This window comes from Rhodopirellula sp. SH410 (assembly GCF_055811895.1).
The window spans coordinates 4032751-4090421 of the sequence record NZ_CM147949.1; the positions used below are offsets into that span (position 1 = coordinate 4032751).

Consider the following 57671-nt stretch of genomic DNA (forward strand, 5'->3'; position numbering starts at 1 on the left):
CCCCGAGTGGACTGAACTCGGGATCACCGCTGGGACACCGGTAAAGGTAGATGGTGCTCACCAGAATTCGACGGTGGATTCAGTCGATGGTCGTTCGATCGAACTATTCCTGAGAGAAGGTGGTGAAGACGCAACATTCGACTTCACCATTTCGATTGAGGTATCACTGGCCGAGTACCAAACGATTTCTGACACGTTGTCGGCTATCCCAGATGCCAACGTATGGGCCAAGGTTGATTTCCAATCGATTGAGGTCGCCACATCGAATGAAGCGTCCGTCGACTTCATTGGTGAAAACGAGATTAGACCGAAGAGCAAAGCGGGTTCTGATGTCGCGACAACCGTCGTGGTCAACGGCGACTATGTGTTTATTGGCCACCCCACCCAAGAAGTTAACTCCGACGCAAGTCATTTCAGTGCAGGCAGTGTGTGGGTCTATCGAGAGGGTGGAGCGGTGGAGGCCCAACGACTCGATCCGGTAAACCCCGTGCCGTACGAAAGCAACGCGCCCATGACGCAAGGCTTTGGTAGCGTCATGGCTTCCTCAGCTAAATCCCTGGTGATTGCGCAGAACTCTGCGTACCTCGCAGGTTCAACGAAGCCTCAGCTAGTTGCTTACCGTCTATCCACAGACGGGAAGTGGCGCCCCGAGCAGAAAATCGCGATCACATCGCCAGCCAAATCGATCGATATTGACGGGGATCGAATGGCCGTTGCAACCGAAGACAACTCGGTTCTCCTTTTCACACTCGATCTCAACAATGCACAGCCCGAATGGGTTCTTATCAACCAGCAGCAAAACATTCCCGCGGTGTCCGTCGAAATCTATCGAGACACTGTATTTGCCATTACTCCGACAGATGTCCACGTTATACGTGAAAATACAACCACTGCAGAATGGACGGTCGTACAGAAACTCGCTTTGACGGACGGTCCAGACGGGCCCTATAGCGTGGTCGTCCTGGATGAGAATCCCTATACCGACCCCAGACGGTTCGTTGACATTACCAGCTTCAGTATTACTGGCGATCGCAATGAACAGAGTGTTAATTTTGGCGACTTAAGCCTTGAATTAGGGGTTCTGTGGACCGGTGCATCCTCAAGTGGCCAAACCGGAAGCGACAGTGGGCTGACAAATAATATCGATGTGACGCTCGGAGCTACGTTCATTTACTTGGAGAGAGATGAATCTGCCGGCGAGGGTGGTTTTCTTAATAACGGTGGTGATGATATTTATGGAACCTTCAACGTGGGAGCTGCTGCTGGCACAAACGGTGTCCAACATCTCACCGCAAGTGCATCACGCGTCAATACAGATCAATTCACCATAGGTAGTTCCACTGCCACTGTTGGCTACACGATTAGGGATACGGTCAATTCTATCTCGATCGCAGTTCCCGCATCCAAGGCCGATGCGGTGGGTGGGTATGTCGCCTTTGTGGATGCTAGGCACGTCGGCGTCGTCCAAGAACGAACTCGCCAGGTGGAATGGTTCGTTGATTCGACGCTGGGCATGGATTCCAATCGCCAGATCACAGACCTACTTTCGGTGGGTGACGATGTTGTCTATGCAACGAGCTCAGGTAGGGTCTATGGGTTCAACGGTGAAAATGAGTCTCCACTTGATTTCGGTCCCCAAACAGATGTCGCCACGTCACAGGGCTTCCAGGTATTGGAGAATGGACCGCTAACGAATGCGAGCTCGATTACGCTTAGCAACGATGCGAACTTTGTTTTCGTTACTGCCGACGGAGGAACCCTTGGTGAGGGTTCTGTTTCCGTTTTCGCACGCGGAGCAAATAACAGACTGTCGGACGTCGCCGTTGACGATGACAGCGGTTTCTACCTAGCTGGAGCCGTCATCGGACTCCAAGAAGCGAACATATTCAACCAAGACTTTTTGCTGCTGGCGGCGGCACAGGAAAATGCACTCGCGTCGTACTTGATCGATTCACAAGGCGATCTGGGTGTCGATCCGGTTCAGCGTTCCAATCCCTACGGCAAGAATGGGCTGGGCGACGGCGATCCCAACGGCGAGGTGACTCGTGTTCAATCTCTGGTCGCCAATCCGATCGTCGACCAAAGCGACACCTCGAAGGTCACCACATTCTACATGGTCTCCCCCGAGAACGATGTCTTGCACGTGCTGCAACGCAGTTCCGAGACCGAATCGCAGGATGCGATCCTGCAAAGCCGCGCCGTAGCGCTGCACCGCGACGGCGTGGTGGGGCCATCAGGGAAACTCGACCGTGGCCTGGATGGCGCGTCCTCGGTGACGGTTAGCAACGATGGAAAACAGGTGTTCGTGGCCGCCGTGGATGCCCAGCATTTTGGTGTTGGTGCAAGTGGCACAGGTGTTGTCTCGGTCTACAAGCAACCAGTCAGCGCTGACGGTACGAGGCTCCTTCCGATGCTCGAATTTGTCGGTGTATGGAACACGGATGTTTTCCTGGCAGCAGAGGGGCAGTCGCCATACGCATCCTTGACGGTTTCACCCGCTGGAGACGAATTGTTCGTCAGTGGCGTGAACGGGTTGGAGGTGTTCCCCATTGACGACCTGTCACCGGGAACGGTTGACCCGGAAGGGATTCTGACATCCTCTTCCACATTACTGCTCTCCGGTGGGCACGGTTTCTTCAGCGACCTGGTCTTCACGAGCGAGTCAGCAGCGTACGCTACTGGCGTGAACACGAATGAGCTATTCATTCTGACCAAGGACTCAGCAGAAGCTTGGAGCGTGTTGCCTGCGACCTTCCTTTCCACATCAGATAATCGTCTGGATCAACCGAGTTCCGTGCAAGTCAGCCCGGAAGTACCGAGCGCTGACGGCAGCGTCCAAGTCGAAGCAGGACGGTTCGCTTATGTCGCCTCCGCCGGGAACAATTCGATCTCAGTGCTGGAGAAGCGAGACGCGAGCAGCCAGACACTTCAATTGCAGCAATTTGTGCGTGAAGGCGTGGACGGTGTACGTGGTCTGCAGGGTGTGAGCGAAATCCGATTCAGCGCGTATGTCGAGGATAGCGTTCTGGATTTGTCGACAGCGACGATCGACAGCGGCAATGACACGATCGCCACTATCAATCCGCATCGATTGCTCGACGGCCAAAAGGTGATCTTCCACGACGGCGAATTCCCGGCTGGTATGGTCGACGCCGGTGCGCCCTACTTTGTTCGCAAAGTGGACGCAGTCCGCTTCCAGTTGGAAGACCGGACGGCGTTAGACTCGCAAGGCCAGCCCACGCTCATCAACTTCGACGACGGAGTGGACCTGAGTCACTTCCAACTGCATACCAGTATCGAAGCGGGCGCATATCTGTACGCTCTCGGCTACGAGGCCAATGCAGTCACGGTCTTTGAACGAGATCTCGATCCGACCAGCCTGAACTATGGACAGATCACCTTCCTGCAGGTGATTCGCAACCGTATCGGTAACACATTCAGTGGCGCCAATGACGGACTGTTCCAGCCGAATTCTCTGGTCGTGCCGACCGGCGACACCTCGAGCGTGTTTGTTGGTGCAGGATTCGATCCGTTGACGAGCCAGGCGTACGGCGGTTTCGTCACCCTGCATAACAACGCCGATGACAGTCCATCACTCGCACCATCCGAGTTGACGTTCGGCTTCAGCAACATCAGCGAACTAAGAATGACGACAGGTTCCGGCGATGATAATGTCACGCTGGCGAACACACCCAATAGCGAGTCCTCTGCGGTTCGGACGACATCAGCAAACGCCATCCCCATGATCATCCGCACGGGGGACGGATTCGATTCGCTGACGATCGATGATCTTCAGGGCGCGTTGACCGCTGATCTCGGTAAAGGAGCCGACACGCTGACGATTCGCAATGCGAACTCGTTGAATACGGACGCCAGCGGTGTCGGCGGCGGCAGCATTGATGTCCGGATCGACACAGGACCAGGATCCGATCAGGTGATTGTCGATGGACTTGGCGCTAACACTGTGGTGACCATTGAAACAAGTACCAGCCCAGGCGACGTGGTGGATGTCGAACTCGATGCATTGGACCCTTCGAGCATGTTGTCCATTGGTATCTCGGCTGGAGATCAGGTGTTCGTGAAGACAGACTTGACAGCCACAGGTGAGAAACGACATTTCGCTGCACCGGGGTCGTCCCAATCGAATTTGGAGTTCGTCGATAGTCCTGACCAAGCTCCAATCTCGCCAAGCGATGTCGTCGTGGGCAGAGCGATAACCGGTACGGCGGCGTTCGAACGGTTACCAGACCCGATTTCGACGTATCCCACCCCAGCGGACGCTTCGACAATCGCTGAAGGTGATGGAATTAGGCTGATCGGGGCTGCGTCTGCTCCAACCGGCTTGTCCGCCTATCAGAGCGAGCAGATTGAGTACGCTTGGGACTTGAATGAAGATGGTTTGTTCACGGAATTGGTCTCGCATCAGCCCCAGATCGATTTGACTTGGGATGATCTGGTCGACTTTGGCTTTTCCGATGGAAAAGACATCGTTGATAATGTTCTGAAAAACCTTCACCTGCGTGTGTTCAGAATAGTGACAGACGAATCGGTGACAGCAGAGTCGGTTACATCGGGAAGTGGGTACAGCGTTCAAAGCGGCCTGTTGGTCACGGGCGGAACCGGCACCGGCATGGTGGTTCAGGTTACCGAAGTCAACGATTCAGGCGGGATCCTCAGTTATATCGTGACCTCGTACGGCAGCGGCTACCGGCCCGGTGACGTGGTCACGGTTCCATCGGGTAATGCCGAGGCGAGCCTGCGAATGGTGAAGTCGTCCACCTGGGGCGACGAACTCGCTCGCGATTTTGGCGACACATCAGTCGCCGTTTTGCTGACCGATACGGCTCCGACGTTGAGCGTGACCGGCGAATCGAATCCTGTGATGGGATTGAACAGCCTTCCCTACTCACTCGATCTCTCAGCCACCGATCCTGGTGATGACCAGATTGTGCGTTGGACCGTTGCCTGGGGTGATGGCGACGTCGATATCTTTGGAAGCGACCCCTTCCCGACTCACATCTACCAGCAACCGGGCACCTACACCATTCAGGTGACCGCCGTTGATGACGATGGGGTTGTGGCAACAACCACCCTGACCACCAACGTCCTCTTCAACGAAGAGTCGATCAGTGCGGGCGGGCCATATGTCATCAGTGAAGGCCAGGGCGTGACCCTCGCCGCCGAAACTGTCGAGACGGCGGACTCCTATCACTGGACCGTTAATGGAGTGAGTGCGGGAACGACGAAAACCCTGAAACTTAACTGGCAGGACTTGGGACGGCTTGGCATTCAAGACGACGGAGTCTTTTTGATCTCGCTCACAGTGGGATATACCGATCGGCTAGGGCAATCGGTTGAGATCGATGCCACTCCAAGCAGCCTTTCGGTCAATAACGTGGCACCGACGGCAAGACTTGCGATCAGTGGTCCGGTCGGCCAGGGAACCGCCGCGACCGTTTCGTTCGTCGATGCCGCGGACCCCTCGACGACGGATACGTTTACCTATATGTACAACTTTGGCGACGGCCGCGGCTTCGTCAGCGGTTCGTCGGTGCAGCGGATTCCCGACGCGGTAACCAACACTCCCGGCGAGCACACCATTGTCGGTCGGATCAGTGACGGAGATGACTTCACCGAGTACGAAACCACGTTAGTGATTTATGATTTGCCGCTGATTCTGCAGTCAACAGAACCGCGACAAACGGTAGTGGCTCGCGAAGGCAGCACCGCCATGGTACGGGGTACGTTCAGCGACCCGGGTGGTGCCCCCGTCTCATTCACCGCTCAAGTCACGCAGGCTGGCGGAGCGGTCACTGACATTGGGACAATCGTCGTTGATCACTTGGCAGGGACATGGATGTGGTCCTATACCCCCAACGACAGCTCGGATCAAATTCAGGAAGTGATCATTGCGGGAACCGATTCGGACGGTTTGAAGACGGAACTTTCCATCCAACTGCAGGTGAACAACGTGGCTCCCACGGCCACCTTCACCGGCGCGAACGTCAATGAAGGCGACGCCGTCGCAGTCGTCAGATTCACCGCTGCAAGCGACGTCTCCTCTGTCGACGCGAATGCCGGGTTCACCTACCTGTATGACTTCGGTGATGGCAATGGTTTTGTGGTCGGTGTTCCAGCGAACTCTGCCAATCCCGACCCAGCAGAGGTGCTCGTGCCATCCGGGCTGCTAACCAGCAGCAGGGAATTCAATGTCCGTGGACGGATCATCGACAAAGACGGTGGTTTCCGCGACGACAACGCCAAGGTCGTGGTGAACAACGTTGCGCCAGCACTCGTCGGGGTTTCGACAGAGACAGACATTCAGGAGAACGGGCTCGCTACCGTCGTGGGTAGTTTCACCGACCCCGGTGCAACCGATACCCATCGTGTCTTGATCGATTGGGGTGATGAGTCATTCTCCTACGCCACGGTCAATCCCCTGGCCCGCACCTTTGAAGCGACACATCGCTATGCCGACGATGCGATCCGTCCGATCGGCACCGCCTCGGACGCGTTGAGCATTCTCGTGAAGGTCCAGGACAACGACGGCGCGGCCGATGCAACCACGCTTTCGACGATCGTCGAAAATGTGGCGCCGATCGCGGAACTCCTCAGCGTCACCAGCGTGATCGACGAAGGCGGTATCGCGACACTGCAAGGGTCGTTTACCGATGTAGGGACAGAGGACAGCCATACCGTCGCGATCAACTGGGGAGACGGTTCGCCCGAGCAAACGGTCAACATCGGTGGTCGTCGCGTCGTTGATTTCGACAACGAGGCCTTGAGCACCGGTCATGAAGTCACCGATCAGCTCTCCGATGGACGCAGCGGATTTACCTTGTCGACCCAGGGTGGCACGACTGCGACCATTGGTGATTTACCTAGCGAGTCTTCTCCGCTGTCGGAATTATCCAATGCGGACCAGGTCCTGTGGGTCACGTCCGGAGATCAGGCTGGTGGTTCTCTGAGCGTTCATTTTGATCAGGCGGTGCGAGTCAACTCCATCGACTTATTAGACGTCAATCAGGGCCGGGCAGTGCTCAACGCCACGATTCAATCGAGGGGCTCCGCCTATCAGGCGGGTGCAATCCTTCCCGCTACCGGCGGCAATGGCGATATGACAATCGAGATCCTCCGGGTAAATCCAGCCGGCGAGATTATCTCGTATCGCATCGCAAATGAAGGAACCGGCTACCATTCCGCTCAATCGGTGAGCATCGCTGGCGGAGCCACGTTCGCGTTGGAAGAGTTCATCATCGGTGGTAGGATCACTCTGTTTGACGTCAATAACCTCCCGATTGCGGAGCAGTGGATCCCGCGGAGGGGAACCAACAGTTTCCAACGCGTCTTCCTCCACTCGATCTCAGCGGACGGGCAGAGCAATGAGGACTTGCCGCATGTCAGCCACATGGAGATCGAGTTCGTCGGTGCTGCGGCAATCGCCCGCCTGGACTACGTCCATGCCGACGTGGAACGCGAGTTCACGGTCACGCATCAATACCTGGATAACCTCGTAGCAACCGACAATCGCGTCGAGATCACCGCCTATGTGGAGGATGACGACGGCGGGCGCAGTAACGGGATGAGTGCCACGCTGACGGTCAACAACGTGAATCCCGTGCTCGATTCACTGCACAACAGCGCAACGATTCCGGGCCAAGTGGTACCACCAAACAATACGGTGACGCTCACTGGTGATTTCACCGATCCGGGCATCCTGGACTCGCACACCGTCATCATCAATTGGGGCGACGGAACGCCTGTTGAGACACGCGTACTCAATACCAATATCGAACCCGTTCATGACCTCGCCGTTGATCAGTACACGGTCGATCGCAGCTTTGCGTTCGATCACGACTACGAGACGCCGGGCGTCTTCGAAATCCAGGTTACTTTGCACGATGACCAATCCGCGGTCGTGTCCCGCGGAACCACGACGGCGTTTCTGTCCGGTGTGTCGCTGCACGATGGTGTGCTGTACATCATCGGAACGGCAGATGACAACTATGTAAAGATTGTGGAATCAGATAACGATTCGTCCGTCCCCAGTGGGCATTCCTTCTCGCTGCACACGGACTTCCCGAACGGGTTTGAGGCAGGTTTGGATTCTGAAAACGCTCCGTTCGTGTATGACGCTGACGAGGTAAAGAGTCTTTTTATCCGAATGATCGGCGAAGATGACAATGATCGCGTTGTCTGGGTCGGGCCAGAAAGTAACGGCAACTATATCTTCACCGCCGATACGCTATTCACGGACGAACGAGCCGCTCTCCTGTTTCCCCATGAGCTTGAGAACTTTGAGTTTGATGGTGGACTCGGTGACGATCAGTTCTTTGTCCATTCGACGGATGAGCATGTCGCCACGTCGTTGTTCGGTGGCGCCGGCAGTGATCTCTTTCACATTGGCGGCGACGCCCCCATCCTTAGCGTCGATACGCACCTAACTCCTCCGACGGTGGGTCCACACACGCTCGACGGTTTGATGGGCATGCTGAACGTGAGCGGCGGAGCGGGTGAAAGCTCGCCTGCCGACCTGCCCCGTAGCATCGACCTGTTGCACGTGTTGGACGACGGGGCGTCGGTCGATCAGTCCGGCACGCTCACCGCGACCATGCTTGACGGACTCGGGATGCTGTCACCATTGACCTACGCGGGATTCGAATCACTGGAGGTTTCGCTCGGTAGCGGCATCGATACGTTCACCGTGGACAGCACGATGACACGGGCGGACGGGTTCCAAACAGTCACAGCACTGAACACCGGCGGCGGCGATGATCACATCACTGTTGATCTCGATCCAGGAGACGGTTTGTTCGCACTCAATGCCGAGGATGGCAATGACACCGTGGACGCTGGGACGTCGACTCGATCTTTGATCATCTTCGGAGGTGACGGCGACGATTCGATTACCAGTGGTTCGGACGGCGACATCGTCTTTGGCGATCGTGGGAACGTGGATTACCGCGACGCCAACGGACAACTCATCACGCGGTTCGGCGTCGGGATTTCGGAACGTGAAACGATTGTTGTTCCGCTTCAGCAAACCGATGGGACCGCCTATGCGGTGACGTCCATGACGACGCGAGACGATACCGTTGGCGGCAATGACTGGGTCGTCTCGGGCAACGGCCCCGATGTAGTATTGGGCGGTGCCGGTGACGACATTCTACTGACTGGCGGAGACGATGCCGCGAAGGATACTGTGATCGGTGACAGTGGCCGGATGACCTTCGGCGGCACGGCAGCGTTTGATGACGGCGAAGAGGCGGCCACGTTGAGTCTCAATTTTGGCGCGAACTCAGAGGACACGATCATTATCGGAGCCGCCGGCGTTGACGACGCTCGAGCTGATCACTGGAACAACCTTTCGGGACTCGGGCCTGATTCGGATGCCTCCGCTCTACTTTTATTCATGGATAACGGATCCTTCGCATCAGGTATCCAGCTGACCTGGGGCCGCAATCTGGATTCAGATCCCAACGACCTGTCGTCGACGGGTCACCACGGGATCGATCCGAACGGTGATCAGGATGCGACTCTGTTCGAGGGCTCGCTCTACCATCGTGGCGAAGACACCGTCGGCGTTGATATTTCAGGCTTGAGCTCGTACTTTGCCAGCTACGACATCTATGTCTATTTGGAACTGGATGACCGCAGTGACCAGCGAGATGCGTCAGTTCGCAGAGTCTCTGACGGAACGACCTCGTTCTACGTCAACGACCCTCTCGGATACTCGTTTACCGGTTCCTACGAACGCGTGACGTCGACCGATCCAAATGCGCCACAAACCGGCAACTACGTCGTCTTCAGTGGTTCAGCTCGCGACACATTCTCGCTCCGCATTGACGATGAAGGCGGCACGGATTCCAACAGGCCAGGCATCTCCGGCATTCAAATCGTGGGGCGATCGCTTCCAATTGACCGCATCGAGACCACTTCGCCAGAGGTCGGCGGGAATGACTATGTCGTCACCGGCGACGGTAGCGATTTGGTACTCGGGGGCTACGGAAGTGATACGATTCAAGCGGGTGCCTTGTATCTCGACTCGCAGGTCGATGACGACGTTGTTGTTGGTGACAACGGCCGGGCAACGCGAGTGGCAGGCGAGATTCGCACGGTTGAAACAACGAATCCGAGCAGTGACTGGACGCACGACGTTGATTTCGATGATTTGATCGTTACCGGTGCGGGCAACGATCTCGTGCTCGGTGGTGATGGCAGCGACATCATTCACGCCGGTCAAGAAGGCTATTTTGACAGCGTCGATCTTAGCCAATTGCCTGCTGATTTCGACGCCACGATACCGCCCAATCTTGCAACAGGCTCATCGAACCTGGATGTTAACCGGGATCGACGTGTCACTGCTCTCGATGCGTTATACGTCATCAACTTCATGAACAATTCAGAACGCACCGAAAGCCAACACGAGGAGGCTGAGGGAAATCATGAAAGCCCGGAAAACGGCAAGCATCATGCCGACTCCAATGGCGACGGGTATGTCACCGCCTTGGACGCGCTCATGATCATCAACTACCTGAACCGCCAAGATGCGATCATTGCAAGGGATCAGGATTGGGTCCTTGGTGACAATGGTTCAGCAACTCGATTTGATGGGAAGGTTTTACAACTGATAAGCAGCCACGCAGCCCAAGTGCCAAACCTTGTTCAGTCCGACCACATCCTGACCGGAATGGATGACGACATCATCATCGGAGGCAACGGCGCCGACTGGTTAAGTGGTGGGTCTGGCGATGACTTGATTTTCGCAGACAACGCAATGGTCCGAATTTTTCCAGGCCTGGCAAATCCGTTCGAAACGATCAGTCCATCGATCGGTGGCGGTAACACGCTCCGGGGCGGCACAGGAAGCGATACCATCGTGGGTCACCCCGGCGATGCCGCCTCCCTTTTTGTCGGTGCCCAACTACGAAGTGATGGACTGTTTGAGTCTGATGAGCCTATCAACGAATTGCACGATCGACTCGACGTCCGTCTGATTGCGGGCGATATCTCGGCTGAACTTTCTGAGGAGCGCTAAACAAATTTGGATTATCCGACGGAAGCGTGCGGCGGAGGTTTGGGAGGCATGTCTCAAGTATCCAATGATTTATTTGTGGGATTGGATTGACAGCGTTTAGCAGGTTCGGGTTATCTATTCCGCATAACCCGATTCGCGGTCCAGGCAAAGGTCGCGACGCTCACCACCTCGGATCTTTGTTCTGCGATGAACTCGAGTGGCACGCCGCTGGTACTGGTGATGTTCGCAGCGACGCGGAACGAGCGGTATCCCGAATCCCGGATGCGATGACACAGCAGGACTACGAGGCTAATTTCGAGTCGCGAGCGTGCCGGAAAGTTTCCGTCTACTGCACCGTGGGCGGACGCAGCTATCTGTACGCTCGAAAGTTAGCTGGCGCCGGTATTGATGCAGCAAATTATCGCGATGGAATCATCGCGTGGTGCCGCGATGGGCGACCGCTCGAATCTACCGACAATCAACCCACCTAAGCTGTGCATCCGTATTGGCGAATCTTTCGCGTACAATCGCGTTGAGTCTACCTCTCTCCCCGATTTCCCAAGAAGTCTCCGACATAAATCAAATATGCGAAGGGCAGTTCGTCGGGATCGATTTGATCAAGTGCGGTGCCGATCGTACTGTGTATGATCTTTTCGCCATCGGCCTGGCCAGCTTGTTGGACAATCGCGATCGGTGTTTCGGGTGCGTAATGAATGGCAAGTTGATCGATGAAGTGTTTGAACTCTGCTCGCATCGTAAACAAGACCATCGTGTTGCGATGGACCGAGAGTTTCTCGATCGTGTCTTCGGTTTGAATCCAATCGCCCGCCGTCAAAGTCACACTTTTCGTATGTCCTCCCGACGTGATTCCGAGCCCGAGTGCCGCGTTGGCGGCATTGAATGAACTGAGGCCAGGAATGACTTGTGGATTCAAGTCCTTGAACTCTTCGAGCATCCACACGCGAGGGCCATATATCATCGGGTCGCCATAATCGAGCACCGCGACCGTTCGCCCCGCTTGCACCGCCTCGCGAACGAGACGTACGAGCTTCGAACGCTTCTCTTGATAGTCTTCCGCTCGCTTGCGATCTTCACCTTTGTACTGGGACGGGTCCCGGCTGAAGAACGGAATCATTCCAGAGAACTCGTGATGAACCTCTTTGCCTTCAAGATACTCGTGGAGGATTTTCGCGTGTTCTTTGCGGCACAGGATTACGTCAGCGTCTTGGATGGTCTTGGCGGCTCGCAATGTCATCAGGTCGGCATCTCCAGGGCCAACGCCCACAAGATAGAAATGCGTTGAGACTGAATCTTCACCGGTGCAGCTGGATGGCGGTATCAGACAGACTGCGGCAAGAGTGAAAAACAAGAGCAGGGAACGCGGGAAGTCGATAGTCGAATTCATGGATTGTTTCCTTGGAATGGGACAGAATGGGATCGATTGAAGTACAGGGAAAGTGTGTTGTTTATCGACAGCGAGACAATAGAAACGCGTCGAATCAAAAGTAGCTACCGTCGCCAGACGGTGGTATCCACGCTCTGGCGAACGTAGCGACTAGGGTGATCCATCCGCAGTCGCTTAGGGTTGCACGACGACTTCATGACCGCCGCGCGTCGACATGGCTCGCCATGTTGTCATGTCGATACTGTCCGTTACGAAGTGGACACTGCCGTCGCCATAAACGACGTTGACGCCCCCCGTATGCAGACTACGGGTAGCCAAAAACCCCCAGTTGTTCTTCACGACATCGGATGTCTTGGCGTTGGGCCCGGGATAGGCATTGAAACTGGTGTCACTATCTTTGCCATGAATCCACGCATTGCATCGACTCCCAGACCAGAATGCAGCGCCCGCAACCGCGGTCGCCAGCACGGGGTTATCGCCGGGCGCTCCATTGAAACCGCGCCCCGGCCCTTGCATGCTCCCGGGCCCACCGGGATAGGACGCCATGTAGCGATCGTGCGGCAATGCCTGGGCGGGAGGCGGCGACGGATACGTTCCTCCGCCGCCGATAAGAGACTCGGCGAAGACGAGAGTATTCGAGGATCCATCTAGCATGTCTCGAAAACCTGTTTTCGATCCACGCCAAAACATGCCGTCTGTTTTGAGCCGCGAATCGTAATTCTTGTCCGTGCCGGAGCCCGTGCAGACGACGTAGTTTGTTCCTGCAAACGTCATCGTGTCACTGAGAACGATGGGATCTTGAGGGTCCGATGGACAGCGAAAACTGGCCAGTGGAGTCTGGGCAACATCCTCGTGGATCGGGTTGAAAACTTGATTGTTCTGCGCCCCAGTATAGAGCGGTTGGGAGTAGTCGATCATCGCTTCGACGCCGGCCTGTTCGATATACGGCAGCAAGAATGCTTGCGTCGAGAAACCGTAGACTTGACTTGCGTTGGCAGTTGAGAACGCGGGGCCTGGGAAAATTCGATACGCAGACTCGTAGTTATGCAGCGCCAAACCAAGCTGTTTCATGTTGTTGCTGCATTGCATCCGCCGCGCAGCTTCACGAGCCGCTTGGACAGCGGGCAAGAGCAGTCCGACAAGGATGCCAATGATGGCGATCACGACGAGTAACTCGACCAAAGTAAAACCTTGTCGAACGGAATGATATTGGAGACGGTTGTCGTTCATGATGTGGGAAGAACCTGAGAAAATATGGTGGGGATGAAACACACTGCAGCAGCGGTGGCACAGCAGACGCTGGCGTGAGGAGCGAACCTTCGATATACGATCGCAGCGGCAGCAGCGTGGAGCGACGAACCACGCAATCCGCAAGCAACATTGGCGCAGCGTGGATCTCGTTTGAGCACTCGATCAATGAAAATGAAGCCAACAAAACGTTGACTGTTAGAAGGCCGTTCGCCAGGGAACAGGCGGTTCCGGTGCATCGAACCTGGAGTCAGCCCGAGCACTCGATACTGTCAGGCAATACAATATCGGCGGATCGGTTGAGCCGACCGCACAGTCTGGTTGATCGACGACTGCGGTTGTCAACGTCGACCACCTCAGCTGTATGCCACGGCATCGTGCGGCGTCTTCGAGACGCACGACTCGCAGACGATTGGTCCCCACTTCCGTCTGCGCTGATTCCACGGCAGCAGACTCAACGGATCCGCAGCAGCAGGAGGCCTTTCCAGCTGTGGAACACTGCCCTGCAGCCACTCGGCGAGGCGATGTTTTCGTGACGCGGGAAACCAAACTGGCGGGCGGGGTGACGTCATGGTCACGCGCCCAACGAAGCTTTTCGAGGTCGCTGTGGCAGCAACATTTGTCCCAGCAATACTCGGCCGAGGGGCAACCACAGGCACAGTCTTCACAGGGAAAACGCCCCTGTTTGCCAGGCGTGGGGCGAGCGATGGGCAATCCTGCCAGACCAGCAGAAAACGCTGCGAGCAAAATCATGCTCACGCAACGACGCAGGGCGACGGACATACAAAGACGGAAAATCACGATTGGCAAGAGCCAAAAAACGAACCAAGAACGGCACGCTCCTCACATCGAAAATGCTAACATAAGTCGAGATCGTTCTTCTAGGACCTGGTGAAAGAGGGAGTTGCGGCCTTTTGTCGCGACCGAATCTCTTTCACGATACCGGCCCATTTTGATGGCATGCGTCGGTGGATCCTGTGATAATGCTCTCCTTCCATCCACTCCCCCCTGAAAGGTGCCCACCTGATGAAACGAATGATTCTGTCTTTAGCCCTGTTGTTTTTAGTGCAGCAAGCGCACGCCGAAGAGACCAAGCGGTTGCAGAACGTGCCGTATGGCGAACACCCGCGCCAGGTTCTCGACTTCTATCAAGCGAAGTCAGAGACGCCGACTCCTGTCGTGTTTTACATACACGGTGGTGGCTGGCAAGGCGGTGACAAGAAGACCAACCCGCAAGCATTTCTCGACAAGGGAATTTCGGTTGTTGCCATCAACTACCGCTACGTGAAGAACGCTGTGGAAGAAAAGGTGGAACCACCCGTGAAAGCGCCACTCGAAGATGCCGCGCGAGCACTCCAGTTTGTTCGCTCAAAAGCGGGCGAGTGGAACCTTGATAAGAAGCGGATCGGCGCTACCGGTGGATCGGCAGGCGCATGTTCTTCGCTTTGGCTGGCATTTCACGATGACATGGCCAAACCTGACAGCGAGGATCCCATTGCACGCGAATCAACACGCCTCTACTGCGCCGCAGTCAACGGAGCCCAGGTCTCGCTCGATCCAAAAGAACTACGTGAGTGGATGCCCAACTATCGATATGGGGCGCACGCGTTTGGTCTGGGCGGATTCCAGGCTTTGATCGACAACCGGGAATCGGTTCTGCCCTGGATCAAGGAGTATTCGCCGATTGAAAACGTTTCCCAGGATGACCCGCCTATCGGGCTGTTTTATGGCGGCGAAGTGCCAGTGGTGGGGGCTTCTCCCAAAGACCCAACGCACTCAGGCATCATGGGTCTGAAACTCGCGGAGCGACTGAGCGACGTTGATGTTGACGTTGTTCTGGTCACGCCAGGCGTGAAAGATCCGGAGTATCGCAACTCAACCGAATACTTGATCGATCGATTGACCAAGTAACGAACGAGCAGAAAATTTCTGTCTGATATTGTGGCCGAACGCTCCGCGGTCGGAATGGTCGACCGCGGAGCGTTGGACGGCGAATTCAAGCAGTCATGTCTCGCTCGTTCGGAAACGCTGCAAATGAGACGCGAGAACCGTGAAAGTCCCGTCGCTGTGACGGGGCTTTTGCTGGGGGGCCAGCAGCACAAAATCTCGCGGCGTCAACGAAACTTACGCGGTCAATGCAACGGATTCCGCAGGCGGTCGCAACATGAATGATAGGCCGATGGCAATCAAGCCGAAACAGACCGCCACCACTCCTACGAGCCAATACTGAGTTAGCGGACCGCCAGGATAGACCTCTCCGATGATCGAACCGGAGATGAGCGGACCGATCCCTGTTGCAAAATGCGACATCGCAGTATTGAGACTTGTGAACGCCCCCCGCGATTTTGGATCCGCCGAACGCAACATCATCGCTTGGGCCGGCACCATACGGCTCGATGCAACGCACATGAAAAGTGTCGTGACGAGCACGGCAATGACCAAACTGACCGGCGGCAAGTTCGTGATCACCAAGGTCATCACGACCGCCGCACCGGCTGCCCCGGCGAAAACGCGTCGCGGGCCAAAATGATCGGTCAGCCATCCGCTGAAGTTCATCACAAACAATGAGAATAGACCCGCAACCGCGTAAACCAGCGGCAGACTGCTTCGAGAGACACCGCAGTTGGCCTGCAAATAGGGGGCGATATACGGAACGATCATGAACGTCCCAAAAATCATCGTGATCATGAACGCGAACGACCATAAGTGATTCGACTGGCTGGCGACGTCCAACAGAGTCTTCAGCGGATGCACGTGCAGATCCCGATGAGTTCCTGGCAGGGACGGCAAGAGCATCATTGCCGCCGCGAGCACCAGCGTGCCAAACGCCGCGATCGCGATGAACGGCGTTCCGAAATGGTGAAACGCATTGGCAAGCGATAAACCAATCGGCAGCCCAATGGTCGACGCAAAGGCGAACGAGGACGTCACCACGCCAATGGCGCGACCACGGCGCTGTTCGGGAATCAACTCGACGATGAATGCCATCACGGTCGAGGCCACGACGCCACCGCATAAACCCGACAGCCCTCGAGCGACCAGCAAGTGCGTGTAGTTGGGCGCGAAACCACAATATACTGTCGCGACCAGAAAACCAACGAACGACCAGAGCATTGTTTTCCGACGATCAAAGCGGTCGATGACCGTCGATGCGATGATGCCAGTGATCGTTGCACAAATCCCGTACGCCGACACGACGAAACCAAATTGACGCGGCGTGATGGAGAGTTCATGGCGCAGCTGATCCCCCAGCGGCATCACGATCACAAAATCCAAAATGTGCGTGAAGTTGATCGACGCCAACAACAGCACCAGCTTCCACTCTCCAGCGGTCAACGGGCTCGGACTCGACTTCGGCACCACAGCGGACTCCCTCACACAACAAAAAAACAGGTGAAGCACAACCCGCCCATCGGCAGTTGCTGCTTCGGAACGAGCGGAAAAGAAGTGGCCGAACGCTCCGCGGTCGGAATGGTCGACCGCGGAGCGTTCGACCACCATCTCAGACAGCAATTTTCCGCTTGTTCCTTAACCAGAGGCATGACCCCAAAATAGGATATTGTGCCCAAGTCCAGGAGCCTGGAGAACCACCCAAGGTTCGCTGCGGGTCATCTCCCGTATCGACGTGTGCTTGCGGAGGAAATACCAACCCCTAGCTGAGAACCCTGCCTGTGATAAATCGACGGGACGCCCGCCGCGATTTCGAATCTGCCGAACGGCGGCAAATCTCACTTGGGCAATCGGGCATTCATTCCGAGTCTGCACCGGGCGTTTGAGATTGGGTGGGGATGCCGAAATTCGCTAGCTCGTCTTCGCTCACGGCTCGATCAAAGACCGCCAAACCTCCGATCCGGCCGCTGTAGAAGTTTCCCCATTCACCCCCGCGATGGACCGCACCGACCGTGAACGATGCCCCCTCCGCTCCACCGTCAAAGAGTCCATCGGCATACGGAAACGGGTTGCGAAACTCCCAGGCGTCGAGTTCGCCATTAACGTAAACCCGTGAATCCCGCCCGTTATAACGCATTGCGACAACGGACCATTGCCGCAAAGGAATCTCGGTATCGCCACTCGAATACGTGACGCAGTACGGGAACCCAGGCGTGGGACCACCGACGGCAGAGACATGCCCATGAATTCGGTTGGACACCGGATAGCGTTTCATTTCGTCGGATCGAGTGGCTGTCGTCGCACCTAGAAACAAGCAGTACTGACGCTTTCGACGAGTCTCCCCCCAGACACCCGCGATCGCTTGCCAGGGTTTCGAGCTCTCCGGGTAAATCCATGCGATCACCGTGACCGCGGAATTCTTCCCATGCACATCGAGACGTTTCAGTTTGGATCGCTCGATCGCAAACCACTGCCCTTTTCGGATCTGAGCAGAGCGGCGTCCAAAGATGCCGCCCTGAACCGTCGCTATCGGACCATTGCTTTCCTTCAACGCATATTCACCCGACATACGGTCCTGCCCCGCCTCCTCCTGGAAATCCCAGAACGCGACCAACCCTGAGGCGGAACGAATCGAGTCTGCATCCTCGGCATAACTGCATGGCACCAATAGCAAACATGCCATCAATGCCACTAATCGAGCGATATTCTTCATCGGAATCACCTTTTTGCGTTTGAGGATTCAATCATAAACTCGCAAAGCATTTCTATCAATGTTGCAACAACCAACACATAACGACCAACGCATCCTCGATCGGTGAGCGGAAAGCGTTGGAATCCCATGTCCGGCTCATGAACAATTGGCCCTTCGTTCCATCGTCGACCCCTGCTTTGCTTGAGCCCCGCGCCGACGCGTTCTAGCTGGAGAAATGAAATGCATCATTCGTTGCCGCCGATCTCATCTCGTATTCACCAAATCTTCCCCGTTCCTTCGCTTGCAAACCAGCACCGATTGGATTCTCCTTCCCCTCGACGCGTCCGAGTGTCAAACCAATTGAACTTTCGTCCCTCTGAGAATCCGCAATGAATCCATCTCGACTTCACCGCTCTGCTCTGGCAGGGGTCCTCTCCTCCTTCATCGTTGTGCCCGTGTGGGCTCATGAAGGGCACGAGCACACGACCAAACAACATCCGATCAGCGAGTCGCCCAAGTCGACCGTGTCGGGATACGTTTTCCAAGACGAGAACGGTAATCAGCAACGCGACGAAAACGAAGCCGGTTTGCCGGACGTGAAGATTTCCAACGGACGCGATATCGTGTTGACGGACCAAGACGGCAAGTATGAGATTGGCGTCGACGACGATAGCATCGTCTTCGTCATCAAGCCGCGTGGCATGATGACGCCGCTAAACGAAGTCAATTTGCCCCAGTTCTACTACATCCACAAACCGGCTGGTTCACCTCCGTCGAAGTATCCAGGCGTTGAGCCGACAGGTGACTTACCAAACTCGGTCGATTTTCCATTGGTGCCGCAAGAAGAGCCGGACCAGTTTCGAGCTCTGATGTTCGGTGACACCCAGCCGCGAAATGTGCAAGAGGTCGAATACATGGCCCACGATGTGATCGAGCAGATCGTGGCGGCCGAGGCTCACGGTGCTTCATTGGGCGTGACCTTGGGCGACATCGTTTTCAACGACTTGAGCGTCTTCGAACCGCACAACCAAGCCGTGGCGCTGATCGGCATTCCTTGGTACAACATTATCGGTAACCACGACATCAACATGGACGCGGCCGATGACGCCATGTCTGATGAAACGTTTGAATCGATCTACGGCCCGGCCTATTATTCGTTCGACTATGGACCGGTTCACTTCATGGCACTCGACGATGTCATGTGGCATGGTGCGACTGACGAAAAGCGAGGCCACTACACGGGTGGCCTTGGCGAAGCTCAGATGGAGTTCATTCGCAATGATCTGAGTATGATCCCTGAAGATCAACTCGTTGTGTTGATGATGCATATCCCACTGATTCAAGTCGAAGATCGGCAAGAACTATACCGGTTGATTGAGCAACGCCCATTTGCCATGTCGCTCTCTGCACACACGCACTATGTGAAGCACCATTTCATCGACGAAGCCGATGGATGGAAGGGACCGAAGCCACACCATCACGTGGTCAACGTGACGGTATGTGGTAGTTGGTGGCGTGGTGCGCCCGACGAGCTGGGTATCCCCCACGCAACGATGAGCGATGGCGGCCCAAACGGCTATTCCATTCTTTCATTTGATGGGAGCCAATATGACTTGGAGTTCCATGCAGCGCGCCGTCCGGAAGATTATCAAATGAATATTTATCTGCCATCCGTCGTCAACGTGACCGAAACGCTGCAGACCCCAGTCATTGTCAATGTGTTCAATGGCACGACGATGTCCAAAACTCGCATGCGGCTGTTGCCGGACGGAGAGTGGCGGGAAATGGAGCGAGTCGAGGGCGTCGATCCCTATTTTGGGGATTTGAAAGAGGCAGAATTGGCAGAAAACCCGCCACAAGGATCTCCCTTGCCCGGCCCTTCTTTGACCGATCATCTGTGGCGTGCATTCTTGCCAGCGATCATGCCTGCGGGAACTCACATGATCGAAGTCGAAACGACTGACATGCACGGCAAGATCTATACCGACCGTGAGAGCATTCGCGTCGTCACTCCGCCAAAACCGCAGCGTTAGGAACGAGCCGAAAATTACTGTCTGATATTGTGCCCGAACTCTCCACGCTCGACCATTCCGACCACGGTGCGTTCGGCCACATGTTTTCCGCTCGTTCCTCACCGCAACGCATTGGAGAATGCTGAAACACTTTCCCGAACCGCGTGACCGAGATCACACAGACCGTCACCAAAAAACAATTTGCGGAGATGCGTTGTTGTGTGGCCGCCTATTGCGCGCTGGGGAAGTGTTTGTCCAACAAGTATCCCGAGCGAAGCTCCGCAATCTTGTACTCGAACTCCATCCAGTCCGGAATTGCTTCTTCAGCCGACGCGAGAGTCTCATCGTCCCACTCAACGGGCTTGCCCAACGAATCCGCGAGCGCTGAGTTTCGATCGATTACCGGCTTCAGAACTTTGTTGAAGAAATCGGGGTCACCGACCTCTGCATCGCTCCACAATCCAACGGCTTGCTTTGCGGTTGCAACATAGTTTGATCTCGCTGAACGCAGGATTCCTAACTTGATTTGCCGACGCTGTTGTTCGTCCGGTTTCGCGAAATGGATTAATCCAAAATTACCCGTGTCATGAACCTGGCCACCCCAGGTAACTGACGGCCCCCAACGCATCAAGCTAAACCGCCAGTAGTCGCCGTCGAGCGGGAGGCGATCGTAGAGTCGCTCCCAAGGAACAAACAGAAACGTCGCGTAGCCTGTTTCTAAGGCGCGCGATTCGAGCTGAACACTGTCTTTCAGTGAACGGTAGTGACGGTGCGGCATGCCCCAATCGTAGTGTGTCAGTCGTCCCTTCAACTGGTTTACCATCATCTGATAGTAGGGAACGGCATGCATGCCCGGGCTGAAGAACAATTCGAGCCCGATATTCTTGCCTTCATCGACAAAGCTAGCGATCTCGGGCTCTTGGCTGTGAATGTAGATATACCAGCCGGATTCATCGTAGACCATGTAGAACGATGTTTCGTGATCCGTCAATTCAGGATTCGCACTCACATCGCGCAGCGTGGTGGCATCGAGAATCAATTGCTTGGCCGCATCACTATTGTAAGGGACAAACCGGTTCTCTTTCGTTTCGCCAGACTTCACCAATTCTGACGTCGCCCAGGCACTCACGCCATAGGGTGGGTCCTGCATGAACTGACATTCGTAGACCTTTCGCCCCTCGAACTCGTCTGCACGAAGTGGTTGGGCCAGCGCTATCAGAACCAGGATAATGATTGTCAAGTAATTCATTTTGAGGATCCCATTACAGATTGAAGTTTCAAGATATGCTCGATCATTTCGAGTCGCACCGCATTGAGATCGGCCGATTTGTCGTCGAGCAATTCCAGCCACATCAGTGCCTTCTTCGCAGTGTAGATCGCCTCCACGTCGCCGCTAGCAATCGCTCGAGCGGCTTCCTGTTTGAGCTTGGTCGCATAGCGGACGTCGTCGATCCCCTCGCGAAATCCCTCCCACGCAATCGTGTCGATGACACCGTTGGATGTGGGATATACCAAGTTCATCTTACGGAACGCGCCTCCCATCACGTCATTCCAAATGTTCGATTTCTGTCGCTCGTACAGCGATGGATGTAGACCCGCATAGTACATGTAGTTGAATGATCCGTCGTAGTTCGCCTTGTACCGCGTCAGACCTTCCATCCGGCGGAAAACGTCGGGGTTCTCTGGACCGGTGTGAGGGCCAGCGTAGCTCGTAACCTTGGCTCCTATCGCGTGCCACTTATCAGCATGTTCGCGTGTCGGCCAACCACCATGGTTGGCATAGTCGATCACATACCCCGCCAGTTCGAAGTGTCTTCCCTGGTGCGTGGTTAACCACAATTTAATTCCCTTGGACGTGGTATAGCTCGCATAATCTCGGATGATCTTAATACGGTCCACACCGGCTTCATCCCAGCTGGCGATATAGATATCGCGGTGCCCGACTTCGCCGACGAGAGTCTCGATCAGGTCGTCAATGCGGGCCTTGTAATCGTCACGGCTCTTCTCCCCGGCGGGGTATGCCCAACCACGCGAGATTAGCGGCTTCATCTGAAACCCCGCCTCCTTCATCATCCGTAGCTCATGTTGCAGGTGCGCGATGGCTGCATCGCGGTCTCGTTGATGGCTCAGCGTCAAATCAGATCGACAATTGAAGACATTGTGCTCTATCAAGTTCTTGTAGATCCCCATCTGCAGGCGATCGGTGTCCTCTTGCGAGATATCCAATCGCCGGCACAGATCGAGGATGCCCGTTCCGTAGAGCGTGACCAGGTAGTCAAGATCGATATCATAGTAGGTCTTGGGCATTGGCAGCGTGAACGGCAGGACCTTCACCGCCAGTTGCACCTCGTCGGCGGGTTCGCCGTCAGCCAGCAGTTCAATGGTGCCGTGATACGTTCCGGCCGGACAATCTTCAGGAACTTTGACCGTCACCCAAATCTGCTTGTTTTCACCCTGTTGCAGGCGCAGCGGCTGCAACGTCTCGCTGTCGCGTACTGGCTCGGTGAGGTAATTGAAATACTCGGTCGCCTCGTCCCGCGGATAGCTTATCCAGCGGTACTCATCGCCAACACGCAGGTAGTTCTCCTGTTTCTGGCGATCGACTCGAACAAGATTCTCGTCGTTGAGTAATAATTCTGGAACCAGCTCGCGACGGTTGCTATCACCGAAATAGCTGTACCATGCGGTGCCACCTTGGTACCAACACTTGACCACTTTGAGATCAACGTTTTCATGCGGAATCGATATCCCTGCAGAGTTCGACAGCGCCGAAGCCTGAAGCGTCAACTTCGCGACATCGACGTTGGGCGAAATTAGAAACGATCCGGGTTCGTACTCTCCTGGCGTAGCCAGCAATCGCACTTGTTTGCCGAGCCGCGCATCCGATGGAATTGAGTCCGGCAGCCGTGGAATCGAACTGAGGGCAGGCACGTTATATAGAGTGAGTGGCGGATCGTCAGCGTGTCCGATGCCGATCAGAGCAACGCTCTGCAGGAGACAAAATAGTAATGTTGGCTTTATCGATCTCAATGGCTTTGTCCCAACGAGTATTCTACGGACTGAAAAAGACACCTTGTTAGAATTCCAATAGGTGCGTGTGTGCATCGTTCTACTTGGTGGCCGAGCGTTCCGTGATTGGATCCGTTCTGGCCTGATTGTTGACGGCCCCTTACGGCTTGGACGCGTTGATCGCATCTTCATCGCCAACGCGGACCAGTCGAACTTCCTCGAGCAAGCAGCTATACACCAGAAAAGAGGCGTAGACTGCCTCCGAGGGTGGTACGAAATAGGTTTGTGGACCGTATCGCCGCGTCGAACTCCGCATCAGTTCGTTGTCCTTCGCATCGAACACGCGAACGGTGACAACGGAATTGTGGCCGTTGCCAGTCGCCCGTGCTGAGAATGCATAGGTGCCCGGCTCCCGCAGCGGAATTCGCTGGCCGGTGGATCCGTACTTGGTGTCGAGGATGGTCTTGCCGTCCCGCTGCAGCAACTTTCCGCCAGCGGAGATATTTTGCCAGCCTGAATAGTTGTCAGGCCCCAGTTCAAACGAGGGATTGATATTGAGAGTGGAATCGTCGACGCTCGACTCCAACCGTAGATCCGAGAATACCAAGCGGACGCCGTTGCCAGAGGAGAAGCGGATCTGCGCCGTGACGGCATCTTGAGGTGTATAAAACACGTCGTGATAGTCGTGTGGTTTACGGTAGGCCATGGCATACGTTAGCCGCCGTCCGCAGGGCTTGCCGGCGGCGTCGATGAACTGAACCGTGCGTGACGGCAGGTGCGAACTGGTTTGCCCCATTTGAAGGAAAAGGTCAAACCGAGGATTCTCCTCGATCGACTCCACCTCGCCTTCAAAGGACGCCCTCAGCCTGAGGCTGTATCTGCTCGACGGCACCACGGGTACGTCTTGCAGATGGACGGTCGCATCGGCAACCTGCAGGACCGGCACGCCATCAACCATGGCACGCGTCACCCGAGCGGCCGTTGATTCGGTGAAGTAATCCGTAGGCTGGCCATCGGAAAAGTCGATCGCAAGCGGTGGTGCAGCCAACGCGGAATTGGATGCGATAAATATCAATAGACTGAATACAGTTCTCATTGTCAAAACGCCAAGCTCATTTGATATCCCTCACTCGATAACGATTGGGAAATTGCGATAGTAGAGTGGCTTCCCTTGATAGGAAACCTCTTTCGAAGGCTGTTCGCGATGACTGATCTCACGCGTACAGAACCAACGGACGTTGGTCGGTTGTCCCGCTACAAACTGAAACGTAGAGAGCGGGATACTGGCGATCGCTTCCCAGCCGGTGGGTGTTGGGCGAACGTTCAGGTTCCAGTTGGAATCCCAACTGCGGTCGAGATTCTTGGCGTCGTATTGGATACCGCCAGCGTTGAATGCGAATACGTAGCGGGCGCCGCCGCTAAACAGCCAAAACTCGACATGATCGCCTCGCGGCCATTGTTCCGTATTGGGTTCGGCGTTGGGAACTTTCGCTAACGGGTGACCTTCGAGACGAAACCGAAGAAAAAGTGATTCACCATCGTGTACCGCTTGCAGCTTCGTACTGGAAAAAGCTTGCGGGACTTCGCCATCGCGTGTGACCAGTTGGAAGTCGTCGTTCACCATCGGTTTCTCCCACTGGAGGGAATCAAAGTGATCCGCCTCGCCATGGATCTCGGGGATGTTAGCGACCATCAGCCGGGCCATGTCTTTGCCGAACCCTTGGTACTGTTCTCGCATCCGGCGAATCATCATTTTGGAATACGGGTGCTGCGCGGCCGCCTCGCCTTCGCTCAACAAACGCATGCACTCTTTTTCCAGGCCGCGATCAACGATCAGTCCCTTGTACACGCCGGCGATACTGGCATGACAAGAGCTGACGGTATCGTTGTCGGCCGCCAACCAACTGGTTTTGATCAAGTCGTAGTAGGCCCGCATCTGCGGAGCAGCTTCACGATAGGTCCGGTCAATGTAGTAGTGGTACAGCGCATCAACGTCCTCAGTCGGATCCCAAAACAGACGGGTATGCACCCATAGGTTCATCTGCCCAACGTCCCAGCCGAACTGGCCGTTGCCGATCCCATCGGTGCCGAAGTCGTTACTGATCTCGGAATAGATCAGCGAGTTGGGGTGGTCCGGTCGGTCCATCACGGCCCGCAGATTGGCTGCCGCGTAGAACCCCTGAGGCGACGGTTTAGCTTCAAAGTATTCGTAGAACCCCAGTCGATCGGTCATGGTCAGCCACTTTTCGAATCGCCTTCCCCAGGGTTTGGGTTGCCGCGGGTCGAGCAGCGGGAAGTGCTCGTTGCTGGTCGGATAGGGTGCAAACCAAATCCCCAGATCAGGGTGGGGCGGCACACGGGGTGGCTCCGCGAAATGGATATACGCCAACACGTGAATCGGGATTTCAGGCCGCAACTTCGTCCAGGTCTCCATCGCTTCGTTGATGAACATCATGATCTGCGTGGATCGAAACAACGGGTCTTTGATCGAATCCGGATCTTGGCATTTCAATTGTGTGCCGTCGGGCAGCGTTAACGGAGCGATGCAGCGTTCGCATTGGCAACAGAACCAATTGTCTCCCGGCCCCAAACGAACATGATCGACGGGGCGACCGAAACGGGCTTCATGCTTAGCAACATCATCGGCAAGCCCCTGGGCCCAAATGGCGGGTAGCTCTGGAACGCTCAAGCACATCGTGCCCTCGCCGTGCTTGACGAAGCGGCGGGCTTTCTTAATCGGGTCGTAGCCGAAATATTCCGGGTGCTGCTGCTGATGGCGAGCAATCGGAACGGCGAAATTTGTTCCGTAGGGTTCGACCTGGTCGAGGTCCAAAAAACCATCGTAGTTGGCACGGACATCGCGAGTGTTGTCACGGTTTCGCAGCAACCATTCACCCGTCGCACGGTGCGCCGGCCAATTGGGGCCGAACCGGCGGTTGAGAAATACTGGGATGTCGATGAAGTCCGATTCAGCCACTTCAAAATCAGGCGTCTGTCCGTGAACCGTTCCAAAATCCTCGTTCGGTCGGGCAAAGATCAAATCGCTGTTCTTCTCCAACAACGCATACAAACCGTACAGCGTCCCACGCGGTCGGCTACCGAACACATAGATATCGTCGCCCCGGCGGCGTACGGCAAACCCGTCGTTGCCTTGCAGTCGGTCGAGATCCTCGGGGAAGTCACCGGCAAAGGTGGTGCCTACGAAAACTTTTGTATTCGCCAACTCGCTGGGAGCCGAAACAATGGGCACTTTCGCCCCAGTGATCTTCTCAATCCAACCACGAACATCCTCCGTCGCGAAGGACTCCGCGCCCGCTGGCGTAGCCGGCAAGACAAACTCTCCCGTCGGTTTGCCATTGTTCACCAATGGGGCCGCCGAAACCGAGACAGCTCCCAAGCAGCAGGCGACGAAGATCGCCATTTTATGATGCATGGCGCGTTGGCCTCCTAAACGTGTAAAAAAGAAACATCGCGGCTGCTTTCTGGGGTGGGATTGAAGGAAGGAATGCAGCGAGAGGTGTCACTACGAAACGATTTCGTGCAGGACATTCGCTTTTTCGACGCCGGTCAGCCGAACATCGAGTCCCTGGAAGGGGACGGACAATCGCTCGTGATCGAGTCCGAGTTGATGGAGGATCGTGGCATGGAGATCTCGCACGTGACAGGCTCTGTCGATCGGTCCGAACCCGAACTCATCCGTCTCGCCGTAAACGGTGCCCGGTTTAAATCCACCGCCAGCAAACCACATCGTGAAAGCATCGATATGGTGGTTCCGTCCCGTGTTCTGCCGGACTTCTCCCATCGGGGTGCGTCCGAATTCACCTCCCCAGATCACCATCGTCTCATCAAGCATGCCACGCTTCTTCAAATCCGCAATCAATGCTGCGGTTGATCGGTCAATTTCCTTGCAGATGGCAGGAAGGTGCGTCTCCAGGTTCTCAGTGGGACCACCGTGATGGTCCCAGTTCGTATGGTAGAGCTGCACGAACCGCACCCCACGCTGGACCAGTCGTCGGGCGAGCAAACAATTTCTCGCGTAACTGGTTTCATTGGGATCCTTGATTCCATACTCTGAGAACGTCGCCGCCGACTCGTCACTCGTGTCCATCAACTCCGGGGCACTGGATTGCATTCGGTATGCCATCTCATAGGCGCTGATTCGAGTCGCAATCTCCTGGTCACCGGTCGCGACCAATCGCTTCAAATTCAGTTCATTGAGCGTATCAATGAGTTTGCGTTGTTCGGCGCCGGTAATCTCACCGGGCGTGGATAGATTCAGGATGGGGTCGCCCTGATTCCGCAGGGGAACGCCTTGATAAGTGGTCGGCAAAACACCGCTATTCCACAGGGTTGCCCCGCCCCTCGGACCACGCGGACCACTTTGCAGCACCACAAACCCAGGCAGGTTATCGCATTCGCTGCCGAGTCCGTAGGTGGTCCAGGCACCGAGACTCGGGCGTCCAAATAGCCCGGTGCCCGTATTCATAAATAGCTTCGCCGGCGCGTGGTTGAACAAATCAGTACTGCATGTTTTGACGATGCTCAACTCATCGATCATTTGAGCGCAATGCGGCATGTAATCGCTAACCCAAGTCCCGTTTTCGCCATACTGTTGGAACTTGGGAATGAAGCCGAGCAAATCCGTTTTATGGCTGGTTCCCATAAACGCAAACCGTTTCCCCTCGACAAAACTCGGCGGGATCGGCTGGCCATTGAGTTCATTGAGCTTGGGTTTGTAGTCAAACGTCTCGAACTGGGATGGCCCACCCGCCATGAACAGAAAAATCACGTTCTTCGCTTTGGCGGGGAAGTGCGCGACGCGAGGTTGCAGCGGATTGGTCATCTCTGTCGCCGCTGACTCGGCACACAGCTCGCGATCGGACATCAGCGTCGCCAACGCTATCGATCCAATCCCCATCGAACATTGACTGAAGAAGTGCCGACGTGTGGAGGACTGGAGTTGCTGTTGGCGACGTAGTGCTTGGTCGTTTTGATTCATGAGTTCACTCGCGGTTAATGGTTTCGTCCAAGTTCAGCAAAGCACGTGCAGCACCCAGTGAGTTGAGTTGGCTTAACAGTTCCAGCTCCTCATCACTGGGTTGACGTGATGTGCAGCGTTCAAACGCCACCGCGATGCCTTCGGTTTCAATTCGCGTTTTCAATGCCTGGGCGAACTCAAAAAAGGCGAGATCGTTCAGCAGGGTTAACGCTTGGAGGGGCGTGTTGCTACGAAGTCGCCGCGTGCAGCTCCCAAGACCGTCGGGGGCATCAAAGACATTGAGCGAGGGGAACGGGGTGGCGCGGTACACAAACGTGTAGAGTCCCCGCCGGTATCGATCCGCTCCGTCGCTCGTCCGCCATGTCCGGCGAACTTGTCCGAGGTTCATCACACCATCGGGGATCGGCGGAAAGACCGGCGGCCCCCCAATCTTCGGCGAGAACAATCCGCTGGCCACCAACGCGACATCACGCACAACTTCAGCATCGAGCCGCAGACGATTTTGACGTCCGAGTAACAGGTTCATCGGATCACGCTCTTGCAGGTCCGCACGCACCGTCGAGCTTTGTCGATAGGTTTCCGAGCTCAAAATAAGCCGGTGCAGTTCCTTGAGGCTCCACCCGTTTCGCTGCAACTCAGCCGCCAGCCAATCGAGCAAGTGCGGATGCGTCGGCGAGGTTCCCTGCAAGCCAAAGTCGTTCTCCGTCTCGACCAATCCACGCCCGAAGTACTGTTGCCAAACTCGATTCGCGATCACGCGTGCGGTAAGTGGATTTTCGGGTGAAACGATCCACCGGGCGAGGTCCAATCGATTGGGCGGATTGTTTTGCGGGTGCAGCGGAGGCAGCACCGCAGGCGTTTGCGGTTGCACCTCCTCATCGGGACGTGTGAAGTCACCCTTGATGAAAACATGGGACTGGCGTGGCTCGGATCGCTCGGCGAGTACCATCGTGGAAACGCCCCGGCCGAGTTGCTCGGCAATCTGGCCCAGACGCTTTACCCACTCGTCCATGGGCGAGTCGCTCGGCAGCACTCCACTGGCGACTGCAATCGCAACCTTTTGCTTGAGTTTGCGTTTTTCGGCTGGTACCGCCAGCGATTTGAGAGTCGCTTGGGAGAGCGATTTCTTGCTCTCCGGATCGAGCGACGCTTCCCACTTAGCGATTTCCACCGCATGCTCGCTGAGAAGTTTCTGCTGTTGGTCAGTAAGCTTTGTTTGTTCGGCGACCAGCGAGGGAGCATCGACGTCAGTCGGATAGATCTTGATCGACGGTTCGTCTTGGTTGTTAAAAAACGCAAAGAGTCGATAGAAATCCTGCTGCGTCAACGGATCGAACTTGTGGTCGTGACATTGAGCGCAGCCGACCGTCATCCCCAACCACACCGTGCCGGTGGTGCCGACACGATCAATGATACTGTCGATGCGGAACTGTTCGGGATCGATACCGCCTTCTTGATTGATGGGCGTATTGCGGTGAAAGCCTGTCGCAATCCGCTGATTTTGCGTCGCGTTGGGCAACAGATCGCCCGCGAGTTGCTCAATCGTGAACTGGTCAAAGGGCATGTCGGCGTTAAGGGCTTGGACCACCCAATCGCGGTACTTCCATATTTCTCGCGGGGCGTCGATGGAGTACCCGTTGCTGTCCGCGTAACGGGCCTGGTCGAGCCACCATCGCCCCCAACGTTCACCATAATGGGGACTGGCGAGCAATCGTTCGACGAGAGCGTCGTACGCGGCGTCGAAATCCACCTCCGACTCCTTGCGAAACGTTTCAATTTCCTCGATCGAGGGCGGCAGCCCGACTAAATCGAGACTCACGCGGCGAATGAGCGTTTCAGGTTTCGCCTGTTTCGAGGCGGTGAGATTCTCGCTAGCGAGTTTCGCATGAATGAAGGAATCGATCGGATGGGTCGCCTCCGATACTCCTTTTTGTGGCACCTCAACATCGCTGGTCGGCACAAATGCCCAGTGCATTTGGTACTCTGCCCCCTGATCGATCCATGTCTCGATTGTTTCAATCTGCGTGTCAGTGAGCTTGTGCCCGGTTTTTGCCGGCGGCATTCGCATGTCTTGATCTTCGCTACGGAGTCGTTCCATCAACACACTGGCGGCGGCGTCACCTGGGACGATCGCGCCCCCTTCTTCCACGGCCCCGACGCGACTATCGAGCCGCAGTCCGGCCTCCCGGGCATCCGCGTCAAAACCATGACACGCGAAGCAATTCTCTGACAAGATCGGACGAATTTCACGGTCAAAGCTGACCTCTTTGCCAACCGTGAACGAACCGAGCAGAAGGACGATCGAGAGTGAAATCAGTGGGCGAATCATTAGCACATTGGATAAATGGGAAAATATCTTCTGGCGCCATTGTACCCGTTCGGCGAGGTGCTCGCACTGAGAAACTCCAAAGCTTCGCCACGCGGCAGTCCGTCGCGGGCGTCGGGCCCCACCGGTGAAATGGAAATCGACAGACCGACGCTGTTGGACGACACCTCGTCATCTCCAATCGCGAAGCAACGATGACCATTTCGACCAAGAGCGGTGCACGATCACGATCCCATCAGGGCCAAACCTCTATGCACGCGTCGGCAAGCATCGTTTGTAACACACCACCGACAATCCGTTGAGTCTTGTCGATCATCGGTGCAAGCGTTCCAGAGTCGCTGGTGGATGCTTCGCACTGGTGACTGATCGAGGAATACAAATGTGACGGGAATACAAATGTGACGGGGGTAATTCGCAGGGGAAAACCGTATCGGGGCGACGCCCTAGCAGTTTGCCGAGCTCAGGCCATCGGCCTGGGCTCGTGGACACCAATCATCGCCGTAGGGCTAGCGGCCCGACGATTTGCAACATCCATCCCAAACATATTGGTTGTCGAACTCGATTCCGCGACGCTCACACATCCGGCGAAACTCCTGCTGAAAAGACGTTGCCGGGGAAACTAGGAACAGGCAACGAATAGTAACGCCGAGGACGAAGTTAGCAGCCACTTCTGGGAAGGACTTTTGCGGGCACAGGTGCTCCTCGCAATTTGATTGCTCGGTGGCTACACAGCGTGGTGGATTTCCAAGGCATTGACTCCTGCGTCTAATGATTTCTTTGCCTCGCAAGAGGTTAGGCGAGACACTGAATTGTGCCGGGAAAAACGGACGCGGGCACTACGGCGACGCTGGCCTGCGAAGGGATATCTCGGTCGATAGCTCGCCAATAGTGCGAAAAGTCCTCGACGAGAATGCTCCCCGTCGGCACGGCAAACGCACACTATAGCACGGGAATTCCCAGTACTTTAGCGAGATAGTCCAGGTTCCAACCAGCGACTCGTCGCCTCATCGCAACGCTGTACTTGTCGTCTTGCTGCTTCAGCATGCTCAGACCGAAGCGTTTCAGCCACGCCATATTGTTCGCAGTGTTTCGCTCGCGGACTCGATTTTCATCCTCGCGGAATGTCACATCGAGGCACCAATGAAGCGTATTCTCGATCGCCCAGTGACCGCGTACGTAGCGAGCAAACTTCTTTACTCCCGGTACAATCGAAGCGATGAAAAATCGAACCTCGGTTGAGGACTTTGAGCCGCTCTCACTTTGCCGGATAGCGACACCTATCGTGCGTAATCCTGACCATTTGTCGAAGTTCGCAAGTTCCTTCGGAGCCCGCATATGGTAGTAGGTGATTTCATCCACACGACCGTGTCCTTTGAGAGTCTCAGCGTAGCGGCGTACCTTGATGTCCGCGAAGTCATTTTCCATATGCTTGGTGATATAGTCCCGTACGGAGTCATGCAGCTTTCCCTGGTTGCCCTTGAGCGCAAGAACAAAGTCGCCTTCGCCATCAATGATCTTCTTAGCAATCTCTCGCTGACACCCTGCAGCGTCGATCGTGACCACCGCCCCCTTGATTTCAATATTGTCCAAAAGTTCAGGAATCGCAGTGATTTCGTTAGATTTCTCTTCCGTGGCGAGTTGCCCAAGGCTGATCGAGCGATCGACTGCCCAGGCGCTAACCAACCACAAAGGCCCCAGTCCTTTTGACCGATCGTGGCTGCGTCGGAGAGCCTTACCGTCAATCGCGATCTGATTCATCGCGGCATCTTCCTCCAACGGTGCAACCTTTTGAATCCATGCCTGGAAACAGTTCTGAAATGCGAGTGGCTTGAGGGCTGCAAGCAAGCGTCCCAACGTATCGTGAGACGGAATACCGTTGGGGAGTTTGAGATGCTTTTTCAACCATGCTTGATTAGTGTCCGCCCAGATGCCGATTGCTTGCGGTCCATCGGCTCCTGCAATGACCGCCATGATACAAATGACGAGTAGATCGCCGAAGATATGGAGTCGATTAACGTGGGAACGCGGGTCGTTGAGTTCGTCAAAACAAGTGAGTATCGAATCGACGTTATCGAACTGGATTTCGGCCATAGAGATGAATATTGGAAAGCGATGGGAAGCAAACAAATCACCTCCATATCATCACCTAAAAACCGGCCGAGCGCAACTCGACGCATATTGCCTATTTAACCCAGAGTGCGCGTTGGCCGTGCCCCGTCGGGGACTTCCTTTTTTGCTCATTGGACGCATGAGCAAAAATTCCTGAAAAATCCAACATCCGGCACCCCTGCCACTCAATTCCGAGAAGAACCAAACAGGTAGGCGTAAGGGAGTTGATTTTCCGCGTTCGCACGGTCGGTTGCTTGTCGGGAGTGAATGAGCGAGATATGCCGGATCGAGCGGCGGTCAATACCCCTAGTTGAACACAACGGAATCAACTTCGTCCCGTTTAGTTCCGTTGGCTTGCTGGTTTGGATGCGGATTCCTCAGGCGGATCCTCACCCTCAACAAGATCGGAAAACAGTTGGTCGACTTCACGCCGCATCCGAGCGGCGATCGGTGATCCGTCGAGCGACCCAAGGTCCGACTGAGTCAATTCAACGAGTGGCTGAAAGAACTTTTGATGAAAGTCTTCGACGACTACTTCGGCGAATCCGTCGTCGCTCGCAATTTGGACAATCAACTCCATGTGGTGTGACTGATCATTACGAAACATTTCGATTAATAGCTGTTGTGAATCAAACGGACGAAGATTGACGATACAGCCTCGTCCATGCTCAAAAAAACGACGTGAGGATGCTAATGTCGAGACAATTTCTTGCTCAAAGTCTGAGCCTTGATGGGTCAATCGAATCGGAATCTGAATGTCCAGGAGGCGAAACGCTTGCGGAAAATCACGCATCGTTGCACTCCAGAAGCCGATGGCCTGTCGATATTTGCCTAGTTCCCAAGCCGACTTCCCGGCGATTGCTGACACGAAGGCTCGAAACACCTTTTCGGCGCGGGGCGGCAAATCATGAAGCGATTCGTTGGCGAGTCGCAATGCTTCGGTGTCGTCGCCCTTGCGTAGCCGGACGGCCGCATGAATCGCATTGAGGTAGGCGGGAATCCACGGCTGCTTTTCGACCTTCGCAGCCTCGGTCAACGCCACTTCTAAGACGCCTAGCGGAACCAGGTCAAGCAACATGAATCGGTGCCATGATTGCATCTGTGTCTCGATGCCGGGGGAACCTGGCGTGTAGGGACTCACAAGATCAATGACACGATCGCGACTCAGCTCGCTCGTAAATTTTTGCTTCGTCGCCCACATTGATGTTTGAAGCAACGCGATTTCCGCCATCGTGCTAGCGGTGGGTTTCGAGCCGACCGACAGTTGCTCCTGCAATTCTTCTCGCTCATATTTTTGAATGGTCCAGAGAATCAGTGCGTCAGAAACTCGCAGATCACGGAGGTCATTGCTTGTCGACGCGGGGCGGTCGGGTGAGTCCGTGGCGCGACGTGCAAACCGAATAGCTAGGTCTGAGCGATTGTGGGCGAGAAGAACCGAAGCAATCGCTAAATTCGTATTCGCTTCATCGTCTTGCAGAGTGTAGGGTTCTCGCTCACCACGATCGACCTGAGCCTTTTTCATCGCATCGAGTGCCTCGGAAAAACGCCCCTGCTGGACCAGCAGTGCTGCCAGTGGAGCATACGGCGTCGAGTTGCTTAATCCATCGGTTGCTTTCGCCGCAGCAAGAAATGCTTGCTCCGCTTCTCCAAACTTAGCATTGTTGATCGATGCCAAACCCAAATTGTATTGCAAGACTTGTTGCTGTGGAAACTGTTCGCACATCGCTCGTGCTGCCTCCAGGCTCGACTGACGACTCTTTTTCTTGTCCTCGATCACCATCAGTGAATTGTGAGCGTTGACTTCGAACTTCCCCGATCCCTTGTACTTCGCAATCTCAGCAGTTGCCTCGTCGAACCGCTCGAGCTTTATCAACGCAAACGACTTCAGCCAAGGAACCGGTGCGAAAACACTTTCGATGCGATCCGCCACCAAAATGACCTCTTCGGATCGGTCCATCGCATTCAAAATATCCCATTCGGTTGACAGTGCGCGGACATACCATTCCTGTCCGATTGGATCTCGAGGATTGGCTTCTCCCATCGCTTCGGCTTGTTGTCTCATTCGACGAATCGAGTTCAACGCGTAGGGCAAATCGCCTTCGGCGAAAGCTTCGACATGCGCCATCGAGTAAAGCCCGATCATGGATTCTGAATCTTTTCGAAGGATTTGCTCAGACAGTTTTCGCGCCAGAGCGTATTGCCCATCGTTGATCGCAGAGAAAAGATCTTTCTCGACCTGCGGCCTGTCAGCCATGATGGTTTCGTTCATCGATATTTCAAATGTGTTGTCCCAACGCTCCCAGTACGCATCGTATTGCTCTGCGTCGTCCGCCAAGGGCTCTTCGGCAAGTGGGATGATTTCCGGGAATCCATCGACGACATGCTCGAACGGGCACTCAGGATATTGATCGATATTGCTGTGGCAGCCAAGAAAAAAGGTGACTATCAACATTACCGCAGCTACCAATCTTGGCATTGTTTTCGCGGCATTCGATCGGGTGGGCCGTTTCATTTTATCGATTGGCGGCAAAGAGTTTCGATGACAGGCAGCATGACGTCTTCGACAATTTCGTCACCGCTTGCCATGCCTGGCTGCAATTCCAAACGATGACTGAATAGTGGTATTGCAAGTGCTTTAAGGTCATCGGGGGATACGAAGTCGCGCCCACGCATCATCGCTCGAGCCTGGAGGGCGGGGATCGCAACAACCAGAGCTCGCGTAGAAATCCCCAGAGAAACCCGCGAATCGCTTCGCAACCTACTGGCAATCTCAACTAGCGACTCGGTAATCGATCGATCAATTTTGATATCACGTTTCACGATATCACGTGCTCGTGAGATCGTTTCAGGGTGAATGACGATGGAACCGCCGCAATGTTTTTCCGAGTTGAACGCAGACTCAGCGGGCTCATCGAACCGACATTGCGGATACTTCATCGCCAACACTTCCAGCTCGTGTTCTCGCGACAAGAATGTCATACGCACCTTAAACATGAAGCGATCTAACTGGGCTTTGGGAAGCGGATAGGTGCCCGCTTGGTCCAGCGGATTCTGAGTCGCGATGACTAAGAATGTATCCTCCAAAGGGTGCGTTAAATTGTCGACCGTCACCTGCTTTTCAGCCATCGCCTCCAACATAGACGCTTGCACCTTCGGGCTGGTGCGATTGATTTCATCTGCTAGGACGATATTCGCAAAGACTGGCCCTGGCTGATACGTCAGAGCATTTCGGTTCGGATCAAAAACTGTCGTTCCCGTTACGTCAGAAGGCAGTAGATCGGGCGTGAATTGAATGCGGCGGAAGGCAGCAAATCGTTCGTCAGCGTCAGGTGCGCGATGGATGCACCGGCCAAGCGCTTTTGCGAGCGTGGTTTTTCCAGATCCAGGGTGATCCTCCAAGAGCACATGCCCGTCGGCAAACAAAGCGATCAGAATAAGATCAATGACATCCGACCGTCCCTGAACCTCCGCTTCACAGGACATCTTTAGCGTTCGATAGACTTCATAGACATCCGAAAGTGACTTCACCGCTTGCACCTTGCTTAATCCAGTCTTCTAGATGAGGCACATCGCAACATGAAGAAGAAACAACACTGAACGAAATATTTACTCGCGCTTCTGGGAAGCGCAAATTCCGAATTGGGTTCGTGGTATTCTAGCGTATGCGTGCGATCAACGCGCATGCCGCAATCATGTTACATTGAGAAAATGCTGCTCAAGTTAGGAACGAGCGGAAAATGACTGTCTGATATTCTGGCCGAACGCTCCGCGGTCGACCGTTCCGACCGCGGAGCGTTTGGCCACTGATTTTCCGCTTGTTCCTTAGAAGCCATCGCGTCTGTTTACGTTCCGCAAGGGCGGAGATGATGAATCGAGTGAAATCAATTCTCTTGTCGTGCATTCACTGGATTCCGCTCACGCCGCGCGGCGCGGTGTTGATCCCAATGGCATGGCTTGCGCTGCGGTATGTAGCATTCCCAAAACACGACATTGTGTTGCTGGCTGCCTGCATCGGCGGACTGTTTCTGATTTTCATGTTGGCACTGGCGGTTTTGAGTGCGGGCATGTGGCTCAGATTCATCCACCTGCAAATCCCCGGAAATATTGACGCGATGGAGACTGTTCAGTGTGCAACGGGTCTGATCCTGCCTACGCTCGCTCGAATCCCCTGCATTGTGGTGGACATCCGTTGGCTAAATTGCGAAGGCGTCAACGTCACTTTGGAACGCGACCGTGGCGGCTTACACGAGATGATCCGACCGAATCAGCGAGTGCAGCGCAGCGAGGTGGTTCGGAAGTTCGAGGTCGGAGATGTTTTCGGACTGTGCCGCGTTGGATTTAACAAGACGTCCCCGCAGAATGTTCGCATCGAGCCGTTTCCTGCGACGAGCTGCAGGTTTGTTCAGGTACGTCGTGACCAGCAGGGCGACGAATTGGTTCACCCAAGTGGCAAGCCCCACGGTGACTTAATCGAAATGCGTCATTACCGGCCAGGTGATCCACTGAAATTGGTACTGTGGAAACACTATGCAAGAACGCGGCAGTTACTGGTCCGGCAACCGGAAAAATCGATCGCATGCCTGTCGCAAACAGTCGCATGTTTCGTTTCAGGACCTGGAGACGAAGCTTCGGCAGGTATCGCACGAACGCTCGTTGCGGAACTGACTCAGGCTGGCGAGGAAATATTGTTCCAAGCGGACGGCTCAGCGACGGCGACGGATTGTTTGTCAGAGGCGATTAAGCAGATTATCCAGTCGGCGGATGTACGCGACGAGGGTGGTCGGATTATCTCTGGAATCGCATCGGAAGTAAAAGACAACGTCATCAAGCACTGCATCGCATTCTTGCCCAGCCAACCAGGCGTGTGGATCGATAATGTTCTGGCAGGAAAAGCGGCTTCCCAGCTACAAATTGATGCGATCATCGGCGTCGATCAATTGACTGCCCCGTGGCGGAGTCGATTCCTACCGGATTGGGCGTTTCGGCGTGGCGCCAGTGGTGCGATTGAGCTGGAAGGAGTCCGCACTGTAGTTGATCGCCTTTCCGCCGCGGGCATCACGACCCGCATTATCCATCGACGTTCAGGGCGCGCACTCTCCACGGTAGCTTTAGAGAGTGTGCTGCAATGATGGGTGCTCGTTCGCGTTCGATTCAAGACGCCACCAAGGCGACACCCGAAAATTCCGGTGAGCGTCTACATCCGCTTCTAATGGCATTCGGCTACGGATTGTCTGCGATGGTGCTGTGTTCGGCGATCGCGAATGCCGCCGGAGTCATTGCCGGTGGGTTGGGAGCGTTTTCGGGGGTATTTTTGTTTCGCTGGCATGTCGATCAGAAGCTACGCAATTCTGTTCCTGTCGCAACCGGTATCTCGCTGATTCTGTTCGGACTCTTTTTGCCCCAATGGCTCGGACGCGGGTGGATTGTGCCAACCGTAATCGGTATCTCGGCGACTCTTGTGGTGTTGCAAACAATGACTTTGGCGACGATCGGCGCGGGAACGGTGCTGTTTCTTCGAGCAGTCAGCCACAGTACACGTGTTTTTTCAATGCTCGACGGCGTTGCAATGATCACGGCGATCGGTCTGCGATTTGCTGGTCATCGGAACTACAATTGGGGCAACCCGCGTTTTTTCGCAGACTGGGTTGGCATACAGGGCTACGAGCTACCGCAGCTATTTGCTTTGCTGGGTTTGTTTGCGCTATCGATTGGGCTGATCGCCAGTATGCGGCGAACCGATCGGTTACATGCTGCAGCATCCATCATCACGCCCCTTCTGTTGTTCCTATGCCTGCTTTGGATGGGTGGCAAGTTCCTGCAGAATCTCACGTTTGAGCTCACTTCTCACGCTGTATCCAGCGGAGGCTCCGTATCCTTGGACGGAGGCGTAGCCGCGGATGGAGGCGAAGCCGCGGATGGAGGCGAAGCCGCGGACAGTCAGAGTGGGGGCCGCTCTAGTGAGATAGACGATTCACAGTCATCGGGACCGGCATCTACTGGGGCGGGAACAGTTGCGGGTAAATCTGACCTGCGAGGCTCCAATGAGACCGTTTCCTCCGAGACGGAGGCCGGTGGAGGCGGAGGGGCAGCAGGGAAGGAGGATACCAAGGCTGCGTCCCACTCCGCTCCTGACAACAAGAGCAACGATCCACTCCCTCGAGTTGCTAGTCAATCCAGTTCACCTCGACCCATTGCCGTCGTGCTACTGGAGGAGGATGTCCAGCCGTATGAGCAGATCTGGTACTTTCGCCAGACGGCGGTCAGCCTTTTCAATGGCAAACGACTGGTGACCGCATCTGACGACGCTTACGACACTGACATCCCAAGCGGCTTTTCGGACAATGAAGTCTTCATCGGTGGAATTCCTCTTCCCGAACACATGCATCAAATCGTTCCGCTGGTCGTCAACTTGATCGCAGAACAACCGAGGCCGTTCAGCCTGCCAAGTCTGATTTCTTTCGCTCCGATACCGAATCCGAATACTAATTTCTTCCGTCAAAGCTACCGTGCGTCTAGCTGCGTGCTTACCAATTACTTTGATGAAGACGATGAAGATGACGAGACCTACGACCTCTATGCCACACTGTCCTATTTCGACAGCGGAGACTCGCAATGGCATGCGTCCGTGCGTGAGCACTATACCCAATCGCCAGACGACCCACGGTACAAACAGTTGGCCGAGAAGATTATCGCGGAGCAAATTACGTCGGAGTATGAGGATGATCTGCAGGATTCAGCAATGCTCAAAGCGCTGGCGATCAAACGCTGGTTAGAGAAGAACACGACCTATTCTGAGGACCCCAGGTTCGACAACTCTGAAGTCAATCCCGCCGCGCAGTTTCTGTTCGGCGAGCGGCATGGGTATTGCGTTCACATTTCGCACGCAAGTGTCTATTTAATGCGTTCGCTTGGTATTCCGGCAAGAATTGGGACCGGATACATGGTACCGAGGGAACGTAGCGGCAAGTCATCATCGATTCTGATCCAATCAACCGACGCCCATGCGTGGGCGGAGATCTACCTTCAAGAGGCTGGCTGGATTATCGTCGACGCCTTCCCCGAAAAGATCGACGAATCCACTCAGTTACCACCAGAACCCGACAAGACGCTAAGTCAATTCTTGGCAGACAAGGCCCGTGGCAAGGACAAACACCAGCAGCATATGCAAGAAACACGGAAAGTTTCACGTGGGTTTCCGCTCCGCATGAAGCACATACCGTGGGGGCTGCTGCTGGGGATCTTGGTTCTCTATGGAGTCAAATTTTGGATTCTTTTGTCGCCGCGATTCGCCAGTGATTCTGAACGGATACGTGTCACACAGAGAGCGACAATCATGCAGTTGGCGGAAATTGGGATTCAACGCCATTTTGGCGAAACACGAACAGAATTCGGAGTTCGCATGGCCATCAGCTATCCCGAGTTTGCGAAATTAAGCGAGTGTCACATACGGCAGACTTATGGACGCGGTCATCAGCTAGCGCGAGACGTCTGTTTAGATATTCAAAAACAGACCTCCCAACGCGTGCGTCAATCGACAAACCTTCTGAAATGGCTCGTTGGCAGACTCGACCCTCGCTTTTGGGTACTGGTACGCTGACTACCCGTCTCCGCCCCCGAATCGAAGTCGCCGCGATTTCTCACTCCCCTTTCCTAGAGGGACAGAGCATGACGGCGAGGTGTTTGACTTTCCCCAATCCGAGGCATATCCTGAAATAGATGAGTTTGCCGGTTCTCTTCCCTCGAGAGGTGTGAGATGGTTCGCTTGGCGCGGAGTGAAGTGTTTGATCCTGATGAGGTGGTCATCGGGCATGTCATTTCAAGGACATGCCGTCGCTGCTACCTCCTCGGAAACGATGAGTTTTCCGGGAAAAACTTCGATCACCGCAAGGTCTGGATCGAAGAGTACTTGCAGCAATTTGCCGCCTGTTTTGGGATCGACCTGCTGGCGTTCTCGATTCTTTCGAACCATTTTCATCTGATTTTAAGATCCCGGCCCGATGTGGTGGCGACTTGGAACGATGAAGAGGTGGCGCGGCGGTGGTTGATGCTCTGTCCCCATCGCCGTAAAGCGGATGGTTCCCCGATGACGCCATCGCAGCCCGAGATCAAATCGATTGCAGGGTGTCCTATTCGACGTGCCGAAATTCGCAAACGTTTGAGTAGTTTCAGTTGGTGGATGCGGTTGCTGTGCCAGCGTGTGGCAATGCGGGCAAATAGGGAGGAAGAGGAAAACGGGAGGTTTTTCCAAGATCGGTACCGGGCGACCCGGTTGGCCGATGAGGCCTCGCTGCTGGCCTGCGCCGCCTATGTGGACTTGAACCCGATCCGAGCAGCGATCTGCGAGACGATCGAGCAGAGCGATCACACATCGGTACAAAGACGAATCGGTGCGTTGGTGAAAGCGGTCCCCGAGGAAAATCCGGGGCGGGTAGAAGACGGTGGCGGTGGGGAGACTCGGGACGGGCGGAGTCGTCGGTCGACAATGCTGGGCGATGAGTTTCTGTCGCCGCTAACGATCGACGAGGCATCCGATCCGGTGGGTCCCTGTGCGAGCGAGTCGGGCAAACGGTGTAGCGACAAGGGATTCTTGGCGATGCCGCTTGAGAGATACCTGGAGCTGCTGGACTGGACGGCGAGACAGGTGGCCCCTGGCAAGAGTGGTTGCACGCCGAAGACGCTCTCACCGGTGCTGGTCCGCCTGGGGCTCGATGCGGATACCTGGTGTGAAGTGGTCCGAGATTTCGGGAAGTTGTTCTGCAGCGTGGCGGGACGGCCCGAGTGCGTCGATTCGATGCGCTGTCATCGGACGCAGCGGCGTTATCATCTGCGCCGCCGAGCCCGCGAGTTACTGACGGCCACGGATTAGTCGCGACTTTTAGTGACTCCGAAGGTGTGGTTGCGCTGGCCCCGTGATGAAGGTTCGCGCCCGGTGGGCTGCTTGCACACCCATCCGGCATCAATGGCGACTTGAAAACGAAAACGCGCGGATGCCCGCCTGACACCAGGCTAGATCAGGCAGTTTGCACCAAACGAAATCGAATCGAATACGTTCAGGAAGTGCTCTGTCCCCCCCCAAACTCTGTCCCCCCCAAACTCGCCCTCGGATTTACGCTATATCCCTCGGATTTACGTTGAGGGATATGTGCCATTGAGTCGGAGTGACGAAGTCACGGTAGGCGATAGCCCCGGACGCGAGTCCGGGGAACCGGTTGCAAACGATGATCGCGTAGTCCTGAAGGGACGGCAGGTCGCTCACAAACCAAACGATTTGCGCGGATATCATCGAAAAACGCCTGCCATCGCTTCGCGATTTCAATGGCTGGGCGTTTGTGCCCCCGGACTGACGTCCGGGGCTATCGCATGCCACCGCTTTGCGGTTCCAGAGCAATGCCTCGCCAGCCCGTCCCCTTCAAAACGACCCGAGAGTCGGTGCTTCCAGACGGATCTCCACTGAGGGCACAGATCTCCACGGAGGGACACTGCACTTCGTCGAGGATTTCAACATGTCCGTCGACCGGGAAGCTGATTTTGATGCTCTTCGCTATTTTCTTGCGAAGATGCTATGTCCCTCGGATTTACAGATCAGACAGGTCCTACCAAGCCAAATCGACTTAGATGTGTTGAGGAAATGCTCTGTCCCCATATTCGTTCCCTATGTCGGACGACAAAGAGAAACTCCGACTGTTTCTCAATGGTTGGCTGGAGCAACTGACCGCGCCTGACAAGTCGTTTTCTGGCGTCACCTGGAAATCTCTTGGGCATTGCTACGCGAGTATCATTGGCGATGCGCCGCTTCAACTTCAGACTGAGATCTATCTTCTATTGCTCCATCAATTTGTTCACTCTCCACGCTGCAAACACTGGTCCGACGAAGACAGGGCCGCCGTTCTCGGTCAATACATGAATTCCACCGACTCGTAGCCAACGACCTGAAATCTGAATCGCTCGTTTCACACACACGACTTGCCGCCCAGATCGGTGGTGAACCAAGCGGATGCACCGGAGAATGCTGCTCACTCGGCAATTTAAAATTTTTTGGGTCATCAACTTTCATCGCGATTCCAACTCTTTCGATTTGGTCCGCATTCCCAGTGATCCTCGGCGTTCGTAGGCGCTGGTGACCGCACTGACCCGCAGGCCGCGACATCCTGCGCCCGTCATATCTGACGCCAGTGTCCGCTGACGGCCCCGTTGCTAGCGACGCCCAACGCCTGGAAGCTTACACTCGAAATTGCTTGTGCTCGGGTTGACAAGTCGTTACGATGGTCAACGGTCTCATTCGTGTCCGTATTCGTGTGACAGAGTGGATGCTAATGCTACGCACGTCAGTTAACTAAAATGCCAGAAGTCAGCCGATTTCTCGGGATCGTGATTCGGATGTATTACCGTGATCATGCTCCGCCACATTTCCACGCGGAATATGGGGGATACGAAATCACCGTCGAGATCCATAGCGGTATCGTCCATGGAAGGTTCCCGAGGCGCGCGTTGGCCGCCGTTCTCGATTGGTATACTCTCCATCAGAATGAACTGGCGCAAAACTGGGAGAATGCTCTCGCACGCATGCCACTGAACCCTATTGAACCGTTAGAGTAGATCCATGTTCTTACACGTTGCTGACGCTCATTATATTGCGGGCCATCGCGTTCAAGTTTTTTTCAACGACGGAACCACTGCTGAGATTGATCTGTCCGACTCATTAGATGGCCCCATCTTCGAGCGTCTTCGGGACATCGAGTACTTCAAGTCGTTCTCAATTGTTGGCAATACACTCGCATGGAAAAATGGTGCTGATTTTGCACCAGAGTATTTGCAATCGCTGGCCGTGACACCTGCCAGTCGATAACAGTTCTTCGAAGCTGACATCCAGCGTCCGGAATTGCTTGCGTCGCGATCGGCGACACGATACGTTTGAGGGATCGCCGACTGTACGTGGCGCGTCGCTACGCGAAAAAAAAGAGGACAAAAAGAGGACAAAAAGAGGGCCACCCACTTTTCAGTCCGGGCTGCGGCTTGTTTTTTGGCCGATTTAGCGACTATCCGCTCCTCGCAGAATGCCGCCACCGAGCATCTGGCTGATTCTGATCCGATTCTCCGATATCGGCGCAGCAGCGACCCCGGAGGGAATCAAAGTGGAAGGTTTTCCGAAGACGGTCAAGCCGAAGATATCCCGAGTGGGTTGTCACGGGCGCAGAGCCAACCTTGACCGCGACGGCTGGCTTCCTCGGCGAGGTGTTCTGGGCTACCCGCTGCTCGCTTGAATACCCGCCCAAATCGCCTCACGACGTCGCACCAGGCAGGGTATCCAAGCCGATGCGTGTGAGGATCGGCTGCAAGTGCGCGGGGATCGCACCGACCTTGTCACTGCGGAGTTGACGGCCCGTCCAGTCGAGCAATTCCAGATAGCTGGCCAACGAGACACTTAGGAAACCTTTCAGGCTGCCTCGTCTGCCCGAATGATCCAGGTGCGGCCCGACGGGATCGCTCTGCTCGTCAATTTCGATCGGACTCATCCAGCCACTGTGCTGGCGGCCGCGGCTTCGTTCCCAGTCATGGGTGCTTCGGCGGGTTCGATCGGAGCATTGAGTCAAGTCGTCAATCCGATCCTTGGCTCCGGTGTACTTGCTCGATTCAGGCGTTTCCGCCATGGCGGCACGAATCGGGTTGAGATCCACGTAGGCCGCACACGCCAACAAACTCGTTTCATCGAGGAGCACCTGTGCCCGAAAACGCCCTTCCCAAAAGTGGCCGCGAGCTTTGTCCTCGGCGTTACTGCGGCGGGCAATATTCTCGGCGAGACATCGCATGTACCAGCTCACGTCAGACAATCGCTGACGCCGCGAGGCTAGAACCGCCGGCTGATTCAGGATCATGTTCAGTTCCGGTCTCGTCGGCACGGCGGGGCTGCCGTCAGGGTTGCGACGTTCGGGGAACAGCCGCAGCCAACGCTGGGCGACCTCCTCGTCCGACCACGCCGCGACGACGTCCGGGCGACTTCGTAAAACGAGGTGCAGGTGATTGCTCATGATCGAAAACGTCAGGCAATCGATCGCGAACACGGAGGCGAGGAATTCCATTCGGTCGCGGATCCAGCCCCTGCGGTGCTCGAAACAATCTCCCGTAACGGAATCGGTCCCACACAGCCACGCCTTGCGGACGCACCTCTCGATACAGTGGAGGATCTGAACCTCATTCGGATTGATCACTTCCCCACGAGCTTGCCTGGGCATCTTCATCACCTCCGTCAGCGTCACGGTTTTGAGCAGTGACTCCATCGATAATGGTACGTAATCCACGAGCGAAGGCAACTATTCATTGCCTGTCCCTAATCTACTACCTGTCCCTGATCTACTAATCTATTTCCGATAGAGATAGAGTCTGTGGTCGCCACCGCCGCATCACTCGGTACGCGAGCCCAGCAGTGTGGCGACAAAGTTCAACGCACGATCTATTCGCACGTCAGGCGATCAGCTCAACCGACAAAGTTGAGTTTTTTCTACGCCTGACATGCGGATAGATCGCAATTCGTTCGCCGGCCAATCAAGATACAGACGAATCGGCACTTCAATCGCAATTGATAACATGACCGCCGTGAGCGAACAGGAACATGACAGGACGATTGAGGAGTGCACGGAGAAAATCGTAGTCTGTCCGGATGATGTTCACGCGTTGAGTCTGCGCGGCTGGGCTTGGAACAAGAAGAAGCAATACGACAAGGCGATAGCGGACTTTGACAGAGCATTATGTTGGGATCCGGATCGCGTCGATGCCCTCAACAATCGCGGGCTCGCGTATAGCGGCAAGGGCAAGCATGAACTGGCAATCGCCGATTTTACCCGAGCAATCACACGCACGCCCGACGATGATGATCTTCATCATTTCTATTTCAATCGAGGCCGCTCTCGCAGGTTAAAGGGAGCCTTTGAAGAAGCAATCGACGACTTCAACATGGCGATTCGCCTTGACCGTCAATATGTAAAGGCATTTCGATTACGCGGGCATTCTTGGGCCGACCTTGGCCACCCCCGCCGGGCTCTCGCCGATTTTGAACGCGCGATCAAGATTGGTCCTGGCACCGCAGACGACTTTCATAGTCGAGGGAATGCGTGGGTTTCTCTAGGCAGATTTCGCAATGCGATCGCTGATTTCACTAGGTCTATCATCCTGGAACCCAACACAACCGATACTGCTAAGACTTACAACAGTCGTGGTTTTGCATGGAATCGAAAAGGAAGATACGCAAATGTGCTTTCTGACTACGAGCGAGCAATTGCGCTCGACCCCGAATCGCCGCAGAGACGTGCCGTCCTCGCTGAGTTCTTGGCAACATGCCCCGTAGGTCGTTACCGCGATGGTGATAAAGCATTGAAACTTATTACCGAAGCAAGCGAACTGGCAGGGGATATTAGGATACCAGGAACAATAAGTGACGGGTTTACCGTAGTGGATCTTGTTAAAGATCCTGGTCTGGATGGATCTTTAACAAGATCCACTACGCCAGTTATTGATCCCGCGTTGCTTAGCGAAGACTACTTGGGTTGCATCGCATGTGCCTATGCCGCAACAGGCGATTTTCCTTCTGCGATCCATTTCCAAAGAAAGGCACTTGATCTTGCTCGCTTAGAGGAAGACAAAAGAGCCATGCGGACGTACATTGAAGCCTATGAGGCCGGCACGCTCTGTTTAGCGGAGACGCCAACTTGGCGTGCTAGGTGGTCCTAGAGAAATCAAATGTGATGGGAGTAATTTGCAGATCTCAACCATTCCGGGGCGAAGCCCTAGCAGTTTGCCCAGGCCATCGGCCTGGTTTCGGGGAACCAACCATCGCCGTAGGGCCAACGGCCCGACCATTTGCAACATCAATGCCAAACAGACCCTTCGTCGACCTCGATCCCGTGACGCTCACACCTCCACTAGGCTTCGCATCCTCTGCACGGGCCCATATTCATCGCGGCTAATAACCGGCGAGTGAAATATGCTGTGTCCCTCAGTAACTTGTGTCCCTCAGTAGCTTCATGCGGTTGGAACCACGAATCAAACCCCATGGTAAACGGCGACCAACACGGCTAAGGAACGAGCGGGAAATTACTGTCTGAAATGGTGGTCGAACGCTCCGCGGTCGACCGTTCCGACCGTGGAGCGTTCGGCCACTTATTAAGAACGAAAAAACTCCTTCGCCTCAGCGCTCGACAAGGATACCAGGAATAATAAGTGACGGGTTTACCGTAGTGGATTTTGTTAAAAAACCTGTTCTGGATGGATCTTTAACAGACGCGCCCGACAAAAGTCTCATGCTACCGGCTTCTTTCGTGGGCGAGATGCGTTACCTTTTGCTGTCTGGATTTAGCTTTTTTCTTCGAGTGGTCGGTTAGTCAGTGAAAACCATCGAACTACCTACGCAGCAAAGACTTTTCGACCCGTTCGAGGGCGTCATCGGCCCCATGGGGCGAAAGATGATTGACAACGGATGGCAGGGCCTCCTTCGCGACGTGCTCTTGGAGCAGATGCCCATCGGCCTCGTCGGTGAGCATCTCAGTGACGATCAAGGACGACCAACCTTTGAGTTGCACGCGATCATCGCGCTCCTCTGGATCCGTGACTTTCAAGGTTGGACTGTCCCCCAGGCCCACGAAGCACTGCTGTTCCGAACCGACATCCAGTACGCACTGAACTTGGAGCCAAGCACCGAAGTCACTCAGCGAACCATTGAACGCTACATCGCTCGAATGCAAAGCAACGAGAAGATCAGTGAGGAGATCTTCGCAGGCGTTACCGACACCCTGCTGCAAAGCATGGAAGTCAAAGTCAAAAAACAGCGTCTCGATTCCACCCATGTGCTCAGCGACATGGCCACCCTGGGACGCGCCCAAATGATCGGCGTGGCCCTGCGGCGGTTCTTCAAGAAAGTCGAAAAGCACGACGCTCAGTCTGGTTCGGCTAGGCTGATCGACCGATTTGACGACGAGCTTTTGGCCCGCTACCGCAAGCAATCCGACAGCCGAATCTTTGGCGACGCACGCACTACCGAACAGCGGAAAATTGCGTTGCAGCAAGCCGCCGAAGACCTCTGCTTAATCCTCAATGAATTAACCGAAACCAAACCGATCTGCGACTGGGACTCCTTCAAACAACTGCAAACGATCTTTAACCAGCAGTGCGAACTTCGGGAAGAATTCGTCGAAGTTCGCAAGAAAACCGGCGGCCATGTGATCGTCAATCCGTCGGATCCCGACGCGACCTACAGCGGTCACAAAGGAGCCGGATACCAGGTTCAAATCGCCGAGACGTTCAACGAAGACGGCGAGCCGAACTTGATTACTTCGGCCAAAGTCGAAACCGCTGCGGACAACGACGCCGATGCGGTCTCGCCGGTGTTGGAGGACTTGAAAAAGCGGGATGTCATGCCAGACGAACTGCTGGCTGATACCGCTTACGGTGGCGACGCCAACGTCGAGTCGGCTAAGCAAGAAGGCGTCGAATTGGTCGCTCCGGTGCCAGGCTCGAAGAAGTACGATGCTGATGAAATCGGCTACGACCAATTCAAGCTCAACTGCGCCGGTGAACTGGAGTCTTGCCCGGCTGGTCACGCTCCCGAGTCGACCAACTACAACGCCAAAGGCGACTACACTTTCGCACAGATGGATCCCGAGAAGTGCCAGCACTGCCCGCTGCTTGCACACTGCCGCGTTCAACGCAATCGGGACACCGAGCAGCCGACCGGCCGCATTCAATTTACCGGCAGTGCGGTTCGAGCCGACGCGCGTCGTCGCCACGAGCAGAGCGACGAGTTCCGCGATAGGTACCGTTGGCGGTCGGGTATCGAAGGGACCAACGGTTGCCTCAAGCGAATGATGGGCTTGGGTCGGCTCCGCGTTCGCGGCCACAATGCGGTGAAGCTTTCGATCCTACTGAAGCTGGCCGGTTGGAATCTGCTTCGAGCGGTGGCAATGCGCCGCCAGCGAAAGAATTCGCTCCAATTGGCCATTAACTAGGAAAAACAGGGGCAATAGGCGACTAGGACGACGGTTCATGTAGAGCCTGCGACTCCTCGACAGTCAAACCAGGGCCTCCAGAGAGGCCCCAGCTAAAAAATTTTGCACCACCAAAAAAAGTCGCCCGCAGCAAAGCCACCTAATGTCGGTTCCGTCTTAACAAGATCCACTACGCGAGTTATCGATCCCGCGTTGCTTAGCCGACCATTTGGGTTCGTCCACGACGGACGCAAAATTCTCGAATTGAATGGGGCCGTTGATGCGTGTGCGACAAATCCCGGTACCTTCCACGGTCAGACGAGGTACTCGGCGATCCGAATCAAGCGGCCATTGTGCGTCTTCCGATAGGCAGATCGCTCAACCCAGCAAGCTCAATCGGCATCCATTTTACGCTGCTCCGCTGCTTGATAGAGCTTTGCCAGTTGGAGCATCAGCGGTTCGAGTTGGGCGTCAAAGTCGGCGTCGTTCAGGGATGATTCGTCAGGTCCACGTCGTTGTCGCAGTTCCTCCAGCTTTGCTTCGAGGTCTTGGCGTTGGGCCAGTTCGGCAGGAGTGAAGGGGAGGCGAGTTTTGGCAGGGGTGAGGGTGATGCGGGAGGCCTTTCGGCCATCGAGGGTCGCGCCGTCTTTTGCCTGCGCGATGGGGCGGGTGCCGCGGAACAGGGCGGCGGGGGTGCCCCGAGCGTCTGCGTTGTCGTCGATCAAGGCGTGTTCGGTGCTGATCCGGCCGGCCTCCTCGTAGAATTGTTGGACCCCGGCGCTGGCCCGTATGAAGGCTTCTTGAACGGACACCTCGTCGTCGTGGTCCAAGTCGGAGTCAGGGGATGCGATCGCGTCTGCGATGTATTCGCCGAATCTCGCGTAGTTTTGCTCGGTGCCGCTCTTGGTCGCCGTGACGATAACGCGGTTCTTGCCCGAGAGCTGGTTAATGAACGGGCCGCTGGCGGATGCACAGTTGACGATCACGACTGGTCGTTTCGCATCCTGTAACCACTCCGCTAATTCTGTGGCCGAAACGTCTGGGCCGCGGAGGTTGAACTTGGCCATGTTTTGAGCGAACGTTCCATGGCCGATCATTATCAGCCAGAGCGTGTTTTCGGTTTTGTCCGTTGGAGGATTAGCGGTTAGCGTTCTGATTGTATCTAACAGTTGGTCTCGGTCGTTCGAATCCGTTGACTCGGATTGGCCGATGATTGTTGTTGACGCGGCGGCTTGGCCGGAGACTTCGCGCCAGGTGGCTGCCCACTTGGCAAACTGCTCGCCGTACTGGGGGGTGCCTGGGGCGCCGACGATAATGACGACGTCGGTTTGGGGCGTGAGGGGCGCCTGGTCGGGTTCCGTTGCGTGGACTTGTTGAGTGAGGGACCAGACGCAGAGGGCGTTGATTCCCAGCGATTTCAGGATGGCGATTGTGTGGCAGCGTGTGCGATCGCGGCGGGAGCGGTTGTCAGGCATGACTCGAATGTCCAATGATGATTGGGGAGGGCGTCTCGGGCGAACCGAAACACGACCTGGGCAAGAGTGCGATTGATGACGATTCGGGTTCCTCATGCAGGCTGTTCAAGAACCCGAATGTGTGCGAATCGAACACTCATCAAATAGAAAACAAGAAGATCTTCTTCCATCGCCGTGAATATGGCCGTTTGCCCATCCGATTCATTTCGTGCTGATTTTCAAGGCGTTGTCATTGGCGGGGTTGAACATTTGCTCGATGCCTGACGGCATTCGACTCGTTGTTAGCGAAGAAATACGATCCTATCAAGCGTGCGAAGGTGTCACGGAAATGTCGCTATGCTGGTAATCATGCTAGCCCCTTCCATCTCCTGAGGCCCCATTCGCAACACAAGAACAACATCGCTGTTAGCATGACCCAGGGGTGGTGCCAAATCGGGTAAACCCACGCCTCCGTCACTGGCACTTTTTTGTTGGGAAGATCGCTGGCGAATTGGTTGAGTGAATCGTCGTGAATGATTTCACCACCGGACTGTTTCGTCATTTTCTCGAGCAATTCTCGATTGAGCTGTAAATCGCGAAACTCGGCGGCATCGGACTGGGCCGTCCAACCCGCTGTCACGGTGCCGATCGCGCTGCCGTCGGCGGCTGTCACTTTCGCGTTGACGTGGTAACCACCTGGCTCTCTGGACCAATAGGTAGCCGTGTATTGGCCTGGTGCTGAGTCATCGGACTGTGCAGCGATGGTGAAGGGTTCACCGCCGACGGGTGTGATTTCAAAGACCACGGCGGCATTGTCAAGCGGCAAGTAGTCTTCATCGCGGGCGGTGGCGATGATCGTGGCCGGTTGACTTGGATCGCTGCTGGTCTGGACACGCACTTCGGCGCGTTTAGGAACCTCATTGACGAGCCAGTGGGTGATCTGCCGCCAGGCTTGTGCGGGATCGTCACGGTCGGAATCGCCCCGGTGCATCGACCACCGCCACAGGTCAGCGATAAGAATCGCGGCGGCGCGACCTCTACCGAATCGATGAGCCACTAAAGCCGGGGCGACTTCTCCATCATCCGACTCGACCGTCGCTAGCATGGATGCTCCTGGCTTGACCTCCCCGACCGAATTAAGCGTCGCGAAGGGGGACATTGCCTTAAGTCTATCGCTTTCAGCGGACTCGTTATCGCGAAGTCGGATCCAAGGCTGCAACATGCCCTCGCGAGTGAATGCGAGCCGAAAGGCACCGGAGTGTCCCCGCGTCGTCCCATTGGCTGTGTAGACCGGCGACAACTCGCCCAGTGGTGTGTCGCTGAATCTTTTGTCGGCAAACATTTCCTGGCCACCGAGCATTAGCAACCCGCCACCGCGGGTCGCAACGAATTGCCGCAGCAGCAACATTTGGTCTGGCGAGAAGTATTCTGGATCGATGTCGTCGAGGATCACACCGTGGTAGCCAAACAGTTCCTCTGCCGATTCGGGGAAGCCGTCACTTAATTCTTCAGATTCTTTGACTCCCAACCGCAGGATCACGGGTTCGTCGTACTGGGCGGCGGCGTCTTCGGCGTCGGAACCAAGACCGGCGAACAAGGGGTTACTCTCATTGACGCCGCGATCACGAAAACTGAACTTAGCTTCTTTGTTGGCGATTCTTAACAAACCGACCAGCTGGACTTCGGCGTCTTCCTGCAATGCACGACGGATGAACTTAAACTCCCAATTGGGACGACCGGCGACATAGAGGACTCGGTACGGCCCCGATGCGCGGTTGACGGCGACGATGCGGCGGTTGTTGACGAGCGTCGCCTCGTCCGATTCGCTCGACGCTAGATCCGACTGTTCGAACCAATCGCGATCGGCTTCGCGAAACACGTCGACAACAAAGAACTGAACGCCGCTGGAGTCGGGACGAAATCGGAAGCTGACTTCCTTCGCTTCGCCGTCCGCACCGGTGGTGATGGTTTGCTCTTCAACGACTCGATGGGTCGCCGCGTCGCGGAGCTGGACGACGGCCTGAGTTTTCCCCAGTGCGATGGCATCGACCTCCACGCGCACGGTCAACGGAGCCGATTCAAAGTCCGTTTGCGTGATGCTCACATCGGCGATCCGGAGGTCGCGCACGACTTCGTCCTGTGCGGGCAGCACGGCATAGATTGGGAATCCAAGTTGGCTCCAATCCAAGTCGGCCGGCGGCGCATCGGTCATGTTCCCATCGGTAAAGAGCAGCACCCCGCCCACGGGCCGATCAGCAAAACGCTCCGCGAGATTTTGCAGGCTGCCAAACAAAGACGAAACATAGCCGTCGGCCGGCAACTCGTCGGGCTGGTCGACTGCCTCGAGCCGGGCATCGAACGCATAGGTCCGGACGTCGAACGTCTGGGCAAGCCGAACACGCCACGGGGCATCTTTGCTGAGTAACGCCCCAACTCGATCGTTGCGAGTTTGATCGCTGCCGGCGGGCTTAAGCCGCATACTGAGGCTGTTGTCGACCAGAATCGGCAGCACATTGGCGCGCGGACGTGGCCGCGTTCCGCTGCGGAGGGGCTGCAGCAAACAGATCGCCAGCAAGATGATTGCGGCGAGTTTAAATGCCCCCGCGATCACGCGCACCGACGCAACGGTGCCGCGATGAGCGTAATTCCAAATCACCAATAGCGAGAGCACGGTGGCGATCACCGCAGCTGGAATGATCCAGTCCGGGGCGCCCCACAGCAATTGGCCTGCTTCCACGTCGCCAGCGAAGGCAATGCTGGTCGGGATCCGTATCAAGATTGGGGCAGCCATCAGCGTCCGCTCCCCAGACTCTCGTAGTACTTTTGCACCGCGTCGGAAAACTCGGCCGGTACGGGATCTCGATCGATCGGAACGGGAGCGTGTTTCTCAGCGGAGCGTCGCATCAATTCTTCGGCAACGTCTCGTTTCAGTTCACGCAGCGGCTCAGCGATCATTTCCTCGACCGTGTTCCACTGAGGGGCCTTCGCGTGCCGGCGAAAATCGATGCGCACCTCGCGAGCTCGGTCGCGGATACGAGCCGCCTGGGACCGAAGTTCCGGATCGTCAACCATCTCTTCCACGTCCCGGAGTCGGTCCGACCAATCTTGAAATCCGTCTCCGGTCAATGGCGACCCACCGGGACTGTTGGCCGCATACTGGCTCAATCCACCGCCCTCTCCGCGTCCTTCTGATTCAGGGCGATCCTGGGCTTCTGGCTGGCCCTCGCCTTCTCCGCGACCCGCGGGCGGCTCCTGCGAGGGTTGCTCGCCGGACGGTTGACCGTTCCCTCGGCCTTGCCCCGATGACTGGCGTCCCGGCGGTGTTTGTGCTTCACCATTTCCAGAATTCTCGCCGGGCTGCGGTGGCTGCCCCTGAGCGGCTTGATCCCCCTGAGCGGGTTGATCCCCTGCACGGTCGCCCGACTGGCCCGCTGGTTGGTCCTCTTGCTGCTGCGACTCCTCATCGCTGGGCTGACCGCTTCTCTGCTCGCCACTTTCGTCGCCGCGTCCTGGATCGGATCGATCAATCTCTTCGTCCAAACTTTTCGACAGCTGTTCCAACTCCCCGAGTGCGCGTTGTAGGGCCTCGGTCTCGTTTCCTAAAACGGATTCAGCCGCGTCCTCGAGATCCTCACGCAACTCGCCGATACCCTTCCCCGCCTCACGTTGGAATTCACGAGCCTGCGGGTCAAACCCACGATTGAATAATTCCGACGTGTCCCGCAATCGATTTTCAAGTTGCTGCTGTCTCGTTTTGCGGTACGAGTCATAGAGTTTTTGCGCGAGCAGTGGTTCCGCGGTTTCGGCTTCCTCGACCGTCTCCTGCATCTGCTCGAGCAACTCGCCAAGGCGTTCCTGTTGATCGTCGAGAGAATCGAGAATCTGGTCTCGCATATCGTCGCTCCGCAGTCCGGGTTGATCGCTCTGGTCGACCTCTTTCAACTGTTCAGCGATTTGTTCTTGTTGCTGATCCAATTCGCGAGCTTCGTTTCGCATTTCGCGAACGGCGTCGTTCAACTCGCCCGCGGCGCGCTGACGAAACTCGTCACGCATTTCTTCGAACTCTCGCTCGGCGCGTTTGCCGGACGTCAGTGCTTCGGCAGCATCGTCTTGCTGCAACGCCTCGGCGGCGCGGCGAACATTCTCGCGTGTCTGCTCAAGCTTTTCGGACGCTTCCTGCATACTCTCTTGGTTCTCGGGTTGCTGCATCCGCTCGCCCAACTCGTCGGTTTCCCGCAACAAGTCCTGCTGCTGATCACGCAGCCGTTTCAGTTGCCTCTCGACTTCGTCCTGTTCCTCTTCCGTCTCGGCCTGTTCCAACGCGGACTGTAGTTGCGCGAGTTCCTTGTTCAAGTCTTCTTGGCGGCGAGCGAGTTCGCGGAGGCGATTGAGGACCTGGCGGACTTCCCGTTGTTCTTGTTGAGCTTGCGTCTCCTGCGCTTGCTGCTGCGTTTCATAACGATTCTCGTCCTGTTCCAACTCCAATTCATCGAGCTGTTTCTGGCGCTGTTGAGCGGAGGAACTTGAACTACCTTGCTGCTGCTGTTGTTGCGACTGGGTGACCTCGAACTCATGAGCGCGAAGTTTCAATAGCGTTCCATAGGCAGCTTGTTCGGCAACCATCGCGGGATCGAGCGGATCGGTTTGGGAATCCGCTTCCGCCGCAGTCAGTTCAGTCAGGGACGTCTGCATGTGGATTCGTACGATTTCCACCAGTCGTTTCGAATCAGTATCCTCGATTTTCTCGGCCAGCTCCGCGAGCTTCTCGATCGCTTCTGCCTGCGACTCCTTCAGCAACAGGATGTCGCCGGCGAACTCGGCACTTGGCCGGTCACCGCGCTGGCGTCTCACGACGGTCCAGGTCGCGTTGATGATCTCCTTTTGCAGTTCTGCCAATTCCTGCGTCTGCTCAGCATTTTCGCTCGGTTGTTGGCCCGGCGGGGATTGACCACCGGGTGGCGGCTGACCTTCTCGATAGATTTCCTCAAACGGACGCACCTCGGCGAAGTATAGATCGCTGTGCGTGCGTCGGACTTGACCGTCGGGACCAAAGTCATCGGCCCAGAAGTGATAGGACAGGAGTTGGTCGGGCTCGGCTTTGAGTTTTTCGAACTCCACCAAGTGATTGACCTGCTTCTTTTCACCCCGCCCAATCGCCTTGTCCAAGCTGATGTCCTGGCTCGGTCGATCGGCGAAGATATAGGTCAAGCCAACCTCAGCAACACCGAAATCATCGCGGACTTCGGCCGCTATCGGCAATTCTTCCAATGGCGAGACCGTCACATCCCCCGCGACGGCGAGCTTCAGTTTGGGCGGCTGATTGGCCAGCACGCGGGCAACGAGTTCCGGTGGATACTTGTTCTGACGCCCGTCTTCATCGGTCAATTCGACGGTAAAACGCTGCGTCTCTCGAAGGTCGATTTCGGTTGAGAGGGCACCGGGATTGTCGGGGTCGCTTTGTAAGACAATCCGCTCTCCTTCCTTCGTGACCAATTCGCCCAGTGCGATTGGTTTGTTGACAAAACAGATCCATTTTACGCGTGTCCCCTCGACCGCCGAGACGCGGACAGTGTCCTCGACTCGCTTGTCGGTCAGTCCAGTGTAGTCGGGGTAATCCAGATCGGCATCGCTGCGAACGACCTCAGGAAACTCAAACACGTCGATTGAAAAAGTTGGACTACTCCAGTCGGCCCCGAGCACCCGATAGTTAAATTTTTCATTGATTGATGCCAAGAATCCGCTCACGACGGGATCGGCGAGATTCCGCTTCATGGTGATCCGCCGCTCGCTACCATCGGCAGCAATCCGGACCAGATCGGCTTGGCTGGGAACCGCCTCGGCATCCACCCCGCTGAATCGGGCCGTGATGACCAGACTGCTGCCACGTTCCACTTCGGTGGCACCCGGTTGGACGACGACTTTCCAAACGGGCTGGATTCGTGTGGCGACGGACGATGCTTGGTTGCCTTGGTTAGGCTCCGCTAGCACGAGTAACCCTACGACGATCAGCAGCAACACGGTCGCGGCGATCCCCGACAGACGGCTCCATCGCAACCGTCTGGGCGGCACGACATCGATCCAGCGATGAGCGCGTGAATGGTCGTGGATCTCGGTCAACACGCGCCGTTGCAAGTATCCCAGTTGTGGTTCATCGGCGTCGGTTTGACTCAGGGCCGTCAGTAGGCGTTGATCGAGGCTCGGAAACCGTCGTTCGATTTGCGATGCGACTTCACGAGCGTTGCGGAAGCTCAGGCGAGCAACGACCGCGACGACGATGAAGAGAACGATGGCGCCGCTCAGCAGCGCCACCGCCAACTCAACACCACTCCTCTGGTTGGATTCAGCATAGCGGAGCATCCCGACTCCGATGAGTGCGGCAACCAATGCGACGAGAGCAGCAAGTTGCCACCGGCGAACAGCACGAAGTCGACGCGTCACAGGATAGATTCGGCTGAGCAGGTTATCGTGCATCGTTCGTACCTCGCACCAATCGTAAGACTACGGGACGCATTCGAAGGTCGGCGAAAGGCTGAAAGCCAGTGCCACGGGCGGGTTGGATCGACGGTGAATTCATACCGACACGACCTCCGCTTCAGCCGGTCGCCGTTTACTCAGCAAGCCGCCTAGCAAGGTTTCGAGGCCGAGCAGGACGAGGGCGGCCACGAGCAGCCATTGCCACAACCGTTGACGGCTCTCGAGTTCGACGTCGCGGAGTTGGCGTTGGTTGGTCAACTCTTGAGCGGTTGAAAGCGTCGGTGACAAACTGACCCCGAAACGCTCGAGTGCATCCGTTCCAATCGAGTCCGTACGACTTTCAGCGATATCCAAATTGACTGCGATGCTGCGGGACGATCCCCCATCCTTTTCGTCGACGATCTGGTAGATTCCTGGAAAATCCAGGGTCTGGAAATCAGCGGCATTTCGGTACGCGATTTCCACTCCGTCAGGCAGCGTGATTTGAACGGTCGGCGATGGTTCCAACGAAATTCTGTCCCCAACCGAAAATTGGTTGTTGGCCACCAGCGAGGCGATGCTGGGATCAAACAGACTGAAGATCAACGGAATGAACTTGGTCGACAATGCCAGTTGGCTGGCGTCGGGCTGCCAACCGGCTGCCAGCACCCACATCTTGCCCGCACCGATGGTCTGTTCGACCAGCGCCGCATCTTCGTCGTCGAATCGAGCCAGTACCTCCCAGGTTTCAGGGAACTGAGAAAGTATGCGATGAGACCAAAAGCGAATTTTTGTAAAGTCGTTGAATTGCGGATCCGCCATCGTGGCAAACACGGGATGACGGAAATTGATTCGCGACAGCATCGCATAGTCATCTACGGCAGCTTCGGTAATCTCCAACTCATTGACATCCGTGAGTGAGCGTAGAGCAACGGCGGACTCATCGATCGTGCGTTCATCAGCGAGCACGTACAAAAGTTGCCCGCCCGCGTGAATGTACTCGCGCAGCAAAACGGCCGTATCGGTCGAGCAGGGCTCAGTGATCACAATCAGCGGAACGGTCGTGGGATCGGGAACCTCCGTCAA

Annotated in this window: 30 protein-coding genes (2 of these 30 only partly in view); 12 read left to right on the plus strand and 18 right to left on the minus strand. The window is 55.7% G+C overall.

Annotation, left to right across the window (positions count from 1 at the left end):
• Together SH410x_RS14655 and SH410x_RS14660 are read left to right on the plus strand one after the other, a co-directional pair.
• Window positions 1-11038: the final stretch of a PKD domain-containing protein gene (locus SH410x_RS14655; RefSeq protein ID WP_473677207.1), read on the plus strand. Its footprint begins 19814 nt before the window's first position; the window shows 11038 of its 30852 coding nt (coding positions 19815-30852); the start codon falls outside the window, past its left edge; it ends in the stop codon at window positions 11036-11038.
• 86 nt (window positions 11039-11124) lie between these two features.
• Window positions 11125-11508 (plus strand): rhodanese-like domain-containing protein, encoded by a 384-nt coding sequence (locus SH410x_RS14660; RefSeq protein ID WP_473677208.1) that lies wholly within the window; start codon window positions 11125-11127, stop codon window positions 11506-11508.
• Window positions 11509-11555: 47 nt separating this feature from the next.
• Here SH410x_RS14660 and SH410x_RS14665 read toward each other — a convergent pair whose 3' ends face one another.
• Together SH410x_RS14665 and SH410x_RS14670 are read right to left on the minus strand one after the other, a co-directional pair.
• Window positions 11556-12422, minus strand: coding sequence for an SAM-dependent methyltransferase (locus SH410x_RS14665; RefSeq protein WP_473677209.1), 867 nt, complete (start codon window positions 12420-12422; stop codon window positions 11556-11558).
• Between the two features lie 174 nt (window positions 12423-12596).
• Window positions 12597-13652, minus strand: a complete 1056-nt coding sequence (locus SH410x_RS14670) for a DUF1559 family PulG-like putative transporter (RefSeq protein WP_473677210.1) — start codon at window positions 13650-13652, stop codon at window positions 12597-12599.
• A 1044-nt stretch (window positions 13653-14696) separates the two neighbouring features.
• Here SH410x_RS14670 and SH410x_RS14675 point away from each other — a divergent pair.
• Entirely contained in the window at window positions 14697-15581 is an 885-nt protein-coding gene (locus SH410x_RS14675; protein WP_473677211.1) for a carboxylesterase family protein, read from the plus strand.
• A gap of 213 nt (window positions 15582-15794) precedes the next feature.
• Here SH410x_RS14675 and SH410x_RS14680 read toward each other — a convergent pair whose 3' ends face one another.
• Window positions 15795-17030 (minus strand): MFS transporter, encoded by a 1236-nt coding sequence (locus tag SH410x_RS14680; protein ID WP_473677212.1) that lies wholly within the window; start codon window positions 17028-17030, stop codon window positions 15795-15797.
• Window positions 17031-17418: 388 nt separating this feature from the next.
• Window positions 17419-18273, minus strand: coding sequence for a LamG-like jellyroll fold domain-containing protein (locus tag SH410x_RS14685; RefSeq protein WP_473677213.1), 855 nt, complete (start codon window positions 18271-18273; stop codon window positions 17419-17421).
• A gap of 368 nt (window positions 18274-18641) precedes the next feature.
• On the opposite strand from SH410x_RS14685, the gene SH410x_RS14690 reads away from it, so the two are divergent.
• The gene (locus tag SH410x_RS14690) at window positions 18642-20285 is read left to right on the plus strand and encodes a calcineurin-like phosphoesterase C-terminal domain-containing protein (RefSeq protein WP_473677214.1); all 1644 of its coding nucleotides are present in this window, start codon (window positions 18642-18644) and stop codon (window positions 20283-20285) included.
• Window positions 20286-20493: 208 nt separating this feature from the next.
• Here the strand turns inward: SH410x_RS14690 and SH410x_RS14695 are convergent, their stop codons facing one another.
• The 9 genes from SH410x_RS14695 to SH410x_RS14735 all read right to left on the minus strand — a co-directional run bounded on the left by SH410x_RS14695 (window position 20494) and on the right by SH410x_RS14735 (window position 36235).
• Window positions 20494-21513, minus strand: coding sequence for a hypothetical protein (locus tag SH410x_RS14695; RefSeq protein WP_473677215.1), 1020 nt, complete (start codon window positions 21511-21513; stop codon window positions 20494-20496).
• Window positions 21510-23294 carry a hypothetical protein gene (locus SH410x_RS14700; RefSeq protein WP_473677216.1) on the minus strand — a complete coding sequence of 595 codons (1785 nt, stop codon included), beginning with the start codon at window positions 23292-23294 and terminating at the stop codon, window positions 21510-21512. Before SH410x_RS14700 ends, SH410x_RS14695 begins: the two co-directional genes overlap by 4 nt.
• Before the next feature lie 139 nt (window positions 23295-23433).
• A complete protein-coding gene (locus SH410x_RS14705; protein WP_473677217.1) occupies window positions 23434-24369 on the minus strand; it encodes a hypothetical protein in 936 nt (311 codons plus the stop codon).
• A 30-nt stretch (window positions 24370-24399) separates the two neighbouring features.
• A complete protein-coding gene (locus SH410x_RS14710) occupies window positions 24400-26706 on the minus strand; it encodes a DUF4838 domain-containing protein (protein ID WP_473677218.1) in 2307 nt (768 codons plus the stop codon).
• A 90-nt stretch (window positions 26707-26796) separates the two neighbouring features.
• The gene (locus tag SH410x_RS14715) at window positions 26797-28272 is read right to left on the minus strand and encodes a DUF1501 domain-containing protein (RefSeq protein WP_473677219.1); all 1476 of its coding nucleotides are present in this window, start codon (window positions 28270-28272) and stop codon (window positions 26797-26799) included.
• A 4-nt stretch (window positions 28273-28276) separates the two neighbouring features.
• Window positions 28277-30601 carry a PSD1 and planctomycete cytochrome C domain-containing protein gene (locus tag SH410x_RS14720; RefSeq protein ID WP_473677220.1) on the minus strand — a complete coding sequence of 775 codons (2325 nt, stop codon included), beginning with the start codon at window positions 30599-30601 and terminating at the stop codon, window positions 28277-28279.
• A 936-nt stretch (window positions 30602-31537) separates the two neighbouring features.
• The gene (locus SH410x_RS14725; RefSeq protein WP_473677221.1) at window positions 31538-32689 is read right to left on the minus strand and encodes an ISAs1 family transposase; all 1152 of its coding nucleotides are present in this window, start codon (window positions 32687-32689) and stop codon (window positions 31538-31540) included.
• A 358-nt stretch (window positions 32690-33047) separates the two neighbouring features.
• Window positions 33048-35159 (minus strand): tetratricopeptide repeat protein, encoded by a 2112-nt coding sequence (locus tag SH410x_RS14730; RefSeq protein WP_473677222.1) that lies wholly within the window; start codon window positions 35157-35159, stop codon window positions 33048-33050.
• A gap of 56 nt (window positions 35160-35215) precedes the next feature.
• The gene (locus tag SH410x_RS14735; RefSeq protein ID WP_473668314.1) at window positions 35216-36235 is read right to left on the minus strand and encodes an AAA family ATPase; all 1020 of its coding nucleotides are present in this window, start codon (window positions 36233-36235) and stop codon (window positions 35216-35218) included.
• 347 nt (window positions 36236-36582) lie between these two features.
• Here SH410x_RS14735 and SH410x_RS14740 point away from each other — a divergent pair, with 347 nt between their 5' ends.
• The 6 genes from SH410x_RS14740 to SH410x_RS14765 all read left to right on the plus strand — a co-directional run bounded on the left by SH410x_RS14740 (window position 36583) and on the right by SH410x_RS14765 (window position 43553).
• Window positions 36583-37836, plus strand: a complete 1254-nt coding sequence (locus SH410x_RS14740) for a DUF58 domain-containing protein (RefSeq protein ID WP_473668316.1) — start codon at window positions 36583-36585, stop codon at window positions 37834-37836.
• Window positions 37833-40304, plus strand: a complete 2472-nt coding sequence (locus tag SH410x_RS14745) for a transglutaminase domain-containing protein (RefSeq protein ID WP_473668318.1) — start codon at window positions 37833-37835, stop codon at window positions 40302-40304. The genes SH410x_RS14740 and SH410x_RS14745 overlap by 4 nt, the downstream gene beginning before the upstream one ends.
• A gap of 156 nt (window positions 40305-40460) precedes the next feature.
• Window positions 40461-41573, plus strand: a complete 1113-nt coding sequence (locus tag SH410x_RS14750) for a transposase (protein ID WP_473668320.1) — start codon at window positions 40461-40463, stop codon at window positions 41571-41573.
• Between the two features lie 788 nt (window positions 41574-42361).
• Complete coding sequence (locus SH410x_RS14755) at window positions 42362-42628, plus strand: hypothetical protein (protein WP_473668322.1); 267 nt, start codon at window positions 42362-42364, stop codon at window positions 42626-42628.
• Window positions 42629-43045: 417 nt separating this feature from the next.
• Window positions 43046-43303 carry a DUF4160 domain-containing protein gene (locus tag SH410x_RS14760; protein WP_473668324.1) on the plus strand — a complete coding sequence of 86 codons (258 nt, stop codon included), beginning with the start codon at window positions 43046-43048 and terminating at the stop codon, window positions 43301-43303.
• Between the two features lie 4 nt (window positions 43304-43307).
• Window positions 43308-43553: a DUF2442 domain-containing protein gene (locus tag SH410x_RS14765; RefSeq protein ID WP_473668326.1), complete on the plus strand. Its 246-nt coding sequence runs from the start codon at window positions 43308-43310 to the stop codon at window positions 43551-43553.
• A gap of 433 nt (window positions 43554-43986) precedes the next feature.
• On the opposite strand, the gene SH410x_RS14770 is transcribed toward SH410x_RS14765, so the two are convergent.
• Window positions 43987-44982 carry a transposase gene (locus SH410x_RS14770; protein ID WP_473668328.1) on the minus strand — a complete coding sequence of 332 codons (996 nt, stop codon included), beginning with the start codon at window positions 44980-44982 and terminating at the stop codon, window positions 43987-43989.
• Between the two features lie 316 nt (window positions 44983-45298).
• Here SH410x_RS14770 and SH410x_RS14775 point away from each other — a divergent pair, with 316 nt between their 5' ends.
• Both SH410x_RS14775 and SH410x_RS14780 read left to right on the plus strand, forming a co-directional pair.
• A complete protein-coding gene (locus tag SH410x_RS14775; protein ID WP_473668330.1) occupies window positions 45299-46429 on the plus strand; it encodes a tetratricopeptide repeat protein in 1131 nt (376 codons plus the stop codon).
• 653 nt (window positions 46430-47082) lie between these two features.
• On the plus strand, window positions 47083-48699 hold the full coding sequence (locus SH410x_RS14780) for a transposase (protein WP_473668332.1): 1617 nt from the start codon (window positions 47083-47085) through the stop codon (window positions 48697-48699).
• 371 nt (window positions 48700-49070) lie between these two features.
• On the opposite strand, the gene SH410x_RS14785 is transcribed toward SH410x_RS14780, so the two are convergent.
• From SH410x_RS14785 to SH410x_RS14800, 4 genes are all read right to left on the minus strand, one after another.
• Entirely contained in the window at window positions 49071-50153 is a 1083-nt protein-coding gene (locus SH410x_RS14785; RefSeq protein ID WP_473668334.1) for a hypothetical protein, read from the minus strand.
• Between the two features lie 346 nt (window positions 50154-50499).
• The gene (locus SH410x_RS14790; RefSeq protein ID WP_473668336.1) at window positions 50500-52923 is read right to left on the minus strand and encodes a hypothetical protein; all 2424 of its coding nucleotides are present in this window, start codon (window positions 52921-52923) and stop codon (window positions 50500-50502) included.
• Window positions 52923-56603 (minus strand): proline-rich domain-containing protein, encoded by a 3681-nt coding sequence (locus SH410x_RS14795; protein ID WP_473668338.1) that lies wholly within the window; start codon window positions 56601-56603, stop codon window positions 52923-52925. Before SH410x_RS14795 ends, SH410x_RS14790 begins: the two co-directional genes overlap by 1 nt.
• 99 nt (window positions 56604-56702) lie before the next feature.
• Window positions 56703-57671, minus strand: partial view of a BatA domain-containing protein gene (locus SH410x_RS14800; RefSeq protein WP_473668340.1) — the 3' portion only. 1266 nt of this gene lie beyond the right edge of the window; the window shows 969 of its 2235 coding nt (coding positions 1267-2235); the start codon falls outside the window, past its right edge — the gene reads right to left on this strand; it ends in the stop codon at window positions 56703-56705.

Excerpts from the sequence above, each read along its gene's own strand:
- SH410x_RS14665 (WP_473677209.1), bottom strand. The coding sequence starts at position 12,422 with ATGAATTCGACTATCGACTTCCCGCGTTCCCTGCTCTTGTTTTTCACT.
- SH410x_RS14670 (WP_473677210.1), bottom strand. The coding sequence starts at position 13,652 with ATGAACGACAACCGTCTCCAATATCATTCCGTTCGACAAGGTTTTACT.
- SH410x_RS14675 (WP_473677211.1), top strand. The coding sequence starts at position 14,697 with ATGAAACGAATGATTCTGTCTTTAGCCCTGTTGTTTTTAGTGCAGCAA.
- SH410x_RS14685 (WP_473677213.1), bottom strand. The coding sequence starts at position 18,273 with ATGAAGAATATCGCTCGATTAGTGGCATTGATGGCATGTTTGCTATTG.
- SH410x_RS14690 (WP_473677214.1), top strand. The coding sequence starts at position 18,642 with ATGAATCCATCTCGACTTCACCGCTCTGCTCTGGCAGGGGTCCTCTCC.
- SH410x_RS14695 (WP_473677215.1), bottom strand. The coding sequence starts at position 21,513 with ATGAATTACTTGACAATCATTATCCTGGTTCTGATAGCGCTGGCCCAA.
- SH410x_RS14705 (WP_473677217.1), bottom strand. The coding sequence starts at position 24,369 with ATGAGAACTGTATTCAGTCTATTGATATTTATCGCATCCAATTCCGCG.
- SH410x_RS14710 (WP_473677218.1), bottom strand. The coding sequence starts at position 26,706 with ATGCATCATAAAATGGCGATCTTCGTCGCCTGCTGCTTGGGAGCTGTC.
- SH410x_RS14715 (WP_473677219.1), bottom strand. The coding sequence starts at position 28,272 with ATGAATCAAAACGACCAAGCACTACGTCGCCAACAGCAACTCCAGTCC.
- SH410x_RS14720 (WP_473677220.1), bottom strand. The coding sequence starts at position 30,601 with ATGATTCGCCCACTGATTTCACTCTCGATCGTCCTTCTGCTCGGTTCG.
- SH410x_RS14725 (WP_473677221.1), bottom strand. The coding sequence starts at position 32,689 with ATGGCCGAAATCCAGTTCGATAACGTCGATTCGATACTCACTTGTTTT.
- SH410x_RS14730 (WP_473677222.1), bottom strand. The coding sequence starts at position 35,159 with ATGTTGATAGTCACCTTTTTTCTTGGCTGCCACAGCAATATCGATCAA.
- SH410x_RS14745 (WP_473668318.1), top strand. The coding sequence starts at position 37,833 with ATGATGGGTGCTCGTTCGCGTTCGATTCAAGACGCCACCAAGGCGACA.
- SH410x_RS14750 (WP_473668320.1), top strand. The coding sequence starts at position 40,461 with ATGGTTCGCTTGGCGCGGAGTGAAGTGTTTGATCCTGATGAGGTGGTC.
- SH410x_RS14755 (WP_473668322.1), top strand. The coding sequence starts at position 42,362 with ATGTCGGACGACAAAGAGAAACTCCGACTGTTTCTCAATGGTTGGCTG.
- SH410x_RS14760 (WP_473668324.1), top strand. The coding sequence starts at position 43,046 with ATGCCAGAAGTCAGCCGATTTCTCGGGATCGTGATTCGGATGTATTAC.
- SH410x_RS14765 (WP_473668326.1), top strand. The coding sequence starts at position 43,308 with ATGTTCTTACACGTTGCTGACGCTCATTATATTGCGGGCCATCGCGTT.
- SH410x_RS14770 (WP_473668328.1), bottom strand. The coding sequence starts at position 44,982 with ATGGAGTCACTGCTCAAAACCGTGACGCTGACGGAGGTGATGAAGATG.
- SH410x_RS14785 (WP_473668334.1), bottom strand. The coding sequence starts at position 50,153 with ATGCCTGACAACCGCTCCCGCCGCGATCGCACACGCTGCCACACAATC.
- SH410x_RS14790 (WP_473668336.1), bottom strand. The coding sequence starts at position 52,923 with ATGGCTGCCCCAATCTTGATACGGATCCCGACCAGCATTGCCTTCGCT.
- SH410x_RS14795 (WP_473668338.1), bottom strand. The coding sequence starts at position 56,603 with ATGCACGATAACCTGCTCAGCCGAATCTATCCTGTGACGCGTCGACTT.